50 protein-coding genes, 2 rRNA genes and 1 pseudogene (1 of these 53 running past the window's edge) are annotated in these 56,546 nt (G+C 74.1%); 12 read left to right on the top strand and 41 right to left on the bottom strand.

The features are described 5' to 3' along the window. The 8 genes from GA0070558_RS01920 to GA0070558_RS01885 form a co-directional block, all read right to left on the bottom strand. On the bottom strand, positions 1–519 hold the 5' portion of the coding sequence (locus tag GA0070558_RS01920) for an MOSC domain-containing protein (RefSeq protein ID WP_091274906.1). Its footprint begins 126 nt before the window's first position; 519 of the gene's 645 nt are visible here — the first part of the coding sequence; it begins with the start codon at positions 517–519; its stop codon lies beyond the left edge, outside the window. 126 nt (positions 520–645) lie between these two features. Then, a complete protein-coding gene (locus GA0070558_RS01915) occupies positions 646–1,479 on the bottom strand; it encodes a carbohydrate ABC transporter permease (protein WP_043969224.1) in 834 nt (277 codons plus the stop codon). Positions 1,480–1,490: 11 nt separating this feature from the next. After that, positions 1,491–2,477, bottom strand: coding sequence for a carbohydrate ABC transporter permease (locus GA0070558_RS01910; RefSeq protein ID WP_091274902.1), 987 nt, complete (start codon positions 2,475–2,477; stop codon positions 1,491–1,493). Next, positions 2,474–3,763, bottom strand: a complete 1,290-nt coding sequence (locus GA0070558_RS01905) for a sugar ABC transporter substrate-binding protein (RefSeq protein ID WP_091274899.1) — start codon at positions 3,761–3,763, stop codon at positions 2,474–2,476. The genes GA0070558_RS01910 and GA0070558_RS01905 overlap by 4 nt, the downstream gene beginning before the upstream one ends. Before the next feature lie 213 nt (positions 3,764–3,976). Continuing rightward, positions 3,977–4,258 (bottom strand): GlsB/YeaQ/YmgE family stress response membrane protein, encoded by a 282-nt coding sequence (locus tag GA0070558_RS01900; protein ID WP_091274896.1) that lies wholly within the window; start codon positions 4,256–4,258, stop codon positions 3,977–3,979. A 206-nt stretch (positions 4,259–4,464) separates the two neighbouring features. After that, complete coding sequence (locus GA0070558_RS01895) at positions 4,465–4,752, bottom strand: GlsB/YeaQ/YmgE family stress response membrane protein (RefSeq protein ID WP_043966762.1); 288 nt, start codon at positions 4,750–4,752, stop codon at positions 4,465–4,467. A gap of 138 nt (positions 4,753–4,890) precedes the next feature. Further along, positions 4,891–6,768, bottom strand: coding sequence for a translation elongation factor 4 (lepA, locus tag GA0070558_RS01890; protein ID WP_091274891.1), 1,878 nt, complete (start codon positions 6,766–6,768; stop codon positions 4,891–4,893). 126 nt (positions 6,769–6,894) lie between these two features. Next, entirely contained in the window at positions 6,895–7,428 is a 534-nt protein-coding gene (locus GA0070558_RS01885; RefSeq protein ID WP_077938732.1) for a DUF4240 domain-containing protein, read from the bottom strand. A gap of 83 nt (positions 7,429–7,511) precedes the next feature. On the opposite strand from GA0070558_RS01885, the gene GA0070558_RS01880 reads away from it, so the two are divergent. Both GA0070558_RS01880 and rpsT read left to right on the top strand, forming a co-directional pair. Beyond that, positions 7,512–8,504: a phosphotransferase family protein gene (locus GA0070558_RS01880; protein WP_256091706.1), complete on the top strand. Its 993-nt coding sequence runs from the start codon at positions 7,512–7,514 to the stop codon at positions 8,502–8,504. A gap of 285 nt (positions 8,505–8,789) precedes the next feature. After that, positions 8,790–9,056 (top strand): 30S ribosomal protein S20, encoded by a 267-nt coding sequence (rpsT, locus tag GA0070558_RS01875; protein ID WP_043966753.1) that lies wholly within the window; start codon positions 8,790–8,792, stop codon positions 9,054–9,056. Between the two features lie 898 nt (positions 9,057–9,954). On the opposite strand, the pseudogene GA0070558_RS01870 reads toward rpsT, so the two are convergent. The 11 genes and pseudogenes from GA0070558_RS01870 to pepN all read right to left on the bottom strand — a co-directional run. Beyond that, positions 9,955–10,294, bottom strand: a pseudogene (locus GA0070558_RS01870) (hypothetical protein); the annotation flags it as partial. Beyond that, positions 10,291–11,271 carry a DNA polymerase III subunit delta gene (gene holA, locus GA0070558_RS01865; protein ID WP_091274888.1) on the bottom strand — a complete coding sequence of 327 codons (981 nt, stop codon included), beginning with the start codon at positions 11,269–11,271 and terminating at the stop codon, positions 10,291–10,293. The pseudogene GA0070558_RS01870 and the gene holA, both read right to left, overlap by 4 nt. Before the next feature lie 123 nt (positions 11,272–11,394). After that, positions 11,395–13,812 (bottom strand): ComEC/Rec2 family competence protein, encoded by a 2,418-nt coding sequence (locus GA0070558_RS01860; protein ID WP_091275532.1) that lies wholly within the window; start codon positions 13,810–13,812, stop codon positions 11,395–11,397. Positions 13,813–13,886: 74 nt separating this feature from the next. Beyond that, complete coding sequence (locus tag GA0070558_RS01855) at positions 13,887–14,672, bottom strand: ComEA family DNA-binding protein (protein ID WP_439709559.1); 786 nt, start codon at positions 14,670–14,672, stop codon at positions 13,887–13,889. Between the two features lie 822 nt (positions 14,673–15,494). Further along, positions 15,495–16,040 (bottom strand): SDR family NAD(P)-dependent oxidoreductase, encoded by a 546-nt coding sequence (locus tag GA0070558_RS01850; protein WP_369523366.1) that lies wholly within the window; start codon positions 16,038–16,040, stop codon positions 15,495–15,497. Then, positions 15,959–16,264, bottom strand: a complete 306-nt coding sequence (locus GA0070558_RS34055) for a hypothetical protein (protein ID WP_256091704.1) — start codon at positions 16,262–16,264, stop codon at positions 15,959–15,961. Before GA0070558_RS34055 ends, GA0070558_RS01850 begins: the two co-directional genes overlap by 82 nt. Beyond that, positions 16,264–17,214, bottom strand: a complete 951-nt coding sequence (locus tag GA0070558_RS01845) for a DegV family protein (RefSeq protein WP_091275525.1) — start codon at positions 17,212–17,214, stop codon at positions 16,264–16,266. The genes GA0070558_RS34055 and GA0070558_RS01845 overlap by 1 nt, the downstream gene beginning before the upstream one ends. Positions 17,215–17,300: 86 nt before the next feature. Further along, entirely contained in the window at positions 17,301–17,930 is a 630-nt protein-coding gene (locus tag GA0070558_RS01840) for a histidine phosphatase family protein (protein ID WP_091274885.1), read from the bottom strand. Continuing rightward, a complete protein-coding gene (gene rsfS / locus GA0070558_RS01835; protein WP_043966746.1) occupies positions 17,927–18,337 on the bottom strand; it encodes a ribosome silencing factor in 411 nt (136 codons plus the stop codon). Before rsfS ends, GA0070558_RS01840 begins: the two co-directional genes overlap by 4 nt. A 110-nt stretch (positions 18,338–18,447) precedes the next feature. Beyond that, complete coding sequence (gene nadD, locus GA0070558_RS01830; protein WP_077938728.1) at positions 18,448–19,044, bottom strand: nicotinate-nucleotide adenylyltransferase; 597 nt, start codon at positions 19,042–19,044, stop codon at positions 18,448–18,450. A 146-nt stretch (positions 19,045–19,190) separates the two neighbouring features. Next, positions 19,191–21,707 (bottom strand): aminopeptidase N, encoded by a 2,517-nt coding sequence (gene pepN / locus GA0070558_RS01825; protein ID WP_091274880.1) that lies wholly within the window; start codon positions 21,705–21,707, stop codon positions 19,191–19,193. A 67-nt stretch (positions 21,708–21,774) separates the two neighbouring features. Here pepN and GA0070558_RS01820 point away from each other — a divergent pair, with 67 nt between their 5' ends. After that, positions 21,775–21,993: a DUF397 domain-containing protein gene (locus tag GA0070558_RS01820; RefSeq protein WP_036372843.1), complete on the top strand. Its 219-nt coding sequence runs from the start codon at positions 21,775–21,777 to the stop codon at positions 21,991–21,993. A 120-nt stretch (positions 21,994–22,113) separates the two neighbouring features. Here GA0070558_RS01820 and GA0070558_RS01815 read toward each other — a convergent pair whose 3' ends face one another. Further along, a complete protein-coding gene (locus GA0070558_RS01815) occupies positions 22,114–22,515 on the bottom strand; it encodes a hypothetical protein (RefSeq protein WP_091274877.1) in 402 nt (133 codons plus the stop codon). Between the two features lie 275 nt (positions 22,516–22,790). Between GA0070558_RS01815 and GA0070558_RS01810 the strand changes: the two genes are divergently transcribed. Then, on the top strand, positions 22,791–24,038 hold the full coding sequence (locus tag GA0070558_RS01810) for a cytochrome P450 (protein WP_091274873.1): 1,248 nt from the start codon (positions 22,791–22,793) through the stop codon (positions 24,036–24,038). A 94-nt stretch (positions 24,039–24,132) separates the two neighbouring features. Here GA0070558_RS01810 and GA0070558_RS01805 read toward each other — a convergent pair whose 3' ends face one another. The 4 genes from GA0070558_RS01805 to GA0070558_RS34045 form a co-directional block, all read right to left on the bottom strand. Further along, on the bottom strand, positions 24,133–24,783 hold the full coding sequence (locus GA0070558_RS01805; protein WP_091274867.1) for a DUF3618 domain-containing protein: 651 nt from the start codon (positions 24,781–24,783) through the stop codon (positions 24,133–24,135). Next, the gene (locus GA0070558_RS01800) at positions 24,780–25,244 is read right to left on the bottom strand and encodes a phage holin family protein (protein WP_091274864.1); all 465 of its coding nucleotides are present in this window, start codon (positions 25,242–25,244) and stop codon (positions 24,780–24,782) included. The genes GA0070558_RS01805 and GA0070558_RS01800 overlap by 4 nt, the downstream gene beginning before the upstream one ends. Positions 25,245–25,328: 84 nt before the next feature. Then, on the bottom strand, positions 25,329–25,778 hold the full coding sequence (locus GA0070558_RS34050; RefSeq protein ID WP_256091703.1) for a hypothetical protein: 450 nt from the start codon (positions 25,776–25,778) through the stop codon (positions 25,329–25,331). After that, a complete protein-coding gene (locus GA0070558_RS34045) occupies positions 25,745–26,059 on the bottom strand; it encodes a hypothetical protein (RefSeq protein ID WP_256091702.1) in 315 nt (104 codons plus the stop codon). Before GA0070558_RS34045 ends, GA0070558_RS34050 begins: the two co-directional genes overlap by 34 nt. Before the next feature lie 193 nt (positions 26,060–26,252). Between GA0070558_RS34045 and GA0070558_RS01790 the strand changes: the two genes are divergently transcribed. Then, positions 26,253–26,732: a DUF4383 domain-containing protein gene (locus tag GA0070558_RS01790; protein ID WP_077938721.1), complete on the top strand. Its 480-nt coding sequence runs from the start codon at positions 26,253–26,255 to the stop codon at positions 26,730–26,732. Between the two features lie 37 nt (positions 26,733–26,769). Here the strand turns inward: GA0070558_RS01790 and GA0070558_RS01785 are convergent, their stop codons facing one another. The 8 genes from GA0070558_RS01785 to GA0070558_RS01750 all read right to left on the bottom strand — a co-directional run bounded on the left by GA0070558_RS01785 (position 26,770) and on the right by GA0070558_RS01750 (position 36,620). Beyond that, entirely contained in the window at positions 26,770–27,219 is a 450-nt protein-coding gene (locus GA0070558_RS01785) for a GNAT family N-acetyltransferase (RefSeq protein ID WP_091274860.1), read from the bottom strand. Positions 27,220–27,329: 110 nt separating this feature from the next. After that, complete coding sequence (gene obgE, locus GA0070558_RS01780; protein WP_077938720.1) at positions 27,330–28,835, bottom strand: GTPase ObgE; 1,506 nt, start codon at positions 28,833–28,835, stop codon at positions 27,330–27,332. A 94-nt stretch (positions 28,836–28,929) separates the two neighbouring features. Continuing rightward, the gene (rpmA, locus tag GA0070558_RS01775) at positions 28,930–29,184 is read right to left on the bottom strand and encodes a 50S ribosomal protein L27 (protein WP_043966727.1); all 255 of its coding nucleotides are present in this window, start codon (positions 29,182–29,184) and stop codon (positions 28,930–28,932) included. A gap of 11 nt (positions 29,185–29,195) precedes the next feature. Next, complete coding sequence (gene rplU / locus GA0070558_RS01770) at positions 29,196–29,510, bottom strand: 50S ribosomal protein L21 (protein WP_007072512.1); 315 nt, start codon at positions 29,508–29,510, stop codon at positions 29,196–29,198. Between the two features lie 189 nt (positions 29,511–29,699). Next, on the bottom strand, positions 29,700–30,230 hold the full coding sequence (locus tag GA0070558_RS01765) for a hypothetical protein (RefSeq protein ID WP_091274856.1): 531 nt from the start codon (positions 30,228–30,230) through the stop codon (positions 29,700–29,702). A 118-nt stretch (positions 30,231–30,348) separates the two neighbouring features. Beyond that, positions 30,349–33,678 carry an Rne/Rng family ribonuclease gene (locus GA0070558_RS01760; protein WP_091274852.1) on the bottom strand — a complete coding sequence of 1,110 codons (3,330 nt, stop codon included), beginning with the start codon at positions 33,676–33,678 and terminating at the stop codon, positions 30,349–30,351. Positions 33,679–33,816: 138 nt separating this feature from the next. Further along, positions 33,817–34,530: a TIGR03936 family radical SAM-associated protein gene (locus GA0070558_RS01755; RefSeq protein WP_091274849.1), complete on the bottom strand. Its 714-nt coding sequence runs from the start codon at positions 34,528–34,530 to the stop codon at positions 33,817–33,819. 98 nt (positions 34,531–34,628) lie between these two features. Beyond that, on the bottom strand, positions 34,629–36,620 hold the full coding sequence (locus GA0070558_RS01750; protein WP_077938747.1) for a TIGR03960 family B12-binding radical SAM protein: 1,992 nt from the start codon (positions 36,618–36,620) through the stop codon (positions 34,629–34,631). Between the two features lie 240 nt (positions 36,621–36,860). Between GA0070558_RS01750 and GA0070558_RS34040 the strand changes: the two genes are divergently transcribed. Both GA0070558_RS34040 and GA0070558_RS01740 read left to right on the top strand, forming a co-directional pair. Further along, positions 36,861–39,110, top strand: coding sequence for a hypothetical protein (locus GA0070558_RS34040; RefSeq protein ID WP_256091701.1), 2,250 nt, complete (start codon positions 36,861–36,863; stop codon positions 39,108–39,110). A 138-nt stretch (positions 39,111–39,248) separates the two neighbouring features. Beyond that, entirely contained in the window at positions 39,249–40,718 is a 1,470-nt protein-coding gene (locus tag GA0070558_RS01740; protein WP_091274845.1) for a cryptochrome/photolyase family protein, read from the top strand. An 85-nt stretch (positions 40,719–40,803) separates the two neighbouring features. Here the strand turns inward: GA0070558_RS01740 and GA0070558_RS01735 are convergent, their stop codons facing one another. From GA0070558_RS01735 to GA0070558_RS01725, 3 genes are all read right to left on the bottom strand, one after another. Further along, positions 40,804–41,505, bottom strand: coding sequence for a lysophospholipid acyltransferase family protein (locus GA0070558_RS01735; RefSeq protein ID WP_091274842.1), 702 nt, complete (start codon positions 41,503–41,505; stop codon positions 40,804–40,806). Between the two features lie 338 nt (positions 41,506–41,843). Then, complete coding sequence (gene ileS, locus GA0070558_RS01730) at positions 41,844–45,017, bottom strand: isoleucine--tRNA ligase (RefSeq protein ID WP_091274839.1); 3,174 nt, start codon at positions 45,015–45,017, stop codon at positions 41,844–41,846. Between the two features lie 361 nt (positions 45,018–45,378). Next, complete coding sequence (locus GA0070558_RS01725) at positions 45,379–46,962, bottom strand: alkaline phosphatase D family protein (RefSeq protein WP_091274836.1); 1,584 nt, start codon at positions 46,960–46,962, stop codon at positions 45,379–45,381. A gap of 217 nt (positions 46,963–47,179) precedes the next feature. Between GA0070558_RS01725 and GA0070558_RS01720 the strand changes: the two genes are divergently transcribed. Genes GA0070558_RS01720 through GA0070558_RS34030 form a run of 3 tightly spaced genes read left to right on the top strand, consistent with a single transcriptional unit; the run spans position 47,180 to position 48,608 of the window. Continuing rightward, positions 47,180–47,620 carry a carboxymuconolactone decarboxylase family protein gene (locus tag GA0070558_RS01720; RefSeq protein WP_091274833.1) on the top strand — a complete coding sequence of 147 codons (441 nt, stop codon included), beginning with the start codon at positions 47,180–47,182 and terminating at the stop codon, positions 47,618–47,620. Beyond that, positions 47,569–48,312, top strand: coding sequence for a sigma-70 family RNA polymerase sigma factor (locus tag GA0070558_RS34035; RefSeq protein WP_256091700.1), 744 nt, complete (start codon positions 47,569–47,571; stop codon positions 48,310–48,312). The genes GA0070558_RS01720 and GA0070558_RS34035 overlap by 52 nt, the downstream gene beginning before the upstream one ends. A gap of 8 nt (positions 48,313–48,320) precedes the next feature. Next, positions 48,321–48,608, top strand: coding sequence for a sigma-70 family RNA polymerase sigma factor family protein (locus tag GA0070558_RS34030; protein ID WP_256091699.1), 288 nt, complete (start codon positions 48,321–48,323; stop codon positions 48,606–48,608). Between the two features lie 64 nt (positions 48,609–48,672). On the opposite strand, the gene ndk is transcribed toward GA0070558_RS34030, so the two are convergent. Further along, positions 48,673–49,098 carry a nucleoside-diphosphate kinase gene (ndk, locus tag GA0070558_RS01710; protein WP_043966706.1) on the bottom strand — a complete coding sequence of 142 codons (426 nt, stop codon included), beginning with the start codon at positions 49,096–49,098 and terminating at the stop codon, positions 48,673–48,675. Between the two features lie 143 nt (positions 49,099–49,241). Between ndk and GA0070558_RS01705 the strand changes: the two genes are divergently transcribed. Next, positions 49,242–50,624 carry a VOC family protein gene (locus GA0070558_RS01705; RefSeq protein ID WP_091274830.1) on the top strand — a complete coding sequence of 461 codons (1,383 nt, stop codon included), beginning with the start codon at positions 49,242–49,244 and terminating at the stop codon, positions 50,622–50,624. A gap of 70 nt (positions 50,625–50,694) precedes the next feature. On the opposite strand, the gene GA0070558_RS01700 is transcribed toward GA0070558_RS01705, so the two are convergent. The 3 genes from GA0070558_RS01700 to GA0070558_RS01690 all read right to left on the bottom strand — a co-directional run bounded on the left by GA0070558_RS01700 (position 50,695) and on the right by GA0070558_RS01690 (position 55,183). Beyond that, a complete protein-coding gene (locus GA0070558_RS01700) occupies positions 50,695–51,195 on the bottom strand; it encodes a DUF4233 domain-containing protein (protein WP_091274826.1) in 501 nt (166 codons plus the stop codon). Next, positions 51,192–52,463: a bifunctional folylpolyglutamate synthase/dihydrofolate synthase gene (locus GA0070558_RS01695; RefSeq protein ID WP_256091736.1), complete on the bottom strand. Its 1,272-nt coding sequence runs from the start codon at positions 52,461–52,463 to the stop codon at positions 51,192–51,194. Before GA0070558_RS01695 ends, GA0070558_RS01700 begins: the two co-directional genes overlap by 4 nt. Positions 52,464–52,564: 101 nt before the next feature. Continuing rightward, positions 52,565–55,183 carry a valine--tRNA ligase gene (locus GA0070558_RS01690; protein ID WP_091274820.1) on the bottom strand — a complete coding sequence of 873 codons (2,619 nt, stop codon included), beginning with the start codon at positions 55,181–55,183 and terminating at the stop codon, positions 52,565–52,567. A gap of 69 nt (positions 55,184–55,252) precedes the next feature. Here GA0070558_RS01690 and GA0070558_RS01685 point away from each other — a divergent pair, with 69 nt between their 5' ends. After that, the gene (locus GA0070558_RS01685; RefSeq protein WP_077938706.1) at positions 55,253–55,933 is read left to right on the top strand and encodes a hypothetical protein; all 681 of its coding nucleotides are present in this window, start codon (positions 55,253–55,255) and stop codon (positions 55,931–55,933) included. A gap of 129 nt (positions 55,934–56,062) precedes the next feature. Here GA0070558_RS01685 and rrf read toward each other — a convergent pair. Next, a 5S ribosomal RNA gene (rrf, locus tag GA0070558_RS01680) occupies positions 56,063–56,179 on the bottom strand. A gap of 76 nt (positions 56,180–56,255) precedes the next feature. Further along, positions 56,256–56,546, bottom strand: a 23S ribosomal RNA gene (locus GA0070558_RS01675); the annotation flags it as partial.

The raw sequence follows: 56,546 nt of genomic DNA, 5'->3' as shown, positions 1-56,546 counted from the left end.
GGTCACGCCGTGCGCCGGCCGCTCCACCACCTCCACCGGGTCGCCCGCGCCGACCTCGCCCTCCCGCAGCACCCGCAGGTACGCCCCCGGGGCGGCGCGCACCGTGAACCGCCTGATCAGGTCCGGTACGCCCCAGAACCCGGCGAACGTCCGGCACGGCGTGCGCGGCTTGGTGACCTCCAGCAGGGCCGACCCGATCTGCCACCGCTCGCCGACGACCGCCCCGGTCACGTCCACCGCGTACGTGGTCAGGTTCTCACCGAAGGCACCCGGCCGGATGTCGCGGCCCAGCTCGGCCGCCCACCACGCGGCGTCCTCCTCGGCGTACGCGTAGACGATCTGGTCGGGGCCCCCGTGGTGGGCCCGTTCGCCGATGAAGTCGCCGGCCACCCCGTCGACGCGCAGCAGCACCGGCCCGTCCACCGGCCGCTTGTCGATCCCGCTGCGGCCGCTCGCGTCGCCCGCCCACTCCGCCTCGGTCACCACGCCGAGGTTCACCGTCACCAGCCTGCCCGTCATGGCGACAGCCTACGGCGGCATCGCGGCCCGCCGATGCCCCGCCCGACGCCGCCCGCCCGCCCGACGGGGTGTGAGAAGGGGACCCTTCTCGACAGAATGCGTTAACAAGGGGCTCTTCCTTGCACCTCAGCCCTTGACGGCGCCCGCCACCAGGCCGGAGACCATCCGACGCTGCACCAGCAGGAAGAAGACGATCACCGGCAGGGTGAACAGCGTCGAGGCGGCCATCACCGGCCCCCAGGCGGTGTCGTCGCGGCCGAAGAAGAACGTCATCGCCACCGGCAGGGTGTAGCGGTCCTGGTCGTTGACGAAGGTCAGGGCGAAGATCAACTCGTTCCAGGCGGTGATGAAGGAGAAGATGCTCGTGGCCACCAGGCCCGGCGCGACCAGCGGGAACAGGACGCGGCGGAAGGTCTGGGCGCGGCTCGCGCCGTCGATCGCCGCGGCCTCCTCCAACTCCTTGGGCACGGCGGCCACGAAGCCGCGCAGCATCCAGACCGCGAACGGCAGCGAGAAGCCGAGGTACGTCAGGACCAGGCTGGGCAGCGTGTTGTAGAGGCCCAGCCGCTGGATCATCAGGAACAGCGGGATGACCAGCGCCTCCAGCGGGATCATCTGCACCACCAGCAGCATGATCAGGAAGCTGGTGCGCAGCTTGAACCGGAACCGGGCCACCGCCGTCGCGGCGAGCAGCGCGACCAGGCCGCTGAGCACCACGGTCGACACCGCCACGAGCACGGAGTTGAGGAAGAAGTCCAGGAACGTGACGCCGGGGATGAGGTTGCCGGTGAGGATCTCCCGGTAGTGCTCCAGCGTCGGCGCGGTCGGCACCGGCCGGGGCGTGGCCGAGAAGATCTCCCGGTTCGGCTTGAGCGACGTCGCGATCATCCAGTAGACGGGGAACGCCGCGAAGAGCGCCACCAGCAGGCCCGCCCCGTTGAGGGCGACCCGCTTCACCACCGCGCCGCGCTTCACGCGTCCTCCTCCTGCTTGAGCACCATCCGCACGTAGAGGCCGGTCACCACCAGCAGGATCAGCGTGAGGATGACGGCGATCGCCGCGCCCAGGCCGTACTTGGGGGGCGGGGAGAACGCCTCGGCGTACGAGTAGATCGACAGCATGAACGTCGGCCGGTCCTGGGTGCCGCCGGCCAGCACGAACTGCTGGGTGAACACCTTGAAGTCCCAGATCGTGGAGAGCACCACGAGGATGCCGAAGACGGGCCGCAGCAGCGGGAAGGTGATCTTCCAGAAGACCTTCCACGGGCCGGCCCCGTCGACCCGGGCCGCCTCGTGCAGCTCGCTCGGCACGCTCTTCAGCCCCGCCAGCACGCTCACCGCGATGAACGGGAACGAGTGCCAGACCACCACGAGGGTGAGGATCGAGAAGAACATCAGCGGCGAGTTGAACCAGCCGTACCCGGTCCAGTCGGCGCGGCCGAACAGCGCGTTCGACAGCCCGTCGGGCAGGGCGTTGAACAGCCAGGTCACCAGGCCCGAGGTGTCGTCGAACAGCCACTTCCACACGATGGTGCCGGTCAGCGCCGGGGTGGCCCAGGCCAGCATCACGCAGCTCGCGACGAAGGTGGCCATCCGCTTGCCGAGCCGGTTGAGCAGCAGCCCGACCAGCGTGCCGAGGATCATCGTGAGGGCGACGTTGGCCGCGGCGAAGAGCACCGTGTTGCGCAGCACCGTGCGGAAGAACGGGTCGCCGAGGATCTCGGCGTAGTTGCCGAGCCCGACCCACGGCCAGTCCCGGTCGCCGCGCAGTTGCCGGACGTTGTCGAGCCGGAAGAAGGACATCGCCACGACCTGGCCGAGCGGCCACAGCAGCAGCACGCCGATGATCGCCAGGCAGGGCAGGAGCAGCAGGTAGGGCAGGCGGTCGACCCGGCGACGCCGCCGCGCGGGGGTCTCCCGCGCGGCAGGCGTCTCCGGTGCCTGGGTCAGCGTGGTCACTTCGCGTTGAGGATGCTTTCCATCTCGGCGGCCGCGTCGGCGGTGGCCTGCTCGACCGTCTTCTGACCCTTGATGACCGAGCTGTTCATAGCCTGGGTCACCGTCTTGGTGCGGCTGACCTCGACCCACTTCGGGGTGAGCGGGGTCAGCCTGGTGTTCTGCAACGAGGTGGCGAACGCGGCCATGATCTTGTCGTTGGCGTACTCGCCGCCGCCGACGAGGTCGGAGTAGACCGGGAAGAAGCCGAGGCTGCTGGCGAACTCCTTGTCCTTCTGCTTGCTCAGCAGCACGGTCAGGTAGTCCCAGGCGAGGTCCTGCTTCTTGCTGTCCTGCCACAGGGCGACGTCCGAGCCGCCGGCGAAGGCCGGGGCCGGCTTGCCGTCCGGGCCGGGGATGGGGAAGGTGCCCCAGACCTTCTCGATCTCGGGGTTGTCCTTCTTGATGGCGCCGGCCTGCCAACTGCCGGCGAAGGCCATCGCCGCCTTGCCGGTGGCGAACTGGGTGCGGGCGTCGATCTCGTTCCACCCGGCGGCGGCGGGCGGGGCGACCTTGTGCACGGTGACGAGGTCGGTCCAGAACTTGACCGCCTGCTGGGCCTGCGGGCTGGTGTAGCCGGACTTCCAGGTGTCCCCCTGCTGGATGGCGATCTCGCCGCCCGCGCCCCAGAGGAAGGAGTAGAAGGGCAGCTCCGAGTTGCCCGGCAGCGCGATGCCGTAGGTGCCCGGCTTCTTGGCCTGCACGGCCTTGGCGGCGGCGACCAGCTCGTCCCAGTTCGTCGGCGGCTTGACGCCGGCCTCGGCGAACCAGTCGGTGCGGTAGTAGAGGGCGCGGACGCCGGCGTACCACGGCACGCCGTACTGCTTGCCGTCGAGCTGGGCGTTGCGGACGAGGTCGGGCAGGATGTCCTTGCCCTCGGGCCAGGCGGCGAACTTGGCGGTGACGTCGGCGAGCGCCTCCTGGGCGGCCCAGCCCTGGGTCTCGGTGTTGCCGAGCTCGGTCACGTCGGGGCCTTCGCCACCGGCGAGGGCCGCCTGGAACTTCTTCGGTGCCTCAAGCCAGGGAATGTACTGGACGACGACGTCGGTGTCGGGGTGCTTCTTCTTGAACTCGGCCTCGACGCCGTCGAGGAACGCCGTCTGCGCCTCGCTGCCCTCGCCCATCATCCAGACGGTCAGCTTGCTGTTGTCGGCGGCCTCGTCGTCGCCCGAGCCGCCGCAGCCGGCGAGCACCATCGCGGCCGACGCCACCACGGCGGTGACCGGGGCCAGCCGTTTCCACCTGTTCACGCCACATCTCCCTCGCGCCGTCCTGGCACTAACCTTCTCTGCCGCACCCTAGTAGGAAAAATTCCTTTACGACAGGGGGCGGGCGGGGGCGAGGCGACCGTACCGCAGGCGAGGAACCCGGGGGCAGCCCGACATCAGGGCAAAACCGGGCGTACGCGCGCGAACGGGCGCCCGGCCGCGGAGGCCGGACGCCCGTTCGTGCGTGCGGGGTGCTTACCGGTGGGTGACGCTGCGGCGACCGCCCACGCCCGCCACGACCGCCACCGCGATGGCGGCGACCACGACCTGGACGAGCAGCTCGGCCCAGTCGATGCCGGAGGTCTCGGTGGCGATGCCCATCGCCCGGGCGAGCACCGTGCCGAGCAGGGCCGCGCCCACGCCGATCAGCATGTGCAGCCAGATCGGCATGTTCTGCCGACCCGGGACGACCAGGCGGCCCAGAGCGCCGACGATCAGACCGACGATGAGCGCGGTGATGATTCCGACAACGGTCATGGTCGTTCTCCTCAGAAAGCTTAAAAGGTTTGTTCACTGTCGCGACCATCAAGTTCCCGAGCCGCCGGAAATTCAAACCCGTCATCGCGGCATGCGGTCAGAAAGCTGCCGCCGGGACACGTCCCCGCAGGCCAGGAGCGCCGGAAAAAATGCGAACGGGCGCCCGACCGCAATGGTCGGACGCCCGTCGAGCCAGCGATGTGTCGTTACCGGTGGGTGACGCTGCGGCGGCGGCCCACACCGGCGACCAGGGCCACGGCGATGGCGGCCAGCACGACCTGGACCAGCAGCTCGCCCCAGTCCACGCCGGCGGTCTCGGTGGCGATGCCCATGGCCCGGGCGAGCACGGTGCCGAGCAGGGCCGCGCCGATGCCGATCAGCATGTGCAGCCAGATCGGCATGTTCTGCCGACCCGGGACGACCAGGCGGCCCAGAGCGCCGACGATGAGACCAACGACGATGGCGGTGATGATGCCCCAAACGGTGAGCTCCACGGTCGCCCTCCTCCTCAAGAAGTGTCACAACGGTGTGTTGAAGCTGTCGTGACCGCTAAGTTCCCGAGGGCCCGAAACTCCAAACCCGGCCGGGGCGTTGCGCCCGGCCGGGTTCGTGTCACACCACCGAGGACACCCTCACTTCTTGCCGGCGGCCTTGCCGTCGCCGGAGTCGGACGAGAGGGCGGCGATGAATGCCTCCTGGGGGACCTCGACCCGGCCCACCATCTTCATCCGCTTCTTGCCCTCCTTCTGCTTCTCCAGCAGCTTGCGCTTGCGGCTGATGTCACCGCCGTAGCACTTGGCGAGCACGTCCTTGCGGATCGCCCGGATGGTCTCCCGGGCGATCACCCGGCTGCCGATGGCCGCCTGGATCGGCACCTCGAACTGCTGGCGCGGGATCAGGTTGCGCAGCTTCGCGGCGATGGTGACGCCGTAGTTGTACGCCTTGTCCTTGTGCACGATGGCGCTGAACGCGTCCACCGGCTCGCCGTGCAGCAGGATGTCCACCTTCACCAGGTCGGACGCCTGCTCGCCGGAGGGCTCGTAGTCCAGGGAGGCGTACCCCTTGGTGCGGCTCTTGAGCTGGTCGAAGAAGTCGAAGATGATCTCGGCCAGGGGCAGGGTGTACCGCAGCTCGACGCGGTCCGCCGAGAGGTAGTCCATGCCGAGCAGGCTGCCCCGGCGGCCCTGGCACAGCTCCATGACCGCGCCGACGTAGTCGTTCGGGGTCAGGACGGTGGCCCGCACCACCGGCTCGTACACCTCGGCGATCTTGCCGGTGGGGTACTCGCTCGGGTTGGTCACCACCAGTTCCTGGCCGTCCTCGGTGATGGCCCGGTAGACCACGTTCGGGGCGGTGGAGATCAGATCGAGGTTGTACTCCCGCTCCAGCCGCTCCCGGATGATCTCCAGGTGCAGCAGGCCGAGGAAGCCGCAGCGGAAACCGAACCCGAGCGCGCCCGAGGTCTCCGGCTCGTAGTCCAGCGCGGCGTCGTTGAGCTTGAGCTTGTCCAGCGCCTCGCGCAGGTTGGGGTAGTCGGACCCGTCGATCGGGTAGAGGCCGGAGTAGACCATCGGCTTCGGGTCCTTGTAGCCGCCCAGGGCCTGGCTCGCGGGCCGGCTGTTGATGGTGACGGTGTCACCGACCCGGGACTGGCGGACGTCCTTCACGCCGGTGATCAGGTAACCCACCTCGCCGACGCCCAGCGCGTCGGCCTTCACCATCTCCGGGGAGATGACACCGATCTCCAGCAGCTCGTGGACCGCGCCGGTGGACATCATCTTGATCCGGTCCCGGGCGCTGATCCGGCCGTCGATCACCCGGACGTAGGTGACCACGCCCCGGTAGACGTCGTACACCGAGTCGAAGATCATCGCGCGGGCGGGCGCGGCGGCGTCGCCGACCGGCGCGGCGAACTGCCGGACGATCTCGTCGAGCAGGTGCGGCACGCCGATGCCGGTCTTGCCGGAGACCCGGATGCAGTCCGCCGGGTCGCCGCCGATCAGGTGGGCCAGCTCCTCGGCGTACTTCTCGGGCTGGGCGGCCGGCAGGTCGATCTTGTTGAGCACCGGGATGATCCGCATGTCGTTCTCGAGCGCCAGGTAGAGGTTCGCCAGGGTCTGCGCCTCGATGCCCTGGGCGGCGTCGACCAGCAGCAGCGCGCCCTCGCAGGCGGCCAACGACCGGGACACCTCGTACGTGAAGTCGACGTGCCCCGGGGTGTCGATCATGTTGAGGACGGCCTGCTCGCCGGCCCGGTCGCCCTCCCGGATCGTCCACGGCATCCGCACGGCCTGACTCTTGATGGTGATGCCGCGCTCGCGCTCGATGTCCATCCGGTCCAGGTATTGCGCGCGCATCTGCCGGGGGTCGACCACGCCGGTGAGCTGCAACATCCGGTCGGCCAGGGTCGACTTCCCGTGGTCGATGTGGGCGATGATGCAGAAGTTCCGGATGCGCGCCGGGTCGGTGGCACCAGGAGCGTTCGCGCCGGAATCGAGCGTCGGTGGCACAGCGGTCCGTTCTGGTCGGCTGACGTGAGCGGGCCGGCGCGGACGCCAGCCCCCTCTATGCTCCCACGTCGCCCCCGGGGCGGTCGGATCACTCCTCCCGGCGTCCCACCGGCCGCCGGCCCCGGCTCACTCCTGCGGGGCCTCGACGAACAGGGCGGCGAGCTTCGGCAACTGGCGGCGGGCCTCGTCCTCGTCGTCGAAGTCCCAGAACTCGCCCAGCTCCGGATAGGGGACCTCCTCCACCGGCGGCAACTCGGCGGCGGTCGCCTTCCGGTACGCCTCCTCCGCGACCGTCAGCATCGCCTCCGCCTCGAACTCCTCGCCGGTGAGCGCCGCCTGACGGATCTTCGGCAGCTCGGCCAGCGAGTCCGGGTCGGCCACGGCACGGGCGAAGACCTGCCGACCCTGGGTCATCAGCCAGCCCCGGAAGTATTCGAACCCGTCGTCGGACGCGCCGCCGTTGATCAGGTAGGCCGCGCCCCAGAGCTCGGCCCGGTGGGACGCCGCCATGACCCGGCGCTGGTGCCGCGCGTACCCGATGATGTCGGCGGCGTCGCGCTCGGCCAGCAGCGCGACCGCCCGGGCGGCGACCGCGCCGGCCGCGCCGCCCCCGCCGGCCCGGGCCTGGTCGATCAACTGCCAGAAGTCGTCGGTCCTCATGGTCTGGCAGTCTGGCAGAGCCGTCCGACGCCGGCGGGCGACACGGTACGGCGGGAGTGGGCGGGGTGGGGCAGCATGGGCGGGTGACCCCGATCGCGCTCCCCCCGGTGTCGTACGACGCGACCGCCCACCGCCCCTCCTGGGCGGAACTGCCGGCGGGGCTGCGGGCGGCGGTGACCGCCCGGCTGGGCGCGCCCGTGTCGGAGGTGAAGGTGGCCGGCGCCGGGTTCACCCGGGGCTTCGCCGCCCTGGTGGCGGGCGCCGACGGCCGGCGCGTGTTCGTCAAGGCGGCGTCGCTGACCGAGCAGCGTCACCTCGTCGACTGGTACGCCCGGGAGGCCGCCGTGCTCGACCGGCTCCCCGCCGGCCTGCCGGTCCCCCGCCCGCGCTGGACGGTCTCGGCGGCCGGCTGGTACGCCCTCGGCCTGGACGCCATCGACGGCCGGACGCCCACGCTGCCCTGGGCCCGCGCCGACCTCGACGCCGCCCTGGCCGGGTACGCCGAGGTGGCGGCGGCCCTGGCCGACCCGCCGCCCGAACTGGTCGCGCTCGGCCTGCCCCGGCTGGCCGACCTGGCCCGGGAGGACATCCTCTGGTGGGGCGAGGTGGCCGCCGGCCGGGAGCCGGCCCCGGACCTGCCGCCCGGGACGCGGCGGCGGCTGCCCGACCTGGTCGCGCTGGAGTCCCGCCTCCCCGGCTACGCCGCGCACGGCGGGCTCGCCCACGGCGACCTGCGCCTGGACAACGTGCTCGTCGACCCGGCCGGGCGGGCCTGGTTCTGCGACTGGAACTGGCTCTGCCACGGGCCGGCCTGGTTCGACCTGGTCAGCCTGCTGATCACCGCCCACGCCAGCGGACTGGACGCCGACGCGCTCTTCGCGGGGCACCCGGCGACCGCCGGGGCACCCACGGACGCCCTCGACGTGACACTCGCCGCGTTCTCGGGGTACCTGCTCACCTCGGCGGCCTCCGGCCCGACGGACGCGTCCCCGCACCTGCGGGCCCACCAGCGCTGGAGCGGTGAGCGGGCCCTCGGCTGGCTCGCCGCCCGACAGGGCTGGGACCTCGCCGCCTGACGCCGTGGGGCTCGCCCGCCGCCCGACCGCGTGAGGCTTGGTGCCGCACGGGGCTGGGCCGCGTCACCCCGGCGGGGCCCGGCCTGCCGCGCCCTGCGGACACTGTCCGGCCTGCGGTGCCCGGCCTGCGGTGACCGGTCCGGTGGAGGCCCGGCCGGCGGGGGCGCGAAGGGCTGTTTTGGCTCGTCCCGACGGACCTGGTAACCTGGCTCTTCGCGCAGCGATGACGCATGCTCGTCGCGCGCACAAGCAGACCAACCCGAGCTATCAAGACGAGGCTGTCGCGTGGCGAACATCAAGTCCCAGATCAAGCGCAACCGGCAGAACGAGAAGCGCCGGCTGCGTAACAAGTCGGTCAAGTCGTCGCTGAAGACCGCCATCCGGAAGTTCCACGAGGCCGCTGAGGCCGGTGACGCCGAGAAGGCCGCCGTTCTCATGCGGGACGCCTCGCGCAAGCTGGACAAGGCGGTCAGCAAGGGCGTGATCCACTCCAACCAGGCGGCCAACCGCAAGTCGGCGATCGCCAAGCGCGTGGTCTCGCTCTCCGCCTGACGCGGCGAACACAGACCTGAGCCGGAAGCCCCGGGACCACCGGGGCTTCCGGCTTTCCGCGCGCCTGCCCGCCCGGCGCGGGGCCTTCCGGCAACGCAGGCGCTGCCATGTCGGCGACACGAGTGCCCGTCATGTAGGCGGCGACGCGAGTGCCGTCATCCAGGCGGCGACGCGGGGCCTTCCGGCGACGCGGACGCTGCCATGTCGGCGACACGAGTGCCCGTCATGTAGGCGGCGACGCGAGTGCCGTCATCCAGGCGGCGACGCGGGGCCTTCCGGCGACGCGGACGCTGCCATGTCGGCGACATGGGGCCTTCCGGCGGCGCTGATACCACCATGTCGGCGACATGGAGTCGATCACCTCAGTCCGCCACCGGCCCGCGAGGATCGCGCGTCCTGGAGGATCGCCCCGTCCCCAAGGATCGCCGTGCCGAAGGATCGCCCCGTCCTGGAGGATCGTCCTGTCCCGGAGGATCCCGCTTCCCGGGCCGGGAGTCGGATCACCGGTCGGGTCGGGTCTCCTCCACCCAAGGCGCCGGGCCGAACCCGGCGAACTCGGAGCCGACGAACCGAGGGTCGGCGAACTCGGAGCCCACGAACCGGGGATCGACGAACCGGGGATCGACGAACCGGGGATCGGCGAACCCGGGGCCGACCGATTCGGGGCCGACCGATTCGGAGTCGACGAGAGCGTCGGGGCCCACGCCCGGAGCCACGGACGGTCCGCCAGACCGCACGCTGCTGATGGCGACCCGGCCCCGTGCACCGGCCGCACCGGCTGCGCCAGCCGCGCTGGCGTGGCCGCCGGCACCGGGCACAGTGGCGCCGACGTTCCGGGCCGAGGCACCAGGGTTCCCCAACGGGACACCGGCACCGCCGAACGGGTCGGCCGCACTCCGCACCGAGGCGCGGCCGACGACGGGCTCCAACTGCCGGCGGAAGCGGTCCCGCTCCTGCTCGGGCACCAGGGCGGCCGTCCGGACCACCAGCTCGGCCACCATGTCGTTGAGCTTGACCATCACGGCCACGGCGGCGGGCAGGACGAGCACCGCCCACCAGGTCACCAGCTCGGCCAGGGCGAGCAGGGCGGCCAGCGAGACGGCCCCCTCGAAGAAGAGGAAGCAGAGCACCCCGCCGGGGTTGACGAACCGCAGGCCGAGGGCCCGGGCGTAGAGGGGGCGGTACCGCTCCTCCTCGGTGGGCACGGTCGCCCACGACGCCCGGACCGGCCGGTTCACCGGGCGCCGCCCTGCCGGGCCGCCGCGACCGAGAAGACCGCCCGCTCCAGGGCGTACGCCCGGTCGTCCGAGCCGCCCTTGACCGCCGCGTTGCACTCGGCGGCCGCCTGCATCGCCCGCACCAGTCCCTCCGGCGTCCAGCCCCGGGCCCGCTGCTGGGCGCTCTTGACCTTCCACGCCGGCATGCCGAGGCTGCTGGCCAGCTGGTACGGGTCGCCCCGCCCCGCCGCTGCGACCCGGGCGACGGTGCGTACGCCGTCGGCCAGCGCGTCGGCGATCGGGACCGGGTCGACGCCGACGTGCAGCGCCCAGCGCAGCGCCTCCAGCGCCGCCGGGACGTCGCCGACCATGGTGGCGTCCGCGACGGTGAAGCCGGTCACCTCCACCCGCCCCTTGTAGTAGCGGGCCACGGTGTCGGCACCGATCCGGCCGTCGGTGTCGGCGACCAGTTGGGAGCAGGCGGCGGCCAGCTCGCGCAGGTCGGTGCCGACCGCCGCGATGAGCGCCTCCGCCGCGTCGTCGGTGCATCTGCCGCCGGCCCGGCGCACCTCGTCGCGGACGAAGGCCACCCGCTCGCGGTGCCCCTTGAGCTTCGCCGCCGGCACCACGGTCGCGCCGGCCGCCCGCAGCCCGTCCGCGAACGCCTTGCCCTTGGCCGCCCCGAGGTGCAGCACCACGAGGTGGACCTCGGGGTCGGGGTTCTTCGCGTACGCCAGCAGAGCGGCGACCAGGTCCTTGCGGGCGTCCTGACCGGAGCGCAGGACCAGCACCCGCCGGCCGCCGAACAGCGACGGGCTGAGCATCTCGGCGATCTCGCCGACGGCCAGTGCTCCGGCCTGGTATTCCCGGACGTCCACGCCCGCGTCGACGGCGCGGACCCGGGCCACCGCTTCGGTCACCGCGCGCGTGGCGAGCAACTCCTCGTCGCCGAGGACCAGCAGAATGGGGGCGAGGTCGGGCGCGGTCACGCCGCCCATGTTCGCACGTCCCCTCCGCCGCGCGTGCCTGCTCGTCGAGCCCCGTGACGCCAGACCCCGCACTCAACGCAAATCTAGACATTCAACTCTCTCCACCATCAATGCCGCCAATGCCCTGGGGTCTCACGGGCGTTGTCCGGGCGGCACGCCCCTGACCACCACGGCCATGCTGTCGCCGCCACCGCGGACCACCGCCACGTCCCCGTCGGTGTCGGTGCGCAGCACCCGGGCACCGCCGCGCACCAGCCGGGCGAGAACTGCGGCGTTCGGGTGCCCGTACGAGTTGCCGGCGCCGACCGGCACCAGCGCGACGCTCGGCCGGACGGCGTCCAGGAACGCCGGGTCCTGGTACGCCGACCCGTGGTGGGCGACCTTCAGCACGTCGGCCCGTACGCCGCCGGACGGCATCCGGTCGAGCAGAGCCCGCTGCTCCTCCGTCTCGGCGTCCCCGGCGAGCAGGATCCGCACCCCGGCGACCGTGGCCCGCAGCACCAGCGAGTTGTTGTTCGGATCGGACCGGGTGCCCCGCAGCGGATACGGCGGCCCGAGCACGACCAGTTCCACCCCGCCGGCCCGGTACGCCCACCCGGCCGGGGCCGGAGCCAGCACCGCCCCGCCCGCCGCCGCGGCGGCCCGCACCAGGTCCCGCCCGGCGGCGGGCTCGGGCCACTGCGGGGTGCGTACCGCCGCGACCCGGCGCCCCCGGAACACCCCGGCGACCCCGCCGGTGTGGTCGACGTGGAAGTGGCTGAACAGCAGCAGCGGCACCTCCCGTACGCCGAGCCGCCGCAGGCAGCCGTCCACCGCCGCCGGGTCCGGACCGGCGTCGACCACCACCGCCCGGCCGACGGCGACCGGCAGCACCAGCGCGTCGCCCTGGCCCACCGCGCACGCCACCGCCACCCAGCGGTCGGGCGGCCAGCCGCCGGCGACGAGGCGGACCGGCAGGGTGCCGGCGACCACCGCGACGGCGACCACCGCCACCAGCCGGCGCACCACCGGCCGCCGGGTGGCGACCAGCAGCGCCACGGTCAGCCCGGCCAGCAGCAGCGCGCCCGGCACCCCGTCCGGCCAGGGCAGCGTGCCGGCGGGCAGCCGGGCACCGTACCGGGCGACCGTGACCAGCCACCAGGCCGGCCAGCTCGCCAGCCACGCCGCCAGCTCCGCACCGGGGGACCAGACCGGGGACAGCACCGCCGCCGCGACGCCGAGCACCGTGGCGGGCGCGATCGCCGGGACGGCCAGCAGGTTCGCCGGGACCGCCACCAGGCTCACCGTGCCGGAGATCCCGGCGACCACCGGGCCGCAGGCGAGCTGCGCGGCGGCCGGCACGGCCAGCGCCTCGGCGAACCCGGGCGGCACACCCCGCCGGCGCAGCCCGTCGCGCCACCCGGGGGCGAGCAGCAACAGCCCGGCCGTGGCCAGCACGGACAGGGCGAACCCCGGGTCGCCGGCCAGGTCCGGGTCGAACAGCACCAGCGCCGCCACCGCCGCGGCCAGCGCCGGCAGGGCGGCCCGGGGCCGGCCGGCGGCCAGCGCCGCCAACCCGATAGCGCCCATGGTGGCGGCGCGCACCACGCTCGGCGAGGGGCGGACCAGGATGACGAAACCGACCAGGGCCAGTACGCACAGCCCGGTGGCCACCCGTGGACCGGCCCTGGCCCACCGGGCCAGCAGGAGCACCGCGCCGACGACGATCGCCACGTTGGAGCCCGAGACGGCGTTCAGGTGGGTCATGCCCGTCGTGCGGAAGTCCTCCTCCACGGCCGGCAGCAGTCGACTGGTGTCGCCGACCACGAGGCCGGGCAGCAGCCCGCCCTGCTCGTCGGGCAGCGGCTCGCAGACGCGTTGCAGACCCGCCCGGAGGGTGCCGGCGGCCCGCTGCGACCACGGGGGCGGTCCGTGCGGCGTCGGCGCGCCGCGCACGGTGAGCACCGCGGCGGTCAGGTCGCCGCCGCGCGGCGCGCCGAGTCGCCCCTCGGCGGTCAGCCGCTGCCCGGGCAGCAACGCCCGCCACGCCGGGTCGGTGGCGAGCAGCAGAACCCGCAGGGACGCGACGACCCGCACGCCGTCGGGGCCGGTCAGGGCGACCGACTCGGCCCGGACCAGCAGGGTCGCGGGGCGGCCCGCGACGCCGCGGACCGGGCGCGGGTCGGCCCGTACGACCAGGTCGGCGGTGACCGTGGCCCGGTCGTCGACGAGCGCGCGGACGGCGGGGGCGTCCCGGACGCCGAGCCGGGCGGCCGTCGCCGTCGCCCCGCACACCACGCCGAGCAGCACGGCCACGGCGATCCACCCGTGCCGCCGGACGGGGCCCGCAGGGCGTCCCAACCGGCCGAGCAGGTGCGCCGCGACGAGCGCGGCCAGCCCGGCCGCCCCGGCGGCGAGCAGCGCCGCCGACCGGGCGCTCAGGTGCAGGCTCGCCAACGCGGCCAGCCAGGCGGCCACGGCCAGCCCGGCCAGCCGCAGGTCGGGCCCGTCCCCGGCACCGGCGGCCCGCTCGGCCGGCGGATCGCCCGCTGTCCCGACCCCGGCCAGCAGAGCCCCGGGTGCGGTGACGACCGCGCCGCCGCGGCCTGCCGACGCATCCGCCGCCGGTGCCCCCGCGCTCCCGCTCACACCGTCACCAGTTCCTTGAGCTGCTCGTACCGGGAGTCGCCGATGCCCTCCACCTGGCGCAGGTCGCCCACCGAACGGAACCCCCCGGTGCGGTCGCGGTGGTCGAGGATGCGCTGGGCCAGCACCGGTCCCACCCCGGGCAGCGTGTCGAGCTGGGCGAGGGTGGCCGTGTTCAGGTTGATCAACCCGGCCGGGGCCGCCGCACCGGCGGCCGGCTGCCCAGGTGCGGCCGGGGCGGCACCCGGCTGACCCGGCGGGGCGGTGACACCGACCAGGATCAGCTCGCCGTCGGCGACTTTGCGGGCCGGGTTGAGCAATGCCACGTCGACGCCGGGCAATGCGCCGCCGGCGGCCTGCACCGCGTCGCCGACCCGCGCGCCCGCCGGCACCCGGACCAGCCCGGGGCGGCGTACTTTGCCGGCGACGGCCACCACCAGCTCACCGCCCGGCGTCGGGGCGGCGACCGGCGCTTCCGCCCCCGGTGTCGCGTCGAAGCCGGCGGCGGCGGACGGCTCGGCCCGGACGGGTTCGGCCTGCGGGTGGGAGCGCCACGCCCAGAAGCCGGCGGCGAGCACCACCGCGACAGCGACCGCCGCCAGCGCCCGCACGCCCCGCCGGCCGGGGTCGAACGCGCCGGGCCCCGGCAGCCGCGACGACCACGACGCGGACGCCGGTTCGCCGTCGGGGCCGAGCGTCGACTCGCCGGAACGCCCCGAGTCGTCGCCGCCGAGCAGGCCGTCGCGCCCCAGACCACCGCCCCCGGGCGAACCGGCGCGCCCCAGACCGTCGTCTCCGGCCGAGCCGGACCGGCCCAGGCCAACGCCCCCGAACGAGCCGGACCGACCCAGAGCGTCACCCCCGAGCGAGCCGGACCGGCCCAGAGCGTCACCCCCGAGCGGGTCCCGGACGGGAGACGACGCGCGGGCGATCCGTCGGCCCGAGCCGGGGTGCCGTTCCCCCGGCCAGGGCACCGGCCGCTCGATCATCGGCCCGTCGGCGAGCGGCCACCGGTCCTCCGGCGGCACCACGACGGCCCGCCCCACAGCAGGCCCACCCGTCGGTCCCGGTGCCGGCGGCGGTCCGGCCGCCTCGGGCCGCCCGCCCGCCGGTGGCGCGACCGGCTCCGCCGGCACGGCCGGGCGTACTGCGGGTGTGGCCGGCGACGGGTCGCCCGCCAGCCATCGCAGTCGCCGCCGTACGGCCGTCTCCTCGTCGTCTGACACGGCGCGAGGTTAGGCCGGCACAAGGCCCCTCCGAGGCCCACCGACCACCGCCTGTGGACAACGAAGGCCCTTGTGGACAACCGCCTGATCATGCCCACCATGTGCTAAGGCAGCGAAACCCCACCCCACCCGGCAGCCCGCGCCCCCGGCCACCCGGTGATCAAGAAGTTTGCGTCACCGTCGAGATCAATCCTGACGCTTTTCTCTTGATCGACGAGTCGGGGGTGCCGGGGGTGGTCGGTGATGTCGTATTCGACTCAGCTCCCTATGCAGCAGGGGAAGCACTCCCGCACCGACGGTCCCGCCACCTGGTCCGGGACCAGTGGCCGGACCTACCACACCGGGACGGCAGGCGACAGCGCTCGGCGGCGGGATCTGCGGTCAGTGGGCCTCGGGGTCCAGGCCGAGCGCGGCCCGACCGCCGTCGACCGGCAGGGTGACGCCGTTGACGAAGCTCGCCTGCGGCGAGAGCAGGTACGCCACCGCCTCCGCCACCTCGTCCGGGCGGCCGATGCGGCCCACCGGGTGCAGCCGGCCGAGTTCCGCCTCGACCCGCGCCGCATCGGCCGGCGGGAGGCCGGCGAGGAACGTCTCGTGCCGCTCGGTCACCACCGAGCCCAGCGCGACGGCGTTGGTCCGGATGCCGTGCCGGCCGTGGTCGACGGCCAGCGCCCGGGTCAGCCCCTCCACGGCGGCCTTCGCCACGGAGTACGGCAGTGCGCCGGGGACTGCCCGACGGGCCTGGTGGGAGGAGACGTTGACGATCGCCCCACCCCGCCCGGCGGCCCGGAACCGACGGACGGCCGTCGCGGCGCCGACCACGGCCGGCCATACGTTGAGCCCGATCAGCTCGTACCGCTCGGCGGGGTCGGTGGAGTCGGCCACGCCATCACGGAACACCGCCGCGTTGTTGACCCAGCCGGCCAGCGATGCGGCGCGTTCGGCGAGGTCCGCCGCGCGGGCGGCGTCGTCCGCGTCACCGGGTCGCCGACGACGACGCGCACCCGGTCCCCGGCGGGGTGCGTCCGGGTCCACTCCGTCGTCGCCGGGTCGCGTTCCAGCGCCACCGTGTCACCGGGGGCGAGCAGCCGCTCGACGATCGCCCGGCCGATCCCCCGGCCCCCGCCCGTCACCACGAAGGAGCCACCCATCAGCGTGCCTCCACCACTCCGTCAGGCCCCGAGCCGACCGGCCCCGAATCGACCGAACCCGAGCCGGCTGGGCCCGAGCCGGATTCCCGCCCGCCCAGGCCGGGACGGCGGTGCACGACGACGCAGGCCAGCCCCGGGCCGGCGTGCGCGGCGACCACCGCGCCGGCCTCCGTGACGTACGTCGAACGGACCCGGCCGCCGAGCCGCTCGGTGAGCGCGGCGAGGAGCTGCTCGGCGCGTTGCGGGGCGGCAAGGTGGTGCACGGCGAGGTCGACGTCGGCGTCGCCGGCCGCCTCGACGGCGAGGTCGACCAGGCGGGCCACGCCCCGGCTGGCGGTGCGCACCTTGTCCTTGAGCACGATCGCCCCGTCCGGCATGTGCATGATCGGCTTGACCGACAGGGCGGTGCCGAGCAGCGCCTCGGCGGCCCCGATCCGGCCGCCCCGGCGCAGGAACTCCAGGGTGTCGACATAGAAATAGATCGTGGTCCGGTCGATCGCGTCGGCCGCCGTGCGGCGTACCCCCGGAAGGTCGGCGCCCTCGGCGGCGGCCTCGGCGGCCGCGAGCGCCGGGAAGCCGAGGCCCATGCCGGTGGAGCGGCTGTCGACGACCGCGACCCGGTCGCCGCCGACCTGCGCGGCGGCGAGCCGGGCGGCCTCGACGGTGCCGGACAGCTCGGCGGACAGGTGCACCGAGACCACCGCGTCGGCACCGGCGTCGAGCAGGTCGCGGTACGCCCGCGCGAACTGCTCCGGTGCCGGGCGGGAGGTGCTGACCGAGACCCGCCGGCCGCCGAGCGCCCGGGTGGCGTCGTCGGGGAACGTCTCGACGCCCTCCAGCCCCTCCGCGCCGTTGAGCACCACGGTCAGCGGCACGACGGTGAGACCGCGCTGGCGCACGAGCTCGGGCGGAAGGTAGGCGGTGGAGTCGGTGACGACCGCGACGGGCATTCCGGCACCGTAGCCGATCCGGGCCCAGGCCGCCGGGGCCACCTGGCCCGCCCGCCCGGGGAACAGTAGCCCGGGACGCCGCCGGGTCAGACCGCCTCGGCCGCCGCCGTGGTGGTCAGCACGCCGACGTTGTGCGCCCGCAGGTGCCAGCCCCGCGTGCCGCTGTCGCGCAGCTCGGTCCAGTGGCAGTTGCGCAGGGCACCGATCGCCCGCAGCACCGCGTGGTCCCAGCCGAGCAGGTGCCCGCAGCCCTGCCGGGCCGCGCCGCCGTGGGTGGCGATCACGATCGTCGCGCCGGGCGCGGCGTCGGCCGCGTCCTGCAGGGCACCGCCGACCCGCTTGCCGAGGTCGTCGAGGCTCTCGATGTCGGCGCCCGGGTCGGGGTCACCGGCCCGCCAGCGGGCGTGCTCGTCGGGGTAGCGCTGCTCCGCCTCGGCGAGCTCCAGCCCCTGCCACCGCCCGAAGTGCCGCTCGCGCAGCCGGGCGTCGGAGCGCACCGGCAGGCCGGTGAGCGCGGCGAGGGCGGCGGCGGTGTCGGCGGCGCGGCGCAGGTCGCTGGCCACGATCGCGTCGGGGCGCAGGGCCGCGAGCAGGGGCGCGGCGGCGGCGGCCTGCTCGCGGCCGAGGTCGTTGAGGGGTATGTCGGTCTGGCCCTGCACCCGGCTCGCGGCGTTCCAGTCGGTGTTGCCGTGCCGCCAGACGATCAGTCGGGTCATTCGGCCGGTGCGGTGCCGGCGGCGGCGTCGGCCTCGACCAGGTCCCGGTCGACGAACGGGATCTGCGGGCAGTCCTTCCAGAGCCGGTCGAGGGCGTAGAACTCGCGCTCCTCGGTGTGCTGGACGTGGACCACCATGTCGACGTAGTCGAGCAGCACCCAGCGCCCGCCCCGCTCGCCCTCGCGCCGGACCGGCTTGGCCTTCTCCGGCAGCTCCAGCAGCCGCTCCTCGATGGCGTCGACGATGGCCAGCACCTGACGCTCGTTGGGGGCGGCGGCGAGCAGGAACGCGTCGGTGATGGCGAGCTGGTCACCCACGTCGATGATGACGATGTCCTGCGCCTTCTTGTCGGCCGCGGCCTGGGCGGCGGCCATCGCCAGCTCGTGAGCGCGTTCGGAAACTGTCACCGTTCTCCTTCGATCAACCGTGCGACCCTCCAAGCGTCTCACACCCGTCCGCGTGACGACCTGTCGGTTCTGGCCGGTTTCGGGGACGAACGACCGCATATCCGGCGCGATCACTGCTGATAGAGGCGCCGTTTCGCGATGTACTGCACCACACCGTCGGGCACCAGATACCAGACCGGTTCGCCCCGGGCCACCCGGGCGCGGCAGTCGGTCGACGAGATGGCCATCGCGGGCACCTGCACCAGGCTCACCGTGTCGGCGGGCACGTGCTCGTCGGTCAGCTCGAACCCGGGGCGGGTGACGCCGATGAAGTGGGCCAGCGCGAAGATCTCGTCGAGATCCTTCCAGGACAGGATCCGCTCCAGCGCGTCCGCGCCGGTGATGAAGTAGAGCTGCACCTTCGGCCCGTACTCGGCGTGCAGGTCGCGCAGCGTGTCGACGGTGTACGTCGGCCCACCCCGGTCGATGTCGACCCGGCTGACCTGGAACCGGGGGTTGGACGCGGTGGCGATGACGGTCATCAGGTAGCGGTCCTCGGCCGGGGTGACCGGCTGGTCCGCCTTCTGCCACGGCTGCCCGGTCGGCACGAAGACGACCTCGTCCAGCCCGAACCGGTCGGCCACCTCGCTGGCCGCGACCAGGTGACCGTGGTGGATCGGGTCGAACGTGCCGCCCATGATCCCGACCCGCCGGATGTCTTCCCGCACCCGCAGATCGTATGCGGGCCGCGCGCGGCGGCGCCCCCGACCCGGTTCTCGACCCCTCCCCCGACCCGGGCCGCGGGCGCGGCCGGGGCCAGGGGAAGGCCGAAGACGGGACGGAACGGGGCGTACGGTCCCCGGGCCGCGGCGGATCAGGCCGAGGCGGCGGCCACGGCGGTGCGGGCCACCAGGGCGCGGCGCAGGTCGTCGTCGGCGTCGGTGACCACCCGGCGCAGGCCGGGCGTGACGTCGTCGCGGGCCAGCAGCGCCGCGGCCAGTTCCCGGGTGGGCTGCGCCACGGCGTAGCGGGGGTAGGCGTCGGCCGCGACCTGGTCGGCGACCCAGGGGGTACGCCTGCGCGCCGCCGCCGGCATGTCGGCGAAGTACCGCTCGACGTACGGCCCGGTCAGCTCAACCTGCTCGGGCTGCCAGAACCCCTGCGCGGCCGCCTCGACCAGCCGGTTGGACAGCTCGGTGTTGCGCACCACGATCTCCCACGCCGCCGCCTTCGCGGCCGGGTCGGGCAGCGCGGCCCGGCACCGGGCGGCCCGCTCGGCGCCGGTGGCGCTCGGGTCGGCCACCCTTTCGGCGGCGATCTCGGCCTCCCCGGCCGCGCCGAGCACCACGAGCCGGCCCAGCAGCGCCCAGCGCAGCTCGGCGTCCACGGCCAGCCCGGCGGGGACGCCGTCGCCGGCCAGCCAGCCGGCGAGCAGGTCGACGTCGGTGCTGGCCCCGATCAGGGCCCGGGCGGCGGCGAGCTGCCGCGACCCGCCCGGCTCGGCGGCGGCGAGCAGGCGCTGGCCGGCACCGGCGAGCCGGAGCAGCGCCGCCTCCCGGGCGAGGGGGTCGAGATAGCGGTCGACCAGCGGCCGGACGGTGCGCAGCACGTCCTCCACGATGATCACCTCGGTCTCGCCGGGGAGCGCGGCGGCGACCAGTTCCACCAGGGCGGCCACCGGCCGCTCGCCGTCGGTGGCCGCGTCCAGCGCCTCGCCCCACAGCAGGGCCCGGGCCAGCGGGTCGGCCAGGGTCGGCAGCACCAGCGGCACCGCGTCGACGGAGGCGGGGTCGAGGCGGATCTTGGCGAAGGTGAGGTCACCGGCGTTGGGCAACAGCAGCTGGGCGGCCGGCTGCCCGCGTAGCCCGGCGAGGACCGTCCGGCCGCCGTCGGCGTCCGGGTCGAGGTCGACCTCGTCGCGGGTGACGGTGCCGTCGGCGGCGTACCGGGCGACGCCGACGCGGTGCGGGCGCAGCACCGGGTGGCCGGCCGGGGCGGTCTGCACGATCGCCGCGTCCGCGTACCGACCGTCGGCGTCGAGCGTCACGTCGACCCGCAGGGTGTTGACCTGGGCCCGGCGCAGCCAGCGCTCGGCCCAGCCCGACAGGTCCCGCCCGGCGGCGGTGGAGAGCGCGCCGAGCAGGTCGGCGAGGGTGGCGTTGCCGAACCGGTGCGCCGCGAAGTGGGCGTTCAGCCCGGCCAGGAACGCGTCGTCGCCGAGCCAGGCGACGAGCTGGCGCAGCACGCTGGCGCCCTTGGCGTACGAGATGCCGTCGAAGTTGAGCAGCGCCAGGGCGGCGTCGGCGACCTCCTCCGGCGCGACGGGATGGGTGGAGGGACGCTGGTCGGCCGCGTACCCCCAGCCCTTGCGGCGCAGGGCGAACGTCGTCCACGCCCGGTCGAACCGGGTCGCCTCGGCGGTGACCCGGGTGCCCAGGTACTCCGCGAACGACTCGTTGAGCCACAGGTCGTCCCACCAGCGCATGGTGACCAGGTCGCCGAACCACATGTGGGCCATCTCGTGGGCGATGGTGGTGGCCCGCAGCTCGCGCTGGGTGTCGGTGACCGCCGAGCGGAACACGAGGTCGTCGCGGAAGGTGACCAGGCCCGGGTTCTCCATCGCGCCGGCGTTGAACTCCGGCACGAACGCCTGGTCGTACTTGCCGAAGGGGTACCGCTCGGCGAACAGCTCGTGGAACCGGTCCAGGCACTGGCGGGTGACGGTGAGGATCTCCTCGACGTCGGCGTCCAGGTGGGCGGCGAGCGAACGCCGGCACCAGACGCCCAGCGGGATGCCGTCGTGCTCGGCGCGGCGCACGTGCCACGGCCCGGCGATCAGCGTGACGAAGTACGGCGCCAGCGGGGCCGTGGGGGCGAACTCCCAGCGCCCCGGCCGGGGCGTCGCGGCCAGCGCGCCGTTGGCGGCGACCGTCCACTGCGGCGGCGCGGTGACGGCGAGCCGGACCGGGGCCTTCAGGTCGGGCTGGTCGAAGGCGGCGAAGATGCGCTGCGCGTTGTCCAGGAAGGACATGGCGTAGAGGTAGGTCTCGCCGTCGGCGGGGTCGACGAACCGGTGCAGCCCCTCGCCGGTGTTCGAGTAGGCCATCTCGGCCTCGACGACCAGCGTGTTGGCCTCGGCGAGGCCGGTCAGCGGCAACCGGTTGCCGGCGAGCGTCGCCGGGTCGAGGGGCCGCCCGTTCAGGCGTGCCCCCAGCAGTTGCGCGGGCAGCACCTCGACGAAGGTCTCCGCGCCGGGGGTCGCCCGGAAGCGGATGGTGGCGTGCGAGCGGAACCGCTCGTCGCCTGCGGTCAGGTCGAGGTCCACGTGGTAGGACTCGACGGTAATCAACGCGCCACGCGCGGTCGCCTCTACACGGCTCAGGCTCGGCATCCGCTTATCCTGCCCGATGGGGAACCACACTCGTTTCCCGTCACGGCATGCGATGGAGGAAGCAACAATGGGTCAGCACCCCAAGGGCGACTTCGACCTGTCCCGGGCGGTCTGGCAGCGGGCCGAGGGGGACACCTCGGACGGCGCGGTCGAGGTGGCCTTCGTCGACGACCTGATCGGCATGCGCAACTCCGCCGAGCCGGACGGCCCGGTGCTCGTCTTCACCCAGGCCGAGTGGGACGCGTTCGTCGCCGGCGCCCAGGACGGCGAGTTCGACCTGGACTGAACCGGGCCGCCGGGCCGCGACCGCCCGTCGCCCGCGGGGACGGCACGCCGACGTGCGTCCCCGGGAGCGGCAGCCGGTCACGGCCCGGCCCCGAACCGCCCTGACCGCCCGAAACGCCCGTCAGTCGCCGTCGCCCCAGCCGAGGCCGCCGGGGCCCGGGGCGTGATGGAAGCCGGGGTGACCGGCCACGTCGGCGCAGCGCTCCCCGTCGGGGCCGACCGCCCCGCAGAACAGCCGCTCGGCCCGGTGCCAGGCGTCAGCCGGGGACAGCGCGGCGGCCCCGAGGGCCAGCTCGGGGCGGAGCACGCTCAGCCCCTCGGCGTACGTCACGGCCAGCTCGCGGGCCAGGTCGGGCCCGGCGGCGGCGAAGCCGAGATGCACGGTGAACCAGCGCGGTGGGCGCTGCTCCCGGCGGGGCCGGGCGAGCAGCGGGCCCACCGGCTCCCCGCCGCCGGCCCGGCCCGCGCCCAGCGCGTCGACCGCCCGCCGCTGTCGCCAGTATCGCGACGCGTTCTCCCGCATGTGTCCTCCCCGTCGTGACTGCCCGGACGCTCCCGCCACCGGCGGCCCGAGCGCCCCGGACCGACCGGTCGCCGGCCCGTGCGCTCCAGCCAACCAGGTTCCCGGCGCCCTGGGAGGGGCCAGCCGGCGCCCGCCGCGCGGACCGCCGTCGCGCCGTCGGCCTCCGCAAGCCTCGACCGGGCTCGGCCGGGCTGCGGGGATTCGGCCGCCGCGACGTGGGTAGACGAACCCCCACCGCGCGGTGCCACCGGGCGGGGAACGTCAGGAGGGGTCCGATGGCCAGCATGCCGGCCGACCGCAGCCCGGACAGCACCCTGGCCCTGCTGCGGGAGGGCTACCGGTTCATCGGCGACCGCTGCGACCGGTACGGCACCGACATCTTCCAGACCAGGCTGCTGCTCGAACCGACCATCTGCCTGCGCGGCCGACCCGCGGCGGCGATCTTCTACGACCCCGAGCGCTTCGTCCGGGCGGGCGCGGCGCCGAAGCGGATGCAGCGGACCCTCACCGGCGTGGGCGGGGTGCAGGGCCTCGACGGGGCGGCCCACCACGACCGCAAGGCCATGTTCATGTCGATCATGACGCCGTCGGCGGTCCGGCAGCTCGGCCAGCTCTTCGACGACGAGTGGCGGGCCCGGGTGCCGGCCTGGGAGCGCGCCGGCCGGGTGGTGCTGCACGACGAGGTGGCCCCGCTGCTCACCCGGGCCGTCTGCGCCTGGGCCGGTGTGCCGCTGGCCGACACCGAGGTGGCCCGGCGCACCGCCGTCATGCGGTCGATGATCGAGGGGCCCACCGCGTTCGGCCCCCGGCACTGGCGGGGCCGGGTCGGCCGCCGCCGCGGCGAGCGGTGGCTCGGGGAGGTCGTCGAACGCGCCCGGGTGGGCGTCCTGCCGGCCCCGCCGGGCAGCGCGCTGCGGGCGGTCGCCGAGCACCGGGACGGCCGGGGGCAGCTGCTGCCCCGCCGGATCGCCGCCGTGGAGCTGCTCAACGTGCTGCGACCCACTGTCGCCGTCGACCGTTTCGTGGTCTTCGCCGCGCTCGCCCTGCACGACCACCCGCAGTGGCGCGACCAGGTGCGCGGCGACGACGACGCCACCGAGTGCTTCGTGCAGGAGGTACGCCGCTACTACCCGTTCTTCCCCGTCGCCGCCGCCCGGGTGCGGCGCTCCTTCGACTGGCAGGGGCACCACTTCCCGCAGGGCCGGCGGGTGCTGCTCGACCTGTACGGCACCAACCACCACGAGGCGCTCTGGCCCGAGCCGGAACGGTTCCGTCCGGAGCGCTTCGCCGGCTGGCGCGGCGACCCGTACGCGCTGGTGCCGCAGGGCGGCGGCGAGCACCTGACCGGCCACCGCTGCGCCGGCGAGTGGATCACCATCGAGCTGCTGAAGCGGGCCGTCACCAACCTGACCACGACCATGCGCTACGAGGTCCCGCCGCAGGACCTCGCGATCGACCTGCGGCGGATGCCCGCCCTGCCGCCGAGCGGCCTCGTCATCGCCGACGTGCGCCGCACCGCCTGACCCCGGTGCAAGGAAGGGCCCCCTGTTAACGCATTCTGTTGTACAGGGGACCCTTCCCAACCCGGGGCCGCGAGCTGCGGCGGGATCTCCTCCGTCAGTACCGCACCTGGTCGCGGGACTGCTGCGCGTGGTCCTTCACGTCGTGGGCGGCCGACCGGGTGTCGTCGCGAACGGCGTGCACGGCGTCCTGGGCGGTGGCCTTCACCGACTCGCCCGCGTGCTGCGCCGGCTCGCGCAGCTCTTCCCTCAGCTCGCCGGCGACCTCGCCGAGCTTCTCCTTCACCGCGCCGGCGTGCGCGCCGGCCCGCTCCTTGACCTGGGCGGCCACCTGCTGCTCGCGGCGGCTCGCCGGGATCAGGGAGGAGACCAGCATGCCGACGCCGAAGGCGATCAGGCCGGCGGCCAGCGGGTTGCCCTCGGACTTCTCCCGCAGCACCTGCGGCGCCCGCTGGGCGGCGTCGCCGACGGTGGAGGCCGCCGAGTGCGCCTTGTCGCTCACCGTGGACGCGGCCGACGACGCCCGGTCGGCCACCGCGTGGGCGGCGTGTCCGGTGCTGTGGCCGTAGTCGGGAGCGGTGCCCATGACCTTGTCCCTCACATTCTGCAGCGCGTTGCGCGCCCGCTGCTTGCGGTCGTCGACGATGCGGCCCGGGCTGACCTTGTACGCCAGGGCGTCCACGTCGGTGCTGAGGCTGTTGCGGGTGGCCTCGATCTCCCGGCGGATCTGGTCGGGATCGGTGCTCATCGGGTGACTCCCTCCGGGTGGGGCTTGAGCGCGTCGGGAATGCGCTGCACGCTGTCGTTGGTCTGCCTGAGGCCGCGTACGCGCTGGGCGTGCTTCTTGGCCAGGGAGTAGAGGACGGCGGCGATCGCGCCCCACAGCACGGCGACGATCAACGCGGCCCAGCCGGCGGCCAGCACGTTGGACAGCCCGGCCCAGAGCGCGATCGACAGGAACAGCGCCACCATGTACCCGCCGAAGCCGGCGCCGCCGAACAGTCCGGCGGCCTTGCCCGCCTTCCTGCCCTCCTGGCGGATCTCGGCCTTGGCCAGCTCCACCTCCTGGCGCATCAGCGTGGACAGGTCGGTGCTCACCTGGCGCAGCAGCTCACCGATCGAGCTGCTCCTGACCTCGTCCGCGGCGTGCGGGGCACCCGCGGGGTGGTACCCGGAGTCGAGTCCGGGGTCCTGCGTCGGCGCGGTCATGCCGTCTCCTCCCTTCGGCTGGCTCGACGGCTCACAGGCGGGAAGCGCCGCTGGACGGCACGCCCGGCAGCGGGTCGGTCCGGGTCACCGGGGGCAGCGGCGTTCCGGTGCCGTCCGCCGGGTCGGCGTAGCCGGTGGTGGTGCCCGGGTCGGGGTAGGCCGCGCCCTGGCCGGTGTGGCCGGCCTCGGGGTCGGGTCGAGGTAGCCGCCCGGGGGGATCTGGTCCGGCACGGCACGCTGGGCCGGCGGCGTCGGGATGACGGCGGTGCGCTCCGGGTCGTACGCCGGGGTCGGGCCGCCGCCGGCGCCGTCGGACGCCGCGGACAGCTCCCTGGTCAGCCGGCCGGCGAGCACGCCGAGCACGGCGGCGCCGACGAGGAAGGTGCCCGGGTTGCGGCGGGCGTAGTCCTTGACCTCGGTGAGGATGTCGCCGGGCTGCCGCTCCTCCAGCCAGCCGGCAACGCCGTTGACGCGCTCGGCGGCCTGGTGGGCCAGCTCGGTCACCGGGCCGGACTGGCCGCTGTTCTGCGCCATCGTGCGCATCTCGTCGGCCAGCGAACGCAGCCCGCCGGCCCCCGGCGCTGCTGCTCCCCGGCCTGCCCGGCGAGCTGGTCGCGGGCCTCGCCATAGAGGTTGCGGGCCTGCCGCGTGGCCTCGCCGACGACCTCCCGGCCCTGCTCCCTGGCGGTCTGCGCGACCGCACCGCCCGCGTGCGCGGCCTCCGAGCCCACCTGGCGGGCCTGATCGCGTACGCCGTGGCCGTTGCTCGACTCCTGCCCGTACGTGGACGTCGTAGGTGAGAGATCGTAGGTCATGATGTCCCTTCCGCTCGATAAGTCGTCACGGTAGTCAAATCAGGGGATTCGCCAGCGTTCATCCTGTCGGCGTCTTTTGACCTACCCTCGCTCCGAGGGCCCACACCTGATTCCCGGTTTCTCTGCGGAACGTGTCGCCGCGCACACACAATGGAGGATCGTCGGGGGCTGCTGATCCACGGAGGTGACATCGATGGCGCGTGACCGGCAGCGCCCACGGGCCCGGGTGCAGGTGGCCGCCGTCGCGGTGGCCGTGCTCTTCCTCCTGCTCGGGGTGCTCGGCTTCGTCCCGGGCATCACCACCGGGTACGACGACCTGACCTTCGCCGGGCACCACTCGGGCGCCGAGCTGCTGGGGCTGTTCCAGGTCTCGGTCCTGCACAACGCCCTGCACCTGATCTTCGGGCTGGCCGGGCTGGCCCTGGCCCGCAGCGTCGCCGGGGCCCGGGTCTTCCTGGCCGGCGGCGGCGCGCTCTATCTCGGGCTCTGCCTCTACGGGCTGTTCGTCAAGTTCGCCGAAAACGAGCACGGCGCGGCCAACTTCATCCCGCTCAACGGCGCGGACGACTTCCTGCACCTGCTGCTCGGCCTCGGCATGCTCGCCCTGGGCCTGCTGCTGTCCAACCGGGTGGGCACGGGCGGTCGGCTGGACGACCCGATCGACCGCCCCTGACCGGGCCGCCCCGCCCGGCCGGCGCGCGCCCGCGAAGTCAGGCGGCCACCGGGAGGCGCTTGGCGAAGCAGCGGCTGTACGGGTTGTCGACGTACTCGCCGTACACGGGGATGGGGGCGTACCCGCAGGAGGTATAGAGGCCGATGGCCGCCGGCAGGTAGCTGCCGGTCTCCAGCCGCAGCTCGGCGTACCCCTGCTGGAAGGCCAGGTCCTCCAGGGCGGCCAGCAGCTGGCGGGCGATCCCCCGGCCCCGGAAGGCGGGCCGGACGTACATCCGCTTCAGCTCGCCGGTGCGCGGGTCGAGTTCCTGGATGCCGCCGCACGCGACGGCCCGGCCGGCGTCGACGACGGCGAGGTAGCGGATGTCCTCGTGGGTGACGGTCACCTGCCCGTCCAGCCCGCCGTCGGCCTCGCGCAGCTCACGCTGCTGCGCCACGACCAGGGTGGCGATCTCCGGGTCGGTCGTGGGCCGCGATTCGATCAGCATCCCGTCAAGCTAGGCGCGGCGGATTTCCGGCAGGTTTCCGGCGGGCGACCCGCCGGCGGAGGCCCCGCGAGCGGTCGTCGTCGCGTCGCCGGGCCGCTCCCCGTCGCCGCCTACTTCTCGTCGCTCGCCCACTGCTCGTCGTCGAGGTCGTCGGCGAGGTCGTCGTCGGCGGTCGGCTCGTCGTCGGTGACGTCGGCCCCCAGCTCGTCGGCGGGCCGCACCCGGCGGGCCTTGCGCGCGGCGAGCCGCTCGGCGGCCGAGGGGCGGCTCGACTTCTCCTCCAGCCGCACGTCGGTGCCCCGGTTGCCGGGGACGAAGTCGACACCCGCGTAGAGGGTGGGCTGCCAGTCGAACTCGCGCTCGCCGATGCGCACCAGGTCGCCCGGGTTCGCCCCGGCCTTGGCCAGCTTGTCCTCGACGCCGAGGCGGGCCAGCCGGTCGGCCAGGTAGCCCACGGCCTCGTCGTTGTCGAAGTTCGTCTGCCGCACCCAGCGCTCCGGCCGCTCGCCCCGGACGGTGAACGAGCCGTCCGGCTCGGCGGTGATCGTGAAGCCGGTGTCGTCGACCGCCCTCGGGCGGATGACGATCCGGGTCGGCTCGGCCGGCGGGGCGGCGGCGCGGGCCTTCTCGACCAGCTCCGCCATGGCGAACATCAGCTCCTTGAGGCCCTCGTGCGTCGCCGCGGAGACCTCGAACACCCGCAGGCCACGGGCCTCCAGGTCGGCGCGGACGATGTCGGCGAGGTCCCGGCCGTCCGGCACGTCGATCTTGTTGAGGGCGACGAGGCGGGGCCGGTCGGTGAGCCCGCCGTACTGGCTCAGCTCCGACTCGATGGCGTCGATGTCTGCCAGCGGGTCCCGGCCCGGCTCCAGCGTCGCGGTGTCGATCACGTGCACCAGCACCGCGCAGCGCTCGACGTGCCGGAGGAACTCCAGCCCGAGGCCCTTGCCGGTGGCCGCGCCGGGGATGAGCCCGGGCACGTCGGCGACGGTGAAGGTGTGGTTGTCGACCCGGACCACGCCCAGGTTCGGCACGAGGGTGGTGAACGGGTAGTCGGCGATCTTCGGCTTGGCGGCGGAGATGACCGAGATCAGCGACGACTTGCCGGCCGACGGGAAGCCGACCAGGCCCACGTCGGCGACGCTCTTGAGCTCCAGCACCACGTCGAGCTGCTCGCCGGGCTCGCCCAGCTCGGCGAAGCCGGGGGCCTTGCGCCGGGCGTTGGCCAACGAGGCGTTGCCCCGGCCGCCCCGGCCGCCCCGGGCCACCTCGAACGTGGTGCCCGCGCCGACCATGTCGGCCAGCACCTCGCCGCCGGGGGTCTGCACGACGGTGCCGTTGGGCACCTTGAGCACCAGGCCGCGCCCGTTCGCGCCGTCCCGGTTCGAGCCCGCGCCGCCCTTGCCGTTCTCGCCCTTGACATGCGGGTGGAAGTGGAAGTCGAGCAGGGTGTGCACCTGCGGGTCGACGACCAGGGTCACGCTGCCGCCGTGCCCGCCGTTGCCGCCGTCCGGGCCCCCGAACGGCTTGAACTTCTCCCGGTGGATCGAGACACAGCCGTGCCCGCCGTCGCCGGCCTGCAGGTGCAGGACGACCCGGTCCACGAACATCGTCACGTCGTCAATCCTTCCAGCGGGAGACGCCCCGCACGTACGAGAAAAAGCGAAGCGGGCCGGGACCAACCGGTCCGCGGCCCGCGACGCGTCGAAACTACTGCTGCGGCACGATGCTGACGGTCTTGCGACCGCGCTTGGTGCCGAACAGGACCGAGCCGGCGGCCAGCGCGAAGAGCGTGTCGTCGCCGCCGCGGCCGACCAGGTCACCGGGGTGGAACTTGGTGCCACGCTGCCGGATGAGGATCTCACCCGCGCTGACGACCTGACCACCGAAGCGCTTCACGCCGAGTCGCTGGGCCGCGGAGTCACGGCCGTTGCGCGAGCTGGACGCACCCTTTTTGTGAGCCATCTGAGGACGACCTACTTCCCGCTGGAGATGCCGGTCACCTTGACCTGGGTCAGCGGCTGGCGGTGACCCTGGCGCTTGTGGTAGCCGGTCTTGTTCTTGAACTTGTGAATCTTGATCTTCGGGCCCTTGGTGTGCGCGGCGATCTCGCCGGACACCGCGACCTCGGCAAGCTTCGCCGCGTCGGTCACCAGGTCGTCACCGTCGACGAGGAGCACCGCGGTGAGCTTCACCGCGTCGCCGGGGGCACCGGCGAGCTTCTCGACCTCGATCACGTCGCCCTCGGCGACCTTGTACTGCTTGCCGCCGGTCTTGACGATCGCGTACATCGGAGGCGGACTCCCTGTCGTTGAGGCTGCTGGCGGTCGTTCCCTCGGCGGCTCGCCGGGTAGCAGAAGCGCGGCGGCGCGGGCACGCGGGAACTCGGCACACCAAAGTGCGCCGCAAGATAGCGTACGCCATCGGCGGGGCGACACCCAAACCGGGGTGCGCCGTCCCGCCGGCCGGCGGGGAGCCGGTCAGCGGGCGCAGAGCTGGTCGAGGCGCTGCTGGAGCTCGTCCAGCTCCTCCTCGTCGATCGCGTCCACGTCGGTGCCGAGCATCCCCACCTCGGTGGCGAGGTCGGCCAGGAGCGTCCGCAGCTGCGGGTCGGTCGCCCGGGTCGACTGCTCCCGCAGCGCCGTGCGCCAGCCGGTCAACGCCGCCTCCGCCCGCTTGCGGGCGGCCTCCGCCGTAGCGCTGTCGCTCGCGCCGACCGCACCGATCATCCGGCCCAGCTCCGCCACGTACGTGCGGACCGCCGCGCCGCTGGCCTGCTGGGCGGCGGCGCAGACCTCCGGGGCGTTCCCACCGGCCGCGCCGCTCGCGGCGGGCGGCCCGCCCGACGCGCCGGGTGCCGCGCCCCCGCCGCCCGGGGTCGCCCCGCCGACCGCCGCCGGGGAGGAGCCGCCCGGCCCGTCGGCGGGGTCGGAGCCGGAGCGCTCGGCGGAGCAGGCCGCCGTGGCGGACAGGACGACCGCGGCGACGGTGAGGGCGAGCAGACGACGCATTCTTCTTCTCCTGACCGGGGGTGGCCGATCCTAACCGGGGTCCGGCACGCGACAGGACCCCCGCCCCGGTGCTGTCACCCGGGCAGGGGCCCTGCGAAACGCGCGGCCGGTCAGCCGGTCACGGGCGGGTACGCCGCCGGGTGCCACCCCGGCGGGAGCGCCGCCGGCCGCCACCGGTGTCGCCGCCGTCGCCGTCGCCCTCGTCGTCGCCGAGCGCGTCCGGGTCGTCGGCACCCGCCAGCCGGGCGGACTCGCCCTGCTGGCTGTCCGCCACGGCCGGCGCGGCGGCGGTGTCCGCCTCGTACCGGGACAGGTCGTAGCCCATCGTGTCGTGGTAGTCGGCCTCGGTGTCGGCGTCGGCCGGCGCCTCGACCACCTCGACCACCGTGCGCTCCGGGGCCGCGCTCTTGCGCGCCCGACGCCGCGACGACGCCCCGCCGACCGACTCGGCCGGGGCCGGTGCGGCGGCGGGGGCCGCCGAGGCGACCGCCTTGACCTTGTCCCCCGCGCCGCCGCCCGAACGGGGCTTCTCCGGCACCGGCTCGGTGTGGATGATCAGGCCCCGCCCCTTGCAGCACTCGCAGGGCTCGCTGAACGCCTCCAGCAGCCCCGCGCCGATCCGCTTGCGGGTCATCTGCACCAGCCCGAGCGAGGTGATCTCGGTGACCTGGTGCTTCGTGCGGTCCCGGCCGAGGCACTCCGTGAGCCGGCGCAGCACCAGCTCGCGGTTGGACTCCAGCACCATGTCGATGAAGTCGATCACGACGATGCCGCCGATGTCGCGCAACCGGAGCTGGCGGACGATCTCCTCGGCCGCCTCCAGGTTGTTCCGGGTGACCGTCTCCTCCAGGTTGCCGCCGGAGCCGGTGTACTTGCCGGTGTTGACGTCGATGACGGTCATCGCCTCGGTGCGGTCGATCACCAGCGAGCCGCCGGAGGGCAGGAAGACCTTCCGGTCCAGGCCCTTGAGGATCTGCTCGTCGATCCGGTACGTGGCGAACACGTCGGTCGTGCCGGCGTGCCGGCGCACCCGGTCGACCAGGTCCGGCGAGACGTGCGAGAGGTAGGACTCGACCATCCCGTACGACTCGTCGCCCTCGATCACCAGCTCGCGGAAGTCCTCGTTGAACAGGTCCCGCACGACCCGGATGACCAGGTCCGGCTCCTCGTAGAGCAGCACCGGAGCGCCGCCGGAGGCGGCCTTGGCCTGGATGTCCTCCCACTGGGCCTGCAGGCGCTTGACGTCGCGGGCCAGCTCGTCCTCGCTCGCCCCCTCGGCGGCGGTCCGGACGATCACGCCCGCGCCGTCCGGGACCAGCTTCTTGAGCGCGTCGCGCAGCCGCTTACGCTCGGTGTCCGGCAGCTTGCGGCTGATGCCCGAGGCGTTGCCGTTCGGCACGTAGACCAGGTGCCGGCCGGAGAGCGCGATGTGGCTGGTCAGCCGGGCGCCCTTGTGCCCGATCGGGTCCTTGGTGACCTGCACCAGCACCGAGTCGCCGGAGCGCAGGGCCTGCTCGATCGACCGGGCCCGCCCCTCCAGGCCGGTGGTGTCCCAGTTGACCTCGCCCGCGTACAGGACGGCGTTGCGGCCGCGCCCGATGTCGACGAAGGCCGCCTCCATGCTCGGCAGGACGTTCTGCACCTTGCCGAGGTAGACGTTGCCGGCCATGGTGCCGGAGGAGTTGCGGGTGACGTAGTGCTCGACCAGCACGCCGTCCTCCAGGACGGCGATCTGGGTGCGGTCACCGCGCTGGCGGACGGCCATCACCCGGTCGACCGCCTCCCGGCGGGCCAGGAACTCGGACTCGCTCAGGATCGGCGGGCGGGTCCGGCGCTGCTCCCGGCCGTCCCGGCGGCGCTGCCGCTTGGCCTCCAGCCGGGTCGAGCCGGAGACGCCCTGCACCTCGTCGACGGCCTTGCGCGGCTCCCGGATCTTGACGACCGTCGGCACGCCGTCGTCGGCGCCCCCGTCGGTGTCCCCGGCGCCCCGGCGGCGGCGACGCCGCCGACGACGGGTCAGCCCGTCCCCGCCCTCGTCGGTCTCGCCCTCGCCCTCGTCCTCGTCGCCCTCGGCTTCGGGCTCCTCGGCCTGGGCGGCCTCCTCGGCCTCGTCGTCGTCGGCCTCGTCCGCGCCGCCCTTGCCCCGGCCCCGGCCCCGGCGTCCCCGGCGGCGACGCCGACGGGCGGCGCTCTCCTCGTCTTCCTCGTCCTCGGCGGCCTCGGGCTCCTCCGCCTCGGCGGCCGGCTCCTCCTCGACCTCCGGCGCCTCGGCCTGCTCGACCGGCTCGACCTCGCGCCGGGCGCGGCGACGCCGGCGGGGCGGCTCGGGCTCCTCCTCGACCGGCTCCGGCTCGACGGGGGTCGACACCACGACGCGGGCGACCGGCGGCTCGTCCGGCTGCGGGGCCATGAAGAGGACGGTCGGCGCGGAGAGGACGGCCCGCCGCCGGCGGGTCCTCGGCTCGGCGGCCTCGACCGGCTCGCCGGGCGTGGCGGGCTCGGCGGGCTGGCTGGCCGGCGCGGGCTCGGCGGCCTGGGCGGGCTCGGCCGGCTCGATGATCTCGGCAGCCTCGGCGGTGCCGGCCGGCAGTTCGACGGCACCGGAGACGGCCACCCCGGGCGGCACCTCCCCGGAACGGTTCTCGGCGCCGCTGGACCGGCGGCGGCCACGCCCGGCGGCGGCCCGGCCGGAAGCGGCCGGCTGGCTGGCCTCGGTCGCGCCGGCTGCCGGCTGGTCCACGGCACCGCCGGCAGCGACAGCATCCGGCTGGGCTGCGGCAGCGGACGGCGGCTGGGCTGCCGGCGGCTCGGCCACGGCCGGCGTCGGCTCGGCCACGGCCGGCGTCGGCTCGGCCTCCGTCGGCTGCTCGCCCGTCTCGGCGGCCTCGGCCGGCTCGGCGGCCGGGGCCTCCGCCGGGGGCGCGGCGGCCTTGCGGCGGCGGGTCCGGGTGACCTTGACCGGGGGTACGACCTCCGCGCCGGCCTCCTCCGCGGCGGCGGCGACGATCGGCTCCGCCGTCGCCTTCGCGGTGGTCGCCTTCCGGCGTCGACGCGGCGTCTTCGGCGCCTCCTCCAGCTCACCGGCGATCGGGGCGAGGACCTCGGCCTGGGGGGCCTCCCCGCTGGCCGAGCCGGCGGAGGTGGACGCCTCCACCGGAGCCTCGGTCTGCTCCGGCTGGTTCAGCGGGGTGGCCCGCCGACGGGTGGCCCGCTTGCGGGGCGGCGGGGCCGGCGCCTCGGCGGCGGCATCCCCGGCGGCCTCGCCCTGCGCGGCGGTGGGCCCGCCGGCCGGGGCCGCCCCCTCGGCGGTAGGGCCGCCCGCGGTGAGATCCGCCGTGCCGGTGACGGTGTCACCGCCGGCGCGGCCGGTGTCGGTGGTGCGGTCAGCGGTGTCGCCGGCCGGCTGGGAACCGGTCCGTTCGCCGCCCTCGGGCTCGTTCTCGAGCATGGACGTTCTCCAGTTCTGGCTGCCCCGGGCGCGGGTGAGCGCTGCCACGCAGGGTCGCCGCAAAAGTGTTTCCGCCGGGCGCGCGAGCTGCGCGACCGCCGAAGTCTGCCTGCCAGAACGCTGACCGTCGGTCAACGCTCACACGATGGCTGCCCCGTCGCGATCCGCGTCCAACGGATCGACGATCTCGCCCTGTGCGGTCAACGTGCCCTGCGCCAGCCGGATCACCCTCGGGGAGACCGGCGGCTCCAGGTCGGCCACCGCGCGCAGGCCGGAAAGGACGTCATCGGGTCGCACGGACGGGGTGACCTGCCGGACGACCAGTTCGAGTATCGCACACGACACGCCCGGTGCCCCGGAAGGCGTCTCGACGGACCGCATCACATCGATCTTCATGACTGCCGCGCGGGCGTCGAAGGTGCGCCGCCCCTGCTTCGTCATCCGCTCGACCTGAACCTCCCCCGCCGCCGTGAAAGCGGCCACGGCGCGCTCCAGCACGGCCGGCTCCACCTCCGGCAGCTCGATCCGCCAGTACGACGCCTCGATCCGGTCGGCCAGGCTGCCCCCGGCGGCGACGACCGCGTCGAGGACGTCGAGCCCGGGCGAGAGCGCGGCGTCCAGCGCCGCCCGGAGCTGCCCCGGGTCGACCGGCTCCCGCAGCCCGATCTCCAGGTACTCCGCCTCGCTGGCCACCCCGGTCGGGGCCGCGCTGGCGTACGAGATCTTGGGGTGCGGGGTGAAGCCCTGGGAGAAGGCGATCGGCACCCCGGCCCGCCGCAGCGCCCGCTCGAACGCGCGGGCGAAGTCGCGGTGCGAGGTGAACCGCAACGGCCCACGCTTGGCGTACCGGATGCGGACGCGCTGGACGACCGGCGCCTGCCCGCCCTCCGGCTGTGGTTTCCTACTGATCGTCGTGCTCCTCGGATCGGTTGATCATCCCGCGCGGGGGATCACTGCGGGGTGGGGGCGGGAATCCGCAGCCCGGCGCCGTTGACCGGGGTCAGTGGGAGCAGCTTCCTGCCCGTGGGGCCGATCTGGATCTCGGTGTCCATCGACGGGCAGACGCCGCAGTCGAAGCACGGGGTCCACCGGCAGTCGTCCTGCTCGTACTCGGACAGGGAGTCCTGCCAGTCCTGCCAGAGCCAGTCCTTGTCCAGGCCCGAGTCCAGGTGGTCCCAGGGCAGGACCTCCAGCTCGTCGCGCTGGCGGGTGGTGTACCAGTCGAGGTCCACGCCGAAGGCCGGCAGCACCTCGGTCGCGGCGTCCACCCACCGCTGGTACGAGAAGTGCTCGCTCCAGCCGTCGAACCGGCCACCGTTCTCCCACACCCGCCGGATGACCGCGCCGACCCGGCGGTCGCCCCGGCTGAGCAGGCCCTCGATCAGCGACGGCTCGCCGTCGTGATAGCGGAAGCCGATCGCCCGGCCGAGCGAACGGTCGGCGTTGATCGCCTGCTTGAGCAGCCGCAGCCGGTGGTCGATGACCTCCGGCCGCTCCATCGACGCCCACTGGAACGGGGTGTGCGGCTTCGGCACGAACCCGCCGATCGAAACCGTGCAGCGGATGTCCTTGCTGCCGGTGGCGGCCCGGCCCGCCCGGATCACCTCGTGCGCCATGTCCGCGATCTCCAGGACGTCGGCGTCGGTCTCGGTGGGCAGGCCGCACATGAAGTAGAGCTTCACCTGCCGCCAGCCGTTGGTGTACGCGGTGACGACGGTGCGGATCAGGTCTTCCTTCGACACCATCTTGTTGATGACCTTGCGGATCCGCTCCGACCCGCCCTCGGGGGCGAAGGTCAGACCGGTGCGCCGGCCGTTGCGCGACAGCTCCTGCGCCAGGTCGATGTTGAACGCGTCCACCCGCGTCGACGGCAGCGACAGCGACACGTTGGTGCCGGCGTACTGCTCGGCCAGGCCCGAGCACATGTCGCCGATCTCCGAGTGGTCGGCCGACGACAGCGACAGCAGGCCCACCTCGTGGAAGCCGGAGAACTCCAGCCCCTGCTGCACCATCTGCCCCACCGTCGTGATGGACCGCTCCCGCACCGGCCGGGTGATCATGCCGGCCTGGCAGAACCGGCAACCCCGGGTGCACCCCCGGAAGATCTCCACCGCGTACCGCTCGTGGACCGTCTCGGCCAACGGGACCAGGGGCTTCTTCGGGTACGGCCAGGCGTCCAGGTCCATCGTCGTGCGCTTGTGCACCCGGAAGGGCACGTCCGCCCGGTTCGGCACCACCCGCTGGATCCGGCCGTCGGGCAGGTAGTCCACGTCGTAGAAGCGCGGCACGTAGACGCTCTCCGTGCGGGCCAGCCGCAGCAGCAGCTCGTCCCGGCCGCCCGGGGAGCCCTCGGCCTTCCACTCCCGGACGATCGCCGTGATCTCCAGGACGGCCTCCTCGCCGTCGCCGAGCACGGCGGCGTCGACGAAGTCGGCGATCGGCTCCGGGTTGAACGCGGCGTGCCCGCCGGCCACGATGACCGGGTCGGCGTCGGTGCGGTCGGCCGCCAGCAGCGGAATGCCCGCCAGGTCGATCGCGGTGAGCAGGTTGGTGTAGCCCAGCTCGGTGGAGAACGAGACGCCGAACACGTCGAAGTCGCGCACCGAGCGGTGGGCGTCGACGGTGAACTGCGGCACGCCGTGGGCGCGCATCAGCTTCTCCAGGTCGGGCCAGACCGCGTACGTCCGCTCGGCCAGCACGTCCGGCAGCTCGTTGAGCACCTCGTAGAGGATCTGCACGCCCTGGTTGGGCAGGCCCACCTCGTACGCGTCGGGATACATCAGCGCCCAGCGCACGACGACCTCGTCCCAGCCCTTGACCACCGCGCCCAGCTCGCCACCGACGTACTGGATGGGCTTGGTCACCTGGGGCAGCAGCGGCTCCAGACGGGGCCAGATCGACGGCTCCACGGCGGGACGCGGCGTGGTGGACGGAACGCTCATGATGCCCAAGGGTACGCGTCCGCCCGCCGGCCGCCGCGTCGCGCCCACCGCGCCCGCCCGGCCCCAGCCGGAAGAACGTCCGGTCCCGCGGCGCGGCCCGGTCACCGCTGCGGGATCTCCCGGCTCCCGGCGTGGGCAAGCGGGCCGCGAGCCTGGTCACGGTCGCCCCGGACGTGGGCGGATCGCCGCCGGTGGCACGCCGGTACTAACCTCGGACCGGCGCGAGAGGAGATTGCCGCGATGCCGCACCCGCAGCCGGGAGCAGATCGACCGGCCGACGGGGGCACCCCGGCCGTCGACCAGGACCAGGGCCCGGCGGTCGCCGGAGAGGCGGCCCCCTCCCCCGTACCGCCGCCGGTCGCACCGACCCCGCACGGCCCCGCCGAGCCTGCTGACAGCGGGCAGGCCGACACCACGCAGGCCGGGCAGACCGACACCGAGCAGGTCGACACCCAGCGGGTCGAGCCGGTCGATGCCGCGCAGGTCCCCTCCGCCGAGCCGGCGACCGACGACACGACCGCGACCGACACGACGGCGACCGACGACACGACCGCGACCGACACGACGGCCCCGGTCGAGACGGCGGCCATGGAGCACGCGCCGACCGACCCGGAGACGCCGACCGACGGAGAACCGAGGACGAACGGCGCGACCGGCGCCGACGGAGAACCGCCGACCGGCGGTACGACGAGGGCCGACGGTGCGGTGAGGGCCGACGGCGCGGCGACCGACGGGGCGACCGGCGACAGCACGGAGGTGACCGACGGGGCGATCGACCACGGAACCGACGCGACCAGGACCGCCGCGCTCCCCGACGGCGGGGCCGCCGAGGCGACCGTCCCGGTCGCGGACGCCTCGCCGGAGCCCGGGTCGTCGCCGGGGCCGGAGCCCACCCGGGTCGATCCTGCCGGCGCCCACGGGGCACCTCCCGCGCCGCCTCGACCGGTCGGCTCCGCCACCCCGGTGCGCCCCGGCCCGGACCCGACCCGGATCCCCCCCACCCCGCCGCTCCCCGGCCCGGACCCGACCCGGGTCGAGCCCACGCCGCCGCGGCCCGCCCTCGGCCGGGCCGGTGTGACCTCGCCGGCCTTCGCCCCGGGCCGCGCCAGGGCCAGCAGGCCGACCCCCACCCCGGACCCGACGAGGATCGAGGCCCACCAGGACGCGAAGCTGGACCCGCGCCCGGACGCCACGAAGCTGGATGCCGGCCCGGACGCCCCGGAATCCGCCGCACGCCCGGACGCCACGAAGCTGGACGCGCGTCCGGACCGGACGACCGTCGACCCCGCCGCCGCCGAGCCGCCCGCGCCCCGCTTGCGCGGGTCCGCGTCGGTCCCGCCGCCGGCCCCGCGCAAGCGGAGCTGGGGGGAGTCCGCCGTGTTCACCCCGCCTGCCCCTCCGCCGCCGACCCCGCCCCCGGCTCCGCTGCCGCCCGCACCGGTCGGGCACGGGCCGCTGCCGCCCCCGGAGAGCCAGGTTCCGGTGGACCCGTGGGCCGGCGTGGACACCGGCAGTTGGGACCTGCACGCCGCCGAACTGCCCCCGCTGCCGCCGACCACGCCGTACCCCGCGACGCCACCCACCCGGCAGTACCCGGGGCCGGCGGCCGGCTCGGCACCCGTCGTCGGTCGCGGCACCCCGGCGGCGTCCCACCCGGTGACCCCGCCGCAGCCGGCCCGGCCCGTGTCGCCCGCGGCCCGGCCCGTCAGCCCACCGCCGGCCGCCCGGTCAGCCCCGCCGCCCGTGGCCCGGCCGCTGCCGCCGGCACCCGCCCGGCAGGTGTCGCCGCCCCGGCAGGTGTCGCCTCCGCCGGCCCGACAGGTGTCACCCCCGCCTGCGGCTCGCCCGGTGGCACCGCCCCCACCGCCTCCGCAACAACGCCGGCCCGCCCCTCCCCCGCCCGCGCCGAAGGCCCCCCGCCGACGCCGGCGGCGCTGGCCGTGGGTGCTGCTGCTGAGCATCGCCTGCTGCTGCGGCTGCCCGGCGTACTGGGTGAAGCCGATGTGGGAGCAGTATCCGGCGAAGGCGGCGCTGCCTGCGCAGATCGCCGACCTGTCGCTGCGCGAGGACGCCCGCAGCAAGGCCACCGCGAACCAGCTCGAGGCCGAGACGCGCGAGGCGCACCTGCTGGCCGAGGACACCTTCGCCGGCGTGTACGCCTCGTCGGCCGGCAAGCCCGTCGTCGTGTTCGGCGGCACCGGCTTCCGGTTGACCCCCGAGAGCGACGCGGACGACGAACTGGCCCGGCTCAAGCCGCGATACCAGCTCGGCGATCCGCAGGTGGTCGACACCGACGTCCGGGGGCGGTTCGCCCGCTGCGCCGTCGGCGCGCTCGACGCCACCGCCGTCGTGGTCTGCACCTCGGTCGACCACGGCAGCCTCACCACCGGGATCTTCACCCAGCTCTCCGTGGACGACAGCGCCCGGCTGCTCGACGAGATGCGCGAGCAGATCATCACCCCGGAACAGGTGGGCTCCAGCGCGACATGACGCGCCCCGCCCGGCCGACGACCGGCGGGAGGCGGACCAGCGGGCGGCGGGCGGCGGGTCCGCGCCGCGCTGGTCTCGGGTGCTCGGGTTTTCCGGCTTCCGGGCCGGACGGCGGCCGACCCGGGCCACAATCGGGGCATGTCGCGGCGTTGGCTCTTCGCCGATCAGCTGGGGCCGCACTTCCTCGACGACCGCCGCCAGCCGGTCCTGCTGATCGAGTCGAAGGCGGTCTTCCGCCGCCGCGTCTACCACCGGCAGAAGGCGCACCTGATCCTCTCCGCGCTGCGCCACCGCGCCGCCGAGCTCGGTGCGCAGGCCACCTACCTGCGCACCGAGACGTACGCGGAGGGGCTGCGCAAGGTCCGCGAGCCGGTCGAGGTGTGTCATCCCACCTCGCGCCGGGCCCTGGAGTTCGTCCGGCGGCGGGACGGGGTGACCGTGCTGCCGCCGCGCGGCTTCGTCACCAGCCTGGACGACTTCGCCGAGTGGGCCGGTGGGCGGCGCGGCGCGCTGCGGATGGAGGCGTTCTACCGGTTCGCCCGCGAGCACCACCGGGTGCTGGTCGACGGCGACGAGCCGGTCGGCGGCCGGTGGAGCCTGGACGTCGAGAACCGGGAGCCGCCGCCGAAGGACGGCAGGCTCGCCGTCCCCGCCGCGCCGGTGCCGAAGGAGGACGACATCGACGCCGAGGTCCGCGCCGACCTCGACCGCTGGGAGCGGGAGGGCATCCGGTTCGTCGGCCGGGACGGGCCACGGCGCTTCCCGGCCACCACGAAGGAGGCCCAGGCCCGGCTGCGCCACTTCCTGCGGCACCGGCTGCCGGCCTTCGGCCCGTACGAGGACGCGATGCTCTCCACCGACCCGTGGCTGGCGCACAGCATGCTCTCCTCCTCGTTCAACCTCGGCCTGCTCGACCCCCTCGACGCGATCCGGGGCGCGGAGAAGGCGTACCGGAGCCAGGGCGCGCCGCTGGCCAGCGTGGAGGGCTTCGTGCGGCAGGTCCTGGGCTGGCGGGACTTCGTCTGGCACCTGTACTGGCACTTCGACGCCGGTTGGCGGCGCAGCAACGCGCTCGCGGCCCGCCGCCCGGTGCCCGGCTGGTTCCAGGAGCTGGACGCCGACGCGGTGCAGGCGCACTGCCTGTCGGACGTGCTGGCCGGGGTGCGCGACCACGGCTGGGTGCACCACATCCCCCGGCTGATGGTGCTCGGCAACTACGCCCTGCAGCGCGGCTGGCGCCCGGCCGAGCTGGTGGAGTGGTTCCACACCCGCTTCGTGGACGGCTACGAGTGGGTGATGACCGCCAACGTGGTCGGGATGAGCCAGTACGCCGACCTGGGCCGGATGACCACCAAGCCGTACGTCTCCGGCGGCGCGTACGTCAACCGGATGAGCGACTACTGCGGCGGCTGCCGGTACGACCCGCGCAAGCGGCTCGGCGCGGACGCGTGCCCGTACACGACGGGGTACTGGGCGTTCCTGGACCGCAACCGGGACCGGATCCCGGCGAACGCCCGGATGGCCCGCACGATGAAGCAGCTGGACCGCCTCGCGGACGTCGACCGGGTCGTGGCGCAGGAACGCCGCCGCGGCAACGACGCGCCGTGACGACCCGCCCCCGCAGAACCGACCCGCCCCTTGAGAACGGCCGTAGAAACGGCGCGACCCGGGAGGTCGGGCGTGCTCGGGCGGGTCAGGCCCCGGCCGGGGGCTCGCCGGCGACCGGCGCGTTCGCGCGCGGCGGGGCGTAGCGCGGGACGTACTCCTGACCGGTGAGCTTCTGGATCTCGCTCATCAGCTCGTCGGTCATCTCGCGCAGCGACGTCCGGTCGTCGGGGCGGCCGGTGAAGTCCAGCGGCTTGCCGAACCGGACGATGATCTTCGACTTGCCCGGCCGGGGCACCCGGGCGCCGATCGGCTGGGCCTTGTCGGTGCCGATCATGCCGACCGGGATGATCGGCACGCCGGCCGCTACGGCCAGCCGGGCAGCGCCGGTGCGTCCCCGGTAGAGCCGCCCGTCGGGCGAGCGGGTCCCCTCCGGGTAGACGGCGACCAGGTCGCCGCCCTGCAGGGCCGGGATCGCCGCGTCGAACGCGGACAGCGCGGCCCGGCCGCCGGCCCGCTCGACGGGGATCGCCCCCAGGCCGGTGAGCACGAACTTGGAGAAGGCACCCTTCACGCCGGTGCCCTTGAAGTATTCCGACTTCGCCCAGAACGCCAGGTGCCGGGGCACGACCGTGCCGAGGAACAGCTCGTCGGCGACCGAGAGGTGGTTGCCGGCGAAGATCGCGCCCCCGGTCTCCGGGATGTGCTCGAGCCCCTCCACGGTCGGTCGGAACGCCAACCGGAGCGTGGGTGCCACGGTGAGCTTGCCGATGGTGTAGAGCAGCGGCACTGGTCCTCCGGGGTCGTGCTGGGACAGGCGGCCGTGCGGTGACGGCCGGTCGGGCCGGTAACCAGCGGTCGGGCCGATACCGGCGGTCGTACTGGCACGGGTGTTGTCACGTTAGCCGACGCTGTCGAGCCCGCCCGCACGGGTCGCCGCCGCGCCCGCTCCGTGGCCGCCCCGACCCTTCCTGGCCGCCGCGACCTTTCCTTGCCGCCGCGACCGCTCGATGGACGCCGCAGCCGATGGCCGGCACCGCCCCGGGCCGTCACACGACGCTGCCCGGGGCAGTTAGGAGGGGCCCCTTCCTATACAGAAAGCGTTAACAGGGGGCCCCTCCTTACACCTCAGGCGCGGCGCGCCACGACCGTCACGCGGTCGCCGTCGCCGACCTCGCCGGCGAAGCCGGGCCGGTCGGCCCGGTCGGCGAGGTCGGCGTCCTCCGCCACCACCTCGATCGAGTCGGCGAGCACCTCGCGGGCCACGAAGTCCCGGTACGCCGCCACCGCCGCCCGGACCTCCGCCGACGCCGACAGCGTCAGCGCGATCCGGTCCGACACGTCCAGGTCGGCGTCGCGGCGGGCCTGCTGCACCACCCGCACCACGTCGCGGGCCAGCCCCTCGGCGGCCAGCTCCGGGGTGACCTCCGTGTCGAGCACGACCACGCCCTCGCCGCCGGGCAGCGGCGCGGAGTGCTCGGCGTCGGCGGCGACCAGGCGCAGCTCGTACTCGCCCTCGGCGAGGGTGACCCCGGCGGCGACGGGGGCGCCGTCGACCAGCTCCCACTCGCCCGCCTTGACCGCCTTGATCACCTGCTGAACCTGCTTGCCGACGCGGGGCCCGAGCGCCCGGGGCACCACGGTCAGCACCTGCTGGCAGTAGCTGGTGACCTCCTCGGAGAACTCCACGACCTTCACGTTGACCTCGTCGGCGACCAGGTCGGCGAACGGGCGCAGCTGCGCCGCCACCGGCGAGGCCACGGTCAGCTTCGACAGCGGCAGCCGCACCCGCAGCCCCTTGGCCTTGCGCAGCGACAGCGCCGCCGAGCAGACGTCCCGGACGGCGTCCATCGCCGCGACGAGGTCGTGGTCGGCGGGGAACTCCTCGGCCGCCGGCCAGTCGGTCAGGTGCACCGACCGCTCGCCGGTGAGGCCGCGCCAGATCTCCTCGGCGGTCAGCGGCGCCAGCGGCGCCACCACCCGGCACAGCGTCTCCAGCACCGTCCAGAGCGTGTCGAACGCGTCGGCGTCGCCGGACCAGAACCGGTCGCGGGACCGGCGGACGTACCAGTTGGTCAGCGCGTCGAGGAACGACCGGACCGTCGCGCAGGCCCCCGAGATGTCGTACGCGTCGAGCTGCGCCTGCGCCGTGGCGACCAGCTCGTTGGTCTTCGCCAGCACGTACCGGTCGAGCAGGTGGGTGGAGTCCACCCGCCGCCGCGCGGTGTAGCCGTCGGCGTTGGCGTAGAGCGAGAAGAAGTACCACACGTTCCACAGCGGCAGCAGCACCTGCCGGACGGCGTCGCGGATCGACCCCTCGGTGACCGGCATGTCCCCGCCGCGCAGCACCGGCGACGACATCAGCATCCAGCGCATCGCGTCGGAGCCGTACGAGTCGAAGACGTGGTAGACGTCCGGGTAGTTGCGCAGGCTCTTGGACATCTTGCGCCCGTCGGAGCCGAGCAGGATGCCGTGGCTGAGGCAGTTGCGGAACGCCGGCCGGTCGAACAGCGCCGTGGCCAGCACGTGCATGGTGTAGAACCAGCCGCGGGTCTGCCCGATGTACTCGACGATGAAGTCGCCCGGGTAGTGGTGCTCGAACCAGTCGCGGTTCTCGTACGGGTAGTGCACCTGGGCGAACGGCATCGAGCCGGACTCGAACCAGCAGTCCAGCACCTCCGGCACCCGGCGCATCGTCGACTTGCCGGTCGGGTCGTCCGGGTTGGGGCGCACCAGGTCGTCGACCGCCGGCCGGTGCAGGTCGGTCAGGCGTACGCCGAAGTCCCGCTCGATGTCGTCGAGCGAGCCGTAGACGTCGAGGCGCGGGTAGTTCGGGTCGTCGGACTTCCACACCGGGATCGGCGAGCCCCAGAACCGGTTGCGGCTGATCGACCAGTCCCGGGCGTTGGCCAGCCACTTGCCGAACGAGCCGTCCTTGATGTGGCCCGGCGTCCAGTTGATCTGCTGGTTCAGCTCGACCATCCGATCCTTGAACTGCGTCACCGCCACGAACCACGACGACACCGCCTTGTAGACCAGCGGCGTGTCGCAGCGCCAGCAGTGCGGGTAGGAGTGGGTGTAGGTGTCCTGCCGCAGCACCACCCCCCGCTCCTTCAGCTCCCGGATCACCGGCTTGTTGACGTCGAAGACCTGCTCGCCCTGGTACGGCGGCACGAGCGCGGTGAACCGGGTGTGGTCGTCGACGGTGACGACGGTCGGGATGCCGGCGGCGTTGCAGACGTTCTGGTCGTCCTCGCCGAAGGCGGGGGCGAGGTGCACGATCCCGGTGCCGTCCTCGGTGGTGACGAACTCGGCCCCGAGCACCTGGTACGCGTTCTCGCCGGCCCGGGAGACCAGGAAGTCGTACAGCGGGGTGTAGCGGCGCCCGACCAGGTCGCGGCCGTACACGGTGCCGAGCTGCTCGTACCCCTCCAGCTCCTTCGCGTACGCGCCCAGCCGCGCCGCCCCGACCACGTAGCGGGAGCCGTCGCGCTCCAGCACCGCGTACTCGATGTCGGGGCCGACGGCGAGCGCCAGGTTCGACGGCAGCGTCCACGGCGTGGTGGTCCACACGCCCAGCCGGACCGGCCCGCGCAGCAGCTCGGGGGCGGCGTCGTCGGCGGTCAGCTCGAACCACACGGTCAGCGTGGGGTCGTGCCGGTCCTTGTAGACGTCGTCCATCCGGGTCTCGGTGTTCGACAGCGGGGTCTCGCACCGCCAGCAGTACGCGAGCACCCGGAAGCCCTCGTAGACCAGGCCCTTGTCGTGCAGGGTCTTGAAGGCCCACATGACGCTTTCCATGTAGTCCAGGTCGAGGGTCTTGTAGTCGTTGGCGAAGTCGACCCAGCGGGCCTGCCGGGTGACGTACCGCTCCCAGTCCTGGGTGAACTCCAGCACCGAGGTGCGGCACGCCTCGTTGAACCGGGCCACGCCGAGGTCGAGGATCTCCGCCTTGCTGGTGATGCCGAGCTGCTTCTCGGCGACGACCTCGGCGGGCAGGCCGTGGCAGTCCCAGCCGAAGCGCCGCTCGACGTGCCGGCCGCGCATCGTCTGGTAGCGGGGCACCGCGTCCTTGACGTACCCGGTGAAGAGGTGGCCGTAGTGCGGCAGGCCGTTGGCGAACGGCGGGCCGTCGTAGAAGACGTACTCGTTCTTGCCGTCGTCCCCCGCGGGGCGGGCCTCGACGGACGCCTCGAAGGTCTTGTCGGCCGCCCAGTGCTCCAGCACCCGGCGCTCGACCGCGGGCAGGTCGGGGCTCGCCGGGACGCCGGCGGCGGTCGGGTCGTGCAACGGATAGGCCATCGGGGGTCGCTCTCCTCGCGCAGCTCACGTGGTCGTGTGGTCTGCGAGGACGAACCCTTCCCGGTACGCCGTCACCGGCGCGCCGGGGCAGGCCCGCGGTACCACCCCGCTTGGCGGCCAGGATCGACCGCCCGCTCGTTGCCGGCTGTGACGGGCCGGACCCGTCCGGTTCTACTGGGCCGGGTTGCGCCGGCTGTTCTTCCGGAGGCTCACCGGTGATGGCCGGGTCGTCGCCTTACTGAGGGTCAAGGATACGCGATCGACGGCGGCGCCCGCCGCCGACTTAACTGCCCCGCCCGGCCCCGGGCGGTTACCGTCTCGCGCGCCACGGCAACCGCCCGCGGACCGGGTCGGGATCAGGTCAGCGGCGCGGGGCGGGCAGGGTGGTGGTCCAGAGCGACGCCCCGTCGCGGTCGCGCAGGTGCACCGTGAACGCGCCCGACTCCCCGTCGATGGCCACCTCGCCGAAGTGCTGGAAGCCCTCGGCCGGCGACGTGTTCGCCCGCGGCGGGGCGTTGACGAAGACCGCCTTCGGGCCGAACGTGCCGTCCAGGGCGTTCGGCCCGAACGCGCCCGCGTGCGCCGGCCCGGAGACGAACTCCCAGAACGGGGTGAAGTCCGCCACCGCCGCCCGCGCCGGGTCGTAGTGGTGCGCCGCCGTGTAGTGCACGTCGGCCGTGAGGAACACGATCCCGGTCACCCCGGCCCGGTGCGCCGAGCCCAGCACCTCGGCGAACTCCAGCTCCCGCCCGGCGGGCGCGCCGGGGTCGCCCTGCGCCACGCCCTCCTGCGCCGACCCGTCCGGCACCACCAGGCCGATCGGCAGGTCGTTGGCGATCACCTTCCACGTCGCCCGGGACCGCTTCAGCTCCCGGATCAGCCAGGCCCGCTGCTCCCGGCCGAGCAGGCCGCGCTGCGGGTCGGCGTACGTGTTGCCGTCGTTGGGGTCCTTGTAGGTGCGCATGTCCAGCACGAACACGTCCAGCAGCGGCCCGTACGACAGCTTCCGGTACAGCGGCCCGCCCGCCGGCACCGGCAGCCACTCGCCGAACGCCTGCCGGGCCCGCGCGGCGAGCACGTCCACCCGCTGCTCGGTGTACCGGGCGTCGGCCAGGACCTCGCCGGGATACCAGTTGTTGGTCACCTCGTGGTCGTCCCACTGGTTGACCTGCGGCACGTCGGCGACGAACGCCCGCAGGTGCTCGTCGAGCAGGTTGTACGCGAACTGCCCCCGGTACTCGGCGAGGGTCTCGGCGACCTTGCTCTTCTCCGGGGTGACCAGGTTGCGCCAGATCCGGCCGTCGGGCAGCGTCACCGTCTCGGCGAGCGGCCCGTCGGCGTACACGGTGTCGCCGCTGCACAGGAAGAAGTCGGGGCGGACGGACCGCATCGCCTGGAAGATCCGCATCCCGCCGAAGTCGGGGGCGATGCCCCACCCCTGCCCGGCGATGTCGCCGGTCCAGACGAACCGCACGCCCCGCCGGCCGTGCACGCCGGGCGCGGTGGCGAACGAGCCGACCAGCGGCTCGCTGCGCACCCCGTGCCGGTCCAGGCTCTCCACCGACACCCGGTAGTGCAGCCGCTCGCCGCACGGCAGGCCGCGCACCCGCACCCGGCCGGTGTGGTCGGCGGACGGGTCGAGCACCGGGCCGCGCAGCAGCCGCGCGCCGCGCAGGTCGGGCCGGCGGCTCACCTCCACCCACATCCGGCCCGGCCGGTCGGCGCGGGTCCACACCAGCGCCGAGTCGGCCGTAACGTCGCCGCTCTGCACGCCGTGGGTGAGCACGGGCCGGCCGGAGGGCCGCCAGGCGGGCGCGCCGGCCGGCGGGGTCGCCCCGGCACCGGTGGCCCGGGCGCCGGCCGCGCCGAACAGGGCGCCGCCGGCCAGGCCCGCCCCGGTCGCGAGGCCGGCGCGCAGCAGGGTACGTCGGTCGAGAGAAGTCATCTGTCCCCTCCACGGGAAGTTGGTCACCAGTGGTGTACCGGGGGCAGGTGTGCTGTCGCGGCGGGCCGGATGACCGGCGGGGGAAGGCCGACTGACCAGTCGGGGGCGCCGGGCCCCCGCGCGCCGCCGGGATGACGCGCGTCACACCGCGAGCCGTCACATCCGGACCCTCGCCGACCGTCGTGACGGGTGAATGCTCACGACGAGGGGAGGCACGATGAGCCGGATCGACCTGACGGCGGTGGCGCCGGAGGCCTACCGGGCGGTGTCCGGGCTGGAGCGCTACGCCCGGGACAACGTCGACCACACGGTGCTGGAGCTGGTGAAGCTCCGGGCGTCCATGCTGAACGGCTGCGCGTTCTGCGTGGACATGCACAGCCGGGAGGCGCTCGCGGCGGGCGAGTCCAGCCGGCGGCTGTTCGCCGTGGCCGCCTGGCGGGAGGCGCCCTTCTTCGACGAGCGGGAACGCACCGCGCTCGCGCTCACCGACGCGCTCACCCGCCTCGGCGAGCACGGGGTGCCCGACGACGTGTGGGACGCCGCCGCGAAGGTGTGGTCGGAGAAGGAGCTGGCGGACCTGACGGTCGCGATCGCCACCATCAACGTGTGGAACCGGATCGTGGCGGCCACCCGACGCCGCCCCTCGACGCACGAGTGACGGCACCGGGGGCGCGGCTGGCCGGGAGCGGGTGCGGGCCCGGCCGCGCGCCGCTTCCGCCGGCGGAGCCGGGCCGGGCGACGGCAGCCGACGCGACGGGGGCGGCCGGCGCGCTCGACGCGCACCGGCCGATGCTGCTCGGGCTGGCGTACCGGCTGCTCGGCAGCCTGCACGACGCCGAGGACGTGCTCCAGGACGCCTACCTGCGGTGGCTCGGCGCCGACCGGGCGGCCGTGGCCGAGCCGCGCCGCTACCTGTCCCGGGTGGTCACCCGGCTGGCGATCGACCGGCTCCGCGCGCGGCAGGCGGCCCGGGAGACGTACGTCGGTCCGTGGCTGCCCGAGCCGGTGGCCACCGCGCCCTCGCCCTTCGGGCCGCCGGTCGAACCGCCCTTCGGGCCACCCGAGCACGCGGAGCTGCGCGACTCGCTCTCGCTGGCGCTGCTGCACCTGCTGGAGCGGCTGACCGCGCCGGAGCGCGCCGTCTACGTGCTGCGCACCGCGTTCGCGCTGCCGTTCGCGGAGATCGCCGAGATCCTCGGCCGGTCGACGGCGGACTGCCGGCAGCTGCACGCCGGGCGACGGACCGGGTCGCCGCGGACCGCCGCCGCTTCACCGCGGGCCCGGGCGAGCAGCGGCGGCTGCTCGACGCGTTCCTCGCCGCCGCCCGCGACGGTGACCTGGCCCGGCTGACCGCCCTGGTGGCCGACGACGTCACGGCGTGGAGCGACGGCGGCGGGCGGGTCCGGTCGGCCCGCAACCCGGTGCGCGGGGCGGACCGGGTCGCCCGCTTCTTCGCCGGCGTCCACGGGCCCCGCAGGCGGCAGCCGCCCCACCTCGCCCCGACCGAGCTCAACGGCCAGCCGGGGGTCGTCATCCACTGGCCCGACGGCCGGCGGTACGCGCTGGCCGTGGCCGCCGCCGACGGCCGCATCACCGGCCTCTACCTGGTCGGCAACCCGGACAAGCTCGCCGGGCTGGCGGCGTGAGGCGACCGGCGGGCGGCGGGGCCGCCCGCCGGTCGGATACCCGTCAGTCCGGCTCGGGAACCCGTCAGTCCAGCTCGGGGAACCAGAGCGCGATCTCGCGCTTGGCGCTGTCGGTCGAGTCGGAGGCGTGCACCAGGTTCTCCCGGTTGGACAGGGAGAAGTCGCCGCGGATGGTGCCGGCGGCGGCCCGGCGACCGTCGGTGCTGCCGATCATGCCGCGCACGACCTCGATGACCTGGTCGCCGGCGAGCACGAGCGCCACCAGCGGGCCGCCGGTCATGAAGCCCTTCAGCGGCGGGTAGAACGGCTTGTCGACGTGCTCGGCGTAGTGCTGGTCGGCGAAGTCGCCGTCCATCGTCCGGGACACCATGGCGTCGATCCGCAGGCCCTTGCGCTCGAAGCGGGAGAGGATCTCGCCGACCAGGCCACGGCGGACCGCGTCGGGCTTGATCAGGACGAGGGTGCGCTCGTCCGGGCTGCTGCTGGACACGCTGGGTTCCTCCTGTGCGCGGAAGGCGGCTCGGCTGGGTACGGTCAGCCTAGCGACCCGGTCCCGGCGCCGGCGCGGCGGCTGCTCTTTCCCTGGGTCGCCGATCCGGCCTAGCCTGGCCCTTGACTCCAGGGAGGTCCACTGTGGCTAACGGGAACCGACCCATCGCGCCGGTACGCAAGCTCATCGCCGCGGTGCTCGGCACCGTGGCGACCTTCGTGGTCCTGTTCGGGCTGGGCATGACCAGCTGGGCGATCGTGGCGCTCGGCGTGGCGCTGGTGGTGCTGGCGATCGCGCTGGCCACCGTGCGCGGCGGCGGGCGCACCTGGGTCGTCGGCGTCGGGCACGTGCACAGCGCCTCCGAGCCCCCCACCACGTACGCGTTCGGCCGCTGCGAGCTGCAACTGGTCATCGACGCGCCGGGCATGCCGCCCCGGTCGAAGAAGATCATCGAGCCGAGGGTGCCGGTGGCGAAGTGGCCGTCGGTCGGCCAGTCCCTGCCCATCCGGGTGGCCCTGGACGACCAGCGCCACGTCCGGGTCCTCTGGGACGACGTGCCCACCCACGCGGAGACCGCCGCCGCGGCGGCCGCCGACCTACCGCCCGAGTTCGGCGGCCCCGACCCGGTCGACGAGGTGCTCATCGGGCAGGAGGCGCCGCCGTGGGCCGACCGGGGCCCTGACGACGACTACCACGACGACCCGCGCGACCCGTCGGCACCCGACCCGCTGCGCGACGACCTCCACCCGCTGCACGACGACCTCGGCCCGCTGCCGGAGGACCGGGAGCCCGTCGTGATGCACCACCGCCCCGGCGGACCGGTCGTGCTGGAGGGGACGCTGGTGGAGCCGAGCGCCGGCCAGTTGCCCCGCCGGGCGACCCCGGCCCCCCGGTCCCCGGCCGAGGAGCGCTTCGCGGCGACCGAGGAACGGTTCGACCCGGCCGACGAGCGGTTCGAACCGACGGTGCCGGTGGAGACCATCGACGCGGGCCCCGCGCCCGCCGACCCGATCGACGCGCGCCCCTCCCTCGACCCGATCGACGTGCCGCTGGACGCCCCGGGCACCCGGCCGGCGCCCCTGGACCAGGCCGAGCTGGACGAGGCGATCTTCGGCTACGACCCGGAGGCCGAGCCGGCCGACGCCGCCGCCCCGATCAGCGGCGTCGGCATCACCCTGCTGGTCACCGACCTGGGCCGCTCGCTGGAGTTCTACCGGGACACGCTCGGCTTCACCGAGGTCGACCGGGGCTCCGGCAACGCCGTGCTCGCCTCCGGGGCGACCCGGCTGGTGCTGCGCGAGGTCGCCGGTGCCGCCCCCATGAGCCGCCGCCTCGTCCACGTCAACCTGGAGGTCGACGACATCCAGGGCGCGTACGAGCGGATGCGCGACTCCGGCGTCCGCTTCACCTATGCCCCCCGGGTGGTCAACCGGGGCACCAAGCTGGAGGTGTGGGCGGCGGCGTTCCGCGATCCGGACGGCCACGGCGTGGCCCTCACCCAGTGGCGCACCCGCGCCGACGCCTGAGGCGCAAGGAAGGGCCCCCTGTTAACGCATTCGGCAGAGCAGGGGGCCCTTCTTAACACCCACCGGCGGCTCAGCGGCCGAGGATCACCCGGCGCACGTGCAGGGCGTAGCCCCAGACCAACGCGAAGATGATGCCGAGCGCCAGCAGCGACCAGTGCAGCAGCCCGGCGAGCAGCAGCGCCCCCTGGAGCACGGTGCCGGCGTGCCACGCCCACGGGCGGCGCATCATGCCGGCGAGCGCCACCGCCGCCACGGCCAACAACACGATCACCGCGACGGCCGCGCCGCTGCGCTCGCCGCCAACCACCCGGATCGGCTGGATGGCGAGCAGCAGCACCAGCGCCTCCAGGCCCAGCGTCCCCGCCCCGAGGCCACGCACGGCCCCCGCGGGGTTACGCAGCCCGGACCGCCGCTGCCCCGCCGTCTCGCCGCCCGAGCCCCCGTCGCCGCCCGCACCCGCCGTGTCGTCGCCCGAGCCCAGCCCGTCGCCGCCCGAGCCCGCCCCGTCGTTCGCGTCCGCGCCGGACCGGCCGGGCCCGGCCGGCGACGAGGGGTCCCTGGGGGACGTCATCGCTTGAGCAGCCGGCGGGCGTCGGCCACGGTCACCACCGAGCCGGTGATCAGCACGCCGACCCCGGCCAGTTCGCCGGGCACGTCGGACTCGGCCTCGGCCACCGCCGCCTCGATCGCGTCGGGCATCTCCTCGGCCACCTCCACCCGGTCCGCCCCGAAGACCTCCCGGGCCAGCTCGGCCAGCTCCTGCTCCGGCATCGCGCGGGGCGAGGAGTTGCGGGTGACCACCAGGTGGTCGAGCACCGGCTCCAGCAACTCCAGCAGGCCCGCCGCGTCCTTGTCGCCGAGGACGGCGAGCACGCCGACGAGCTTGCTGAACGCGAACTCCTCCTGCAGCGCGGTGACCGTGGCGGCCATCCCGTGCGGGTTGTGCGCGCCGTCGAGCAGGATCGTCGGGGCGGTGCGCACCTTCTCCAGCCGGCCGGGCGAGCTGACGGCGGCAAAACCCTCCCGGACGGCCTCGACGTCGAGCTGCCGCTTCGCCCCCGCCCCGAGGAACGCCTCCACGGCGGCGAGCGCCACCGCCGCGTTCTGCGCCTGGTGCGCGCCGTGCAGCGGGACGAACATCTCCTCGTACACCCCGCCGAGTCCCTGGATGTCCAGGACCTGGCCGCCGACGGCGACCGACCGGCGCAGCACGCCGAACTCGGACCCCTCGCGGGCGACGGTCGCGCCGACCTCGGCGCAGCGCTCCAGGATCGGCCGGGCGGCCTCCTCCTCCTGCGCCGCGCAGACGACCGTGGCCCCCTTGTGGATGATCCCGGCCTTGTGCAGGGCGATGTCCTGGAGCGTGTCGCCCAGCCACTCGGTGTGGTCGAGCCCGATCGGGGTGAGCACCGCCACCCCGGCCTGGATCACGTTGGTGGCGTCCTCCGCGCCGCCGAGCCCCACCTCGACCACTGCGACGTCCACCGGGGCGTCGGCGAACGTCGCGAACGCCAGGGCCGTCGTCATGTCGAAGTACGTCAGCGGCTCGGCGGAGCGCTGGTCGACCAGCTCGGCCAGGGGGGCGATCTCGCGGTACGTGGCCACGAACCGGTCCTCGCCGACCGGCTCCCCGTCGAGGCTGATCCGCTCGCGGACGCTCTCCAGGTGCGGGCTGGTGTAGCGGCCGGTGTGCAGCCCGAACGCCCGCAGCAGCGAGTCGATCATCCGGGCGGTCGAGGTCTTGCCGTTGGTCCCGGTGAGGTGGATCGACGGGTACGCCCGCTGCGGGCTGCCGAGCAGGTCGAGCAGCGTCTCGATGCGGTCCAGCTCGAAGTGCATGCGGGTGAAGCCGCGCCCGTTGAGCGCGGCCTCCACCTCGGCGAACTCGGTACGGCCACCGTCGCCCCCACGGGCGCGGTCGGTGCGGTCGGTGCGGTCGGTCACGAGGGCAGCGCCTCCAGAGCGGCGTCGATGCGGACCAGGTCGGCCTCGGCGGTGGCCAGCCGCTCGCGGATCTTGGCGACGACCGGCTCCGGGGCCTTCCCCACGAACGCCGGGTTGTCGAGCTTCGCCCGGGCCTGGGCGACCTCCTTCTCGGCCGCCGCCCGGTCCTTGGTGAGCCGGGCCCGCTCGGCGGCCACGTCGATCGACCCGCGGGTGTCCAGCGCGACGCTCACCTCGCCGGGCATGGCGAGCGTGGCGCTGGCCTGGAAGTCGTCGGCGGGCGGGTCGAGCCGGACCAGCGACCGGATCAGCCGCTCGTGGCCCGCGATGCCCGCGCCGGCCAGGCCGTCGAGCCGCGCGACCACCCGCTGGGTGGGCCGCAGGCCCTGGTCGGACCGGAAGCGCCGGATCTCGGTCACCACCCGCTGGACGGTGCCGACTTCGTCCTCCGCGGCGTCGTCGATTCCGGTACGGTCGGCAGCCGGCCAGGCGGCCGTCATGACCGTCTCCCCGCCGGTGAGGGCGATCCACAGCTCGTCGGTGACGAACGGGATCACCGGGTGCAGCAGCCGCAGCAGCTGGTCGAGCACGTGCCCGAGCACCCGGCGGGTGGCGTCGGCCCCCGGCCCGCCCTCGGCGAGCACCGGCTTGCTCAACTCCACGTACCAGTCGCAGACGTCGTCCCACGCGAAGTGGTAGAGCAGGTCACAGACCTTCGCGAACTCGTACGCCTCGAACTGCTCGTCCACCTCGGCGGTGACGTGCGCCAGCCGGGACAGGATCCACCGGTCGACGGTGGAGAGCTCCCCGGCCGCCGGCAGCGGCCCGTCGACGTGCGCGCCGTTCATCAGCGCGAAGCGGGTGGCGTTCCACAGCTTGTTGCAGAAGTTGCGGGAGCCCTGGCACCAGTCCTCGCTGACCGGGACGTCCTGGCCGGGGTTGGCGCCCCGGGCGAGGGTGAACCGGGTCGCGTCGGCGCCGAACCGGTCGATCCAGTCCAGCGGATCGACCACGTTGCCGAACGACTTCGACATCTTCTTGCCGTGCTCGTCGCGCACCATGCCGTGCAGGGCGACGACGTCGAACGGCTGCCGGCCGTCCATCGCGTAGAGGCCGAACATCATCATCCGGGCGACCCAGAAGAACAGGATGTCGTAGCCGGTGACCAGGACGCTGGTCGGATAGAACTTCGCCAGGTCCGGCGTCTGCTCGGGCCAGCCGAGCGTGGAGAACGGCCACAGCCCGCTGGAGAACCAGGTGTCCAGGACGTCCTCGTCCTGGCGCCAGCCCGCGCCGGTCGGCGGCTCCTCGTCGGGGCCGACGCAGACGATCTCGCCGTCCGGGCCGTACCAGACGGGGATGCGGTGGCCCCACCACAGCTGGCGGGAGATGCACCAGTCGTGCATGTTGTCGACCCACGCGAAGTAGCGCTTGGCCAGCTCGGCCGGCTCGATCTTCACCCGGCCGTCGCGCACCGCGTCACCGGCCGCCTTCGCCAGCGGGCCGGTGTTGACGAACCACTGCAGCGACAGCCGCGGCTCGACCGTGGTCTTGCACCGGGAACAGTGACCGACGGCGTGCACGTACGGCCGCTTCTCGGCCACGATCAGGCCCTGCTCGCGCAGCGCGGCCACGATCGCCGGCCGGGCCTCGTAGCGGTCCAAGCCCTGGAACGGGCCGTGGGCGGTGATCACCCCGCGCTCGTCCATGATCGCCAGGGCCGGCAGGCCGTGCCGCTGGCCGATCTCGAAGTCGTTCGGGTCGTGCGCCGGGGTCACCTTCACCATGCCCGTGCCGAAGGCCGGGTCGACGTGCTCGTCGGCCACGATCGGGATCCGCCGGCCGGTCAGCGGCACCTCGACCTCGGTGCCGATCAGGTGCTGGTACCGCTCGTCGTCGGGGTGCACCGCCACGGCGGTGTCACCGAGCATCGTCTCGGCCCGGGTGGTGGCGACCACCACGTCGGCCGAGTATCGGATCGAGACCAGCTCGCCGTCGTCGTCGGTGTGCTCGACCTCGATGTCGGACAGGGCCGTCAGGCAGCGCGGGCACCAGTTGATGATCCGGTTGGCGCGGTAGATCAGCTCGTCGTCGAAGAGCTTCTTGAACATGGTCTGCACGGCCCGGGAGAGGCCGGCGTCCATGGTGAAACGCTCCCGGTCCCAGTCGACGGCGTCGCCGAGGCGACGCATCTGGCCCAGGATCGCGCCGCCGGACTCGGCCTTCCACTGCCACACCCGCTCGACGAACTTCTCGCGGCCCAGGTCGTGGCGGGACAGGCCCTCCCCCGCCAGCTGCCGCTCCACCAGGTTCTGGGTGGCGATGCCGGCGTGGTCCATGCCCGGCAGCCACAGCGCCTCGTAGCCCTGCATCCGCTTGCGCCGGGTCAGCGCGTCCATCAGCGTGTGCTCGAACGCGTGGCCCATGTGCAGCGAGCCGGTGACGTTCGGCGGGGGGATGACCACGGTGAACGGGGGCTTGTCGCTCTGGGCCGACGCCCGGAACCGGCCGCCGGCTACCCACTGCTCGTACCGTCGCTGCTCTACCTCGCCCGGCTGGTACTGGGCGGACAGGGTCGGGGCGTCGGGGCGTCGGGCATCCAGTCTCTCGGTCACCCTCAAAGTCTACGGAGCGCTTCCGAGGACCTGACGTGCGCCACCTGTTGTTCGCGTACGGTGTCGGCTATGTCCGACGCGCATCTCACGCAGCGTTCGCTCGCCGACGAGCCCGAGCCGATCGACCTCACCGAGGAACCGATCCGGCTCGGCAACCAGGACCCGGAGGACGGCCCCGGCCGCGCGCCCCGATCCCGGCGCCGGCGCATCGTCCTCGCGGTGGTGTTGGCGGCCGGCCTCGCGGGGGTGGGCGCGCTCGGCATCGCCGGCTGGCGGGTGGCGCAGCAGAAGGACACCGAGTTGTCGAGCCCCGACACCGTCGCCGGCCTGCGACGGGACGACAGCGAACGCGCCCGCAGCACCGCCGAGTACCTGCGCGACGGGTTGTCCGCCGACATCGACCTGGACCGCAGCTTCGGCACCGTCTACCGGGACCCGGCGGACGACAAGCGGTCGGTGCTCATCTTCGGCGGTACGACCCTGCTCTGGCAGCCGGAACGCGACCTGGACACCCTGTTCCGCCTCATGACGGACGAGACCGGGAAGGTCACCGGCCTGCGGGAGGTCTCCCCCGGCCGGTTCGGCGGGGTGATGAAGTGCGGCACGACCAGCGGTGAGGGCGGTGACTTCGCGATCTGCGGCTGGGCCGACCACGGCAGCGTCGCGATGGCGATGTTCCCGGGCCGGCCCGTGGACTCCGCCGGTGACCTGCTGCGCCAGATCCGCGAGGGGATCCAGACGCGCTCCTGATCCCGCCCGGGGATCCGCAATCCGCTGGCGGCTCCCCGGGCCGGTTCCGGCAAGCGGGTTCGTCGCCGCATCTGGTCCCGGACGCGTTTCAGGGCCACCCCAACCGGGGTGGCCCTGAAACGAAAGAATGTCCGGCGGTGTCCTACTCTCCCACACCCTCCCGAGTGCAGTACCATCGGCGCTGGAGGGCTTAGCTTCCGGGTTCGGAATGTAACCGGGCGTTTCCCCTCCGCCATGACCGCCGTAACTCTATGAACATATCAAACAACCAACCAAGGCCGTCTGTTTGTTCAGAGTTGCACAGTGGACGCGTAGCAGCTTCGTAGTCAAGTCCTCGGCCTATTAGTACCGGTCAACTCAACCCGTTACCGAGCTTACATCTCCGGCCTATCAACCCAGTCGTCTAGCTGGGGGCCTTACCCCCACAAAGTGGGGTGGGATACCTCATCTTGAAGCAGGCTTCCCGCTTAGATGCTTTCAGCGGTTATCCCTTCCGAACGTAGCCAACCAGCCGTGCCCCTGGCGGGACAACTGGCACACCAGAGGTTCGTCCGTCCCGGTCCTCTCGTACTAGGGACAGCCCTTCTCAAGTATCCTACGCGCACGGCGGATA

It is taken from the genome of Micromonospora haikouensis (assembly GCF_900091595.1).
GTDB lineage: Bacteria > Actinomycetota > Actinomycetes > Mycobacteriales > Micromonosporaceae > Micromonospora > Micromonospora haikouensis.
This window is presented reverse-complemented; position numbering and strand designations above follow the sequence as displayed.

What these genes read in the sequence shown, in the direction of transcription:
- GA0070558_RS34050 (WP_256091703.1), bottom strand. Translation starts at nt 25,778, where the DNA reads ATGGCGCAGAACAGCGGCCAGTCCGGCCCGGTGACCGAGCTGGCCCAC.
- GA0070558_RS01740 (WP_091274845.1), top strand. Translation starts at nt 39,249, where the DNA reads ATGTCGCGGCGTTGGCTCTTCGCCGATCAGCTGGGGCCGCACTTCCTC.
- GA0070558_RS01760 (WP_091274852.1), bottom strand. Translation starts at nt 33,678, where the DNA reads ATGCTCGAGAACGAGCCCGAGGGCGGCGAACGGACCGGTTCCCAGCCG.
- holA (WP_091274888.1), bottom strand. Translation starts at nt 11,271, where the DNA reads ATGGGCGGCGTGACCGCGCCCGACCTCGCCCCCATTCTGCTGGTCCTC.
- GA0070558_RS34055 (WP_256091704.1), bottom strand. Translation starts at nt 16,264, where the DNA reads ATGGGTGGCTCCTTCGTGGTGACGGGCGGGGGCCGGGGGATCGGCCGG.
- GA0070558_RS01695 (WP_256091736.1), bottom strand. Translation starts at nt 52,463, where the DNA reads ATGCACTTCGAGCTGGACCGCATCGAGACGCTGCTCGACCTGCTCGGC.
- GA0070558_RS01800 (WP_091274864.1), bottom strand. Translation starts at nt 25,244, where the DNA reads ATGACCGCGCCGACGCAGGACCCCGGACTCGACTCCGGGTACCACCCC.
- GA0070558_RS01790 (WP_077938721.1), top strand. Translation starts at nt 26,253, where the DNA reads ATGGCGCGTGACCGGCAGCGCCCACGGGCCCGGGTGCAGGTGGCCGCC.
- GA0070558_RS01885 (WP_077938732.1), bottom strand. Translation starts at nt 7,428, where the DNA reads ATGAGGACCGACGACTTCTGGCAGTTGATCGACCAGGCCCGGGCCGGC.
- GA0070558_RS01840 (WP_091274885.1), bottom strand. Translation starts at nt 17,930, where the DNA reads ATGACCCGACTGATCGTCTGGCGGCACGGCAACACCGACTGGAACGCC.
- GA0070558_RS01785 (WP_091274860.1), bottom strand. Translation starts at nt 27,219, where the DNA reads ATGCTGATCGAATCGCGGCCCACGACCGACCCGGAGATCGCCACCCTG.
- ileS (WP_091274839.1), bottom strand. Translation starts at nt 45,017, where the DNA reads ATGGCCTATCCGTTGCACGACCCGACCGCCGCCGGCGTCCCGGCGAGC.
- GA0070558_RS34040 (WP_256091701.1), top strand. Translation starts at nt 36,861, where the DNA reads ATGCCGCACCCGCAGCCGGGAGCAGATCGACCGGCCGACGGGGGCACC.
- GA0070558_RS34045 (WP_256091702.1), bottom strand. Translation starts at nt 26,059, where the DNA reads ATGACCTACGATCTCTCACCTACGACGTCCACGTACGGGCAGGAGTCG.
- rplU (WP_007072512.1), bottom strand. Translation starts at nt 29,510, where the DNA reads ATGTACGCGATCGTCAAGACCGGCGGCAAGCAGTACAAGGTCGCCGAG.
- GA0070558_RS01805 (WP_091274867.1), bottom strand. Translation starts at nt 24,783, where the DNA reads ATGAGCACCGATCCCGACCAGATCCGCCGGGAGATCGAGGCCACCCGC.
- GA0070558_RS01750 (WP_077938747.1), bottom strand. Translation starts at nt 36,620, where the DNA reads ATGAGCGTTCCGTCCACCACGCCGCGTCCCGCCGTGGAGCCGTCGATC.
- GA0070558_RS01820 (WP_036372843.1), top strand. Translation starts at nt 21,775, where the DNA reads ATGGGTCAGCACCCCAAGGGCGACTTCGACCTGTCCCGGGCGGTCTGG.
- GA0070558_RS01815 (WP_091274877.1), bottom strand. Translation starts at nt 22,515, where the DNA reads ATGCGGGAGAACGCGTCGCGATACTGGCGACAGCGGCGGGCGGTCGAC.
- GA0070558_RS01720 (WP_091274833.1), top strand. Translation starts at nt 47,180, where the DNA reads ATGAGCCGGATCGACCTGACGGCGGTGGCGCCGGAGGCCTACCGGGCG.
- GA0070558_RS01810 (WP_091274873.1), top strand. Translation starts at nt 22,791, where the DNA reads ATGGCCAGCATGCCGGCCGACCGCAGCCCGGACAGCACCCTGGCCCTG.
- GA0070558_RS01845 (WP_091275525.1), bottom strand. Translation starts at nt 17,214, where the DNA reads ATGCCCGTCGCGGTCGTCACCGACTCCACCGCCTACCTTCCGCCCGAG.
- pepN (WP_091274880.1), bottom strand. Translation starts at nt 21,707, where the DNA reads ATGCCGAGCCTGAGCCGTGTAGAGGCGACCGCGCGTGGCGCGTTGATT.
- GA0070558_RS01685 (WP_077938706.1), top strand. Translation starts at nt 55,253, where the DNA reads ATGTCCGACGCGCATCTCACGCAGCGTTCGCTCGCCGACGAGCCCGAG.
- GA0070558_RS01900 (WP_091274896.1), bottom strand. Translation starts at nt 4,258, where the DNA reads ATGACCGTTGTCGGAATCATCACCGCGCTCATCGTCGGTCTGATCGTC.
- GA0070558_RS01765 (WP_091274856.1), bottom strand. Translation starts at nt 30,230, where the DNA reads ATGCGTCGTCTGCTCGCCCTCACCGTCGCCGCGGTCGTCCTGTCCGCC.
- GA0070558_RS01725 (WP_091274836.1), bottom strand. Translation starts at nt 46,962, where the DNA reads ATGACTTCTCTCGACCGACGTACCCTGCTGCGCGCCGGCCTCGCGACC.
- rpmA (WP_043966727.1), bottom strand. Translation starts at nt 29,184, where the DNA reads ATGGCTCACAAAAAGGGTGCGTCCAGCTCGCGCAACGGCCGTGACTCC.
- GA0070558_RS01700 (WP_091274826.1), bottom strand. Translation starts at nt 51,195, where the DNA reads ATGACGTCCCCCAGGGACCCCTCGTCGCCGGCCGGGCCCGGCCGGTCC.